Raw genomic sequence first — 57671 nt, forward strand, 5'->3', positions numbered from 1 at the left:
CCGACTAGTTTCAATGCGTTCAACAGACCAGCAACCGTTACGATAGCCGTCCCGTGCTGATCATCGTGGAATACAGGGATATCTGTTTCTGCTTTTAGGCGTTCTTCAATTTCGAAGCAGCGCGGTGCAGAGATATCTTCCAAGTTTACACCGCCGAACGTTGGCGCCATCAATTTCACTGTACGAACGATTTCGTCTACGTCATTTGTGTCCAGCACGATTGGGAAACTGTCCACACCTGCGAAGCTCTGGAATAGAACTGATTTCCCTTCCATAACTGGCAGGGAAGCTTCCGGACCGATGTTTCCAAGGCCAAGCACAGCAGAACCATCGCTGACAACGGCAACCATATTGCCTTTCATTGTATATTCATAAACATCTTCTTTATTTTGATGAATTTCTTTACAAGGCTCTGCTACTCCGGGAGAGTAGGCAAGACTCAAATCTGTCGCGTTACGGACAGGGATCTTCGACTTCATTGTCAGTTTCCCTTTGTTTTCGCGATGTATTTTCAGTGCGTCTTCTCTTAGATTGGACATATTTTTTCATCCTTTGTGTAGTTTATAACATGATGGTCTGTGCAGACGTTTATCATTATAGGGACAACAACGCGCAGTGTAAAGGCAGGAGATCTGCTTTAGCTGGATACTGCCACGTTCTCCTTGCCGAACTGTTTCCTTAGCTCTGCCAAGCATGCTGCACTTAATTCCAGATAGTACGTCTCTGCCAGCTGGTAGCTCTTGCGTGTTTCTTTTTGCACAACAATGACAGGTACATTGCCAGGGTATGTTTTCGCATATTTCCGAAGCGCTTCGAGCACTTGGTCTTCTTCATCATAACGTATAAATAATCGCTGCTTACTTTGCTGAAGCTGGTCCTCACGGAAAGGTCGTCCTTCTTGCAGAATAAGCTGCTTTTCTCCATTCCTTTCTTCCAGCTTGCCAACTAAATCCAGCAATGCTTCTTCTTCTAAGAATCGGCCAATTTGCCGATGCAAATCGGGAAAAACAACCGCTTCAATTTCTCCCGTCTCATCACCTAACGTTAAAAATGCCATTGGCTGACCTTTTTTCGTGCGGATGACACGCTGCTGAAGTAAAACAGCGGTTAGTCGCACCTGCTTCTTCGGCGGCAGATCTTCGAGCTGTTGTACCGTAATATAGCCGCTGCTACGCAGGGTACCTCGATAGCTTGCGAGCGGATGACTGGAAATATACAATCCGAGCACTTCTTTTTCGTACTTTAAAATTGCCATTGGTGAAAATGGCTCTTGCTCATCGTACGACGCTTCAAATTCTACTTCTCCAAGCAAGGAAGGCTGTTCGTACAGCTCCTTGAATAATTCAGCTTGTTCCATTGCTTTGTCAATGGTAGCTAGCAAAGATGCTCGATTGCTGTATATAGAATCAAGGGCACCTGCCAGAATAAGCTGCTCTAAAGCGGCTTTGCTAATGGTGACACGGATACAGAAGTCGAACAGATTTTTAAATGTTCCTTCTTTCCGTGCCGAGATAATTTCACGGACAACCTGAGCTCCGATTCCCTTAATTGTCAGCATCCCCATCCGAATGTTCGAATGCTCGACGGTATACTTACCAAAACTCTTATTGATGGAGGGAGGTAAAATATCAATCCCGCTTCCGCTTGCTTCCCGCATATATTGCCGAATTTTATCTGGCTGGTTAGCAACACCGCTCATTAATTCAGCAAAGAAGCTGGCCGGATAATGCGCTTTTAAATAAGCAAGCTGATACGCGAGATAGCTGTATGCAACCGCATGACTGCGGTTAAAACCGTAATTGGCGAATTTAACGATCCAGGAAAATACTTCCTTCGCAGTATCGGCTGTGTAACCATTTTCTATACAGCCTGACAGAAAGCGTGATTCCTCTCTTTCAAGCACCTTGGCATCCTTCTTACTGACAGCTCGGCGCAGCATATCCGCTTCTCCCATCTTATAGCCAGCCATCGAAGCAGCAATTTGCATAATTTGCTCTTGATAAACTAGTACACCGTACGTTTTTTCCAGGATTGGAGCGAGATTTTCGTGTGGATAGCTGATTTTCTCTTCTCCATGCTTCCGCTTAACGAAGACAGGAATGTAACTCATCGGACCTGGACGATACAACGCGTTTACGGCGACAATATCCTCAAACGCAGTAGGCTTCAGCTGACGGAGCACTTGCTTCATACCGCTCGACTCAAACTGGAACACACCATTGGTTCGGCCATCGCGGAATAATTGAAACGTCGCTTCATCATCAAGCGGGATACGGTCTAGATCGAGTGAAGGAGCTTGTCTGGACACACTGGACAGAACTTGATCCATTAATGTAAGGTTGCGCAGCCCTAGGAAATCCATTTTTAGAATCCCCAGCTGTTCCAGTTCTTTCATGGCAAATTGTGTTAGCGCTACCTCATCATGTCCTTCGGTAAGCGGAACTGTGTTGACGAGCGGATCAGCACTAATTACCACACCCGCAGCATGCGTTGACGCATGACGCGGCAGCCCTTCCAACTTAACTCCAATTCGAAATAGGCGTTTCAGCTGCTCTGACTCTTTCACATAAGCGGTCAGCTCCTGAGAAGCTCGCAGCCCTTTCGATAAGGAAGGCGCATTGCTTGGAATTGCTTTTAACAGGAAAGCAGCATCGGCTTGCGGGATTTCCAACGTTTTAATTAATTCACGCAGCAACGAACGAGCGGCAAATGTGCCGAATGTAATAATTTGCGCTACTCGGTCTGCTCCATATTTGCTTTGAACGTAACGAATGACCTCATCTCGCCGATAGTCAGAGAAATCAATATCAATATCGGGCATTGTTATTCTTTCCGGGTTAAGAAAACGCTCAAATAATAATCCGTAAGTTAGCGGATCAACTGCTGTAATGCCAAGCACATAAGCGACGAGGGACCCTGCTGCCGAACCCCGTCCAGGACCGACTCGGATGCCTTGTTCCTTCGCATAGCGTACAAAATCCCAAACAATTAGGAAATAATCACTAAAGCCCATCTCTCTAATGACGTCCAGCTCATAAGCAAGCCTGTCTTGTGCATCTTGACGATTGTGATAAATCTCCGTCAGCCGCTGCTCACATATACTTCTTAAATACACATCAGCCGTCTTTCCTTCTGGTACAGGATAAGCCGGTAAGCGTCGTTTGCCTATTTCCAGCTGCACGGTACAGCGCTCTGCGATGGCTCCAGCTTGGATTAATGCTTGCTGCCACGTTTCACTTTGAGAAAGCTGCATCATTTCGGAATGGGTTCGTAAGTGGTACAGCGATGGGGAATTATACGGCGCTGGCTGCCATGTTGCCCCTTCTTGCATCGCAAGTAAGCATTCGTACGCATCGACATCCTCTTCCTGTAAATAGCGAACATCTCCGGTTGCTGTAAAACGCACGTTCGTTTGCTGCTGCCAGTTGATGAGTGTCTGATCGTCCAGAAAGCGTACTTCATCAGGACTAATAGCAGCATATAGCCGCTCCCCATAAATCGCTCGCCAAGGCATGATGTCCATTTGAATCAGCGTATGAGAAGGGACGATTGCAATGACTCCTTGTGCATACTTGTCTAATTCAGACAGTTTCAGCCGATCTGCGTTGCCGGACTGCAGGTAGGTGCTTACTTCAACAAGTCTCTGATAACCGATGTCATTTTCCGCCAATAAAAGGACTTTCATAACTTGTTCTTCTGCTTCGACAGGGACATGCACCCCGATAATTGGTTTTATGCCAGCATCCAGACAAGCAAGGTAAAATGGCACCGCGCCATGCATTACCCCATCATCTGCCAATGCCAACGCTTCAAAACCGGCTTCTTTTGCTTTACTTATTAACTGTGGAATTTTAATTGTACTTTGATAAAAACTGTAGCTGCTTCTGATTTGCAGATGTGTGAAATCCATACAACATTACCGCCCTTTTTTACACTAGCTCTATTATATACGAATTCCTTAAGACTTTGAAATGACTAACATAACTTGTCCATTACAGCCATAGGGTAGAAAAAGTACTAAAAAAAGGAGTTTCAGCATGGAAGAACGCGTTATCATTTCAATGATGCATTGTTATTTCATTGCATTGGGAGTTATGATCGGAGGCTGTTTCGTCGGCAGTATCGGAGCGTTTGCGACTGGCGAACCGCCATTGACAGCGATTAAACGTATTTCGAATGGAATAAGAATTTGGGCAATTATTGCTGCTATTGGCGGTACTTTTGATGCGATTAGCAACTTCGAAAAAGGGATTTATCAAGGCGCAACATTTGATGTTATTAAACAGATTCTTATCATTGTGGCAGCGATGGGCGGGGTGAAAACAGCATTGCTGATAATTGGCTGGTTCGTTCAGGAGGATATTTCCTAATGCGGATTCCCCCACTTTATAAGCAAGCTGGCTGGCAGCGCTTTTTAGTCGGTTTCTTCCTCGGCGGTATTATCTCTTACTTTGTTTATCTCTTCATGTATGGCACTTTGTATGAAGAATGGGTCAAAGAAAAGGCCGAAATGGAAGGAACAATTCACGACCTGGAACGAGACATCGAAGTATTAAAAAATAATAATGAAGAAATAAATGAGCTTAAACAAGAGGGTATGGTTATTGATGAGATTACCGTACAGCTCGAAACAGATGAAAGTCTGGAACTGGATAAGCTGATTGAACATGAATTAAAAGAAGCTATTAAAGAAGAAGCTCGGCACATGGTTGGCAGAAGTGTTAATGGCGCTGTCCAAAGCACACCCTTATTGCTCGGGGCAATTGAAAATAAAGAATACGAACTGGAAGGGTTTCGGTATAAGGTCGCTGTCAAGCAGCTGATCATATCGGAGATCCTCTACTTGACAGTGACAGTGGAGACCGCAATTTAAGCCCACTCAAACGCGCGGCATATTTCTTGCAAGTCCCGCTCCAGCCTGGCTGCCTCATTCCAGCTGTATACCGTCGCCCCAGACGCAAATGCATGGCCGCCGCCATTATATTTTCCAGCCAAGCCATTAATAACAGGGCCTTTTGAGCGAATACGCACTCTGATTTGTTCTTCTTCTTCCACGAAAAAGACCCATGCCTTGACGCCTTCCATATTGGCCATTGTTCCAACAAGCTGACTTGTTTCCAAAGACGTTACTCGGTAGGAAGCTAAAATATCTTTGGTAATTCGGATAGATGACACGCCTGTTTCGTGCACAGTGAAATGCTGGAGTATATAGCCTTGCAGCCTGGCAACATCTTGCCTGCTGGCATACAAGTTTTCATATAAGTAGGTACGGTCAAATGCATACTCGACAAGCTCCCCGGCATAGCGGAATGTCTTTTCACTCGTTGACGGGAAAAGAAAACGTCCGGTGTCACCGACAATGCCAGCATATAACAGCATGGCACCACGTGTTGATAGCTGCAGGTCTGAATCAGATGCAAACAACTCATAAATCATCTCGCTAGTTGAGCTCGCTGTCGGAACCACCCATTGTATATCGCCATATTCGTCGACTACTGGGTGATGGTCAATTTTAATGATTTCTGTTGCTAACTTATATCGCTGATCGGATATTCGCGGCTGGTTTGCTGCGTCACAAACAATGACAAGCGCATCCTCGAATTCACGATCCTCGATTGTATCCATTTTCGCAAGGAATGTTAGGGAAGGATCTTCATCACCTACGACCCACACCTGCTTTTCAGGATAGGAAGCCTTAATAATCTCGTAAAGCCCTACTTGAGATCCGTATGCATCTGGGTCCGGTCGGACGTGCCGATGTATGATAATTGTGTTATATGCTTTTATTTTTTCTAAGATTTGTTTATGCATCCTAACCTCCTCCATAACAGTACTGTTAGCGATCCAGCAGCTGCGCCATAAGCAGTGCCTTTGCTACAAGTGTTTTCTTGTTACTATACACTTCTACGTCCATTTTTGCCAGCTTGCGCCCGACCTCTAAAATGCGCGGTTTAATTAAAATCGTACTCTCGAGCTGAACAGGGCGTAAGAAATAAACAGACACATTATCAACTACCATGTCGCCTTTTTTCATCTTTCGAACAAAACGGCGGCTGGCCTCCGTGACGAATGTAGTTAAAACACCTGTCGAAAGACTTCCAAGCTGGTTTGTCATTTGCGGTGTTACTTTCCCGCTGAATACAATGTCCGGCGCTTCATCTTCGAGCAGCTCAATTTCCCTTGTAATTATATCTTCAATTGTTTCTCCGATTTGCGGCTGCAGCTGAATTTGCTGAAGTGCTTTTAGTACATCCTGTCTGGAGATGAGCCCTTGCAATTTATGCTGCTGATCTACGACAGGAATAATCTCAATTCCTTCCCATACCATCATATGGGCAGCGTAAGCCAGCGTTGTATGCGGCTGCACCGTAAGCGGGTTTTTGGTCATAGCTTTCGCCACAGAAAGCTGTTTATCTTTATTGATAATATCTTTGGAAGTAACCATCCCTGTTACCTTTTCCGTTTCATTCGTAACGGGGTATCTAGTATGTGTTGTGTCAGCGTTGTATGTATACCATTTTTCCAGCGTATCTGATTCCTGCAAATAATATGTATGGTCCAAAGGTGTATAAATGTCTTCCACGACGATGATTTCTTTTTTTATCATCTGGTCGTAAATTGCCCGGTTAATCATTTCAGCGACTGTGAATGAATCGTAGCTGGTAGAAATGACAGGCAGTTCTTTTTCGTCAGCCAGCCGTTTAATGCGGTCATCTGTATCAAATCCACCTGTAATTAGGACGGCTGCCCCTGCCTTAATCGCCAATTCATGTGCCTCAATGCGGTTTCCGACAATTAGCAAGGCATCCTTTTGGGTATACCGCATCATGGCATCAAGCTCCATTGCCCCAATGACAAATTTATTTAATGTCTTATGCAGGCCATCTCTTCCGCCAAGCACTTGCCCATCTACAATTCCAATAATTTCAGCGAACGAAAGCCGGTCAAAGTTATCTTTCATCTTTTTCTCAATGCGCACAGTCCCGACACGCTCAATAGTACTGACAAGTCCTTTGTTTTCCGCTTCCTTAATGGCACGGTATGCTGTTCCTTCACTTACATTCAATTCTTTCGCAATCGCTCGAACGGATATTTTTCCGCCAACTGGAAGGTTTTCAATATATTTAATTATTTGATCGTGTTTTGTTGACATTCCTTCACCATGCTCTCATCTGTACTAGTCATTATTTATCTATTGTTATTGTACAGTTTTTACGAGAAGGTTTCAATTTCAGAAGAAAATTAGCTGCTTCTAGCTGTCATTCCTTTTTATTAAGCAGCTTTTTACTATAACAGATAAAAAACAGCACCTTATCGAAAAGGTGCTGTTTTCTTTAGAATGTAATGGATTGACCAGGCTCTAAATGGACACCTTTACCAGGTTTTACTTCTTCTGCAAATGCTGCACCGTCCTGCTCAATCAGCGGGAAAGTATTGTAATGAATTGGAATAACTTGTTTTGCCTTGACCCACTCGGCAGCAAGTAACGCATCTTCCGGCCCCATGGTAAAGTTATCTCCAATTGGCAAGAAAGCAACGTCTATATTGTTTGTATCTCCAATAAGCTTCATATCGGAAAACAGTCCTGTATCTCCGGCATGATAGATTGTCTTTCCTTCTGCCGTAAATAAAATCCCTGTCGGCATTCCCATGTAATGCGTATGGCCATCTTCGTCAGTAAAAGCACTGCTGTGAAATGCTTGAGTCAGTTTTACCCGTCCAAACTCAAAGTTGTGCGCTCCGCCGATTCCCATCGGGTGTGTATGCAACCCTTTGCCTTCCAAGTAAACAGCCAGTTCATTTGGTGCTACTACAAGTGCACCTGTGCGTTTCGCTATGGAAACTGTATCTCCAACATGATCATTGTGACCGTGCGTCAGAAGAATAACATCCGGCTGGACTTCCTCTGCATTCAAATCACATGTGCCATTTCCGGTGATGAATGGGTCGATTAAAATGGTATGTTTCTCGGTCACAATCTGTACGACAGCTTGTCCATGGAATGAAAGTTTCAAGTTTCCAACCCCTTTTTCTTTTTATCGCATCTAGTTTACCACAGTCGCCATAGGAAGAAACGTGATACTATTTTTGTTATAATGAGAAAAAAGGAGGCTAACTTATGCAACACAGAATTGATACACTTTTACGCCAACTGAAGGATAACCAGACAGACAGCGTGTTCATCACCTCCATGGAAAACGTATATTATGTGAGCAATTATTATACGGATCCGCACGAGCGACTTGTAGCAGTATTTGCCGATCAAAAAGATGCACCGCTGCTCATTTTGCCGGCAATGGAGAAAGAAGATGCCTTAAAGGCTGGCTGGAAAGAAGAAATGCTTACATACCATGATCATGAAAATGTGTGGCAGTTGTTTAAAGATTATTTAAAGGAACGCGGGCGCGTACCAGCATCCATGGGTGTTGAAAAAGATCATATGTCTGTTATTCGCTTGGAAATGCTGCAGCAAATCTTGCCAGAGGTTTCCTTTGGTAATGCGACGGAATTCCTGCAGTACCAGCGTATTATCAAAGACAAGAAAGAATATACGTTACTCAAACAAGCAGCTGTTCTAGCTGATTATGGGGTGAAGAAAGGAATTGAAGCGATTGCTGCCGGCAAAACTGAACTGCAAATTACTGCCGAGCTGGAATATGCTCTGAAGCAAGAAGGCGTTACCAGCATGTCATTTGCAACAACTGTGCTATCCGGGGCAAAAACCGCTTCTCCTCACGGCACACCTGACGGAAAGCAGATTGCACCTGGTGATCTGGTTCTGTTTGATCTGGGTGTTGTATTTGAAGGGTATTGCTCTGATATTACTCGTACTGTCGGCTACAAGCATGTAACAGCAGATCAGCAGCACATTCACGATACAGTGCGAGTTGCACTCGAAAAAGCAACTGCAGCATCACAAGCCGGAACTGCTATCGCAGAGATTGATAAAGCTGCCAGAAGCCATATTGAACAAGCAGGATACGGCCAATATTTCACACACCGTGTCGGTCACGGTTTAGGAATCGGCGTTCATGAGTTCCCATCACTTTCGAGCAATAACACGCAAGCTATGCAGGAAGGCATGTGCTATACAATTGAGCCCGGCATTTATATGCCTGGCGTTGGCGGCGTCCGAATCGAAGATGATATTTTCTTGACGAAAAATGGACCGGATGTACTTACTGCTTATCCGCGCGATTTGCAAATTATCGGTTAACTGAGAAAGAGCATCTGCAATTATGCAGATGCTCTTGTTTTATGATAAAAGTAATGCACTAGAAGGCTTATAGGCAAGATCATGCGCTTCCGCAACTGCTTGATACGTTACAAATCCATCTAACGTATTAATGCCTTTTGCCAAAGCAGGGTTCTCTAAACAAGCTTTCTTGTACCCTTTATTCGCCAGCTGAAGCGCATAAGGTACCGTTACATTTGTCAATCCAATTGTAGAAGTACGCGGTACAGCTCCTGGCATGTTGGCAACAGCATAATGCAGCACGTCATGTTTGATATACGTTGGATTATCATGGGTTGTGATTTTGTCGGTAGTAGCAAAAATCCCCCCCTGGTCAATGGCAACATCAACAATTACCGAACCAGCTTTCATGCTTGCGATCATTTCCTCAGTAACAAGCTTTGGTGCTTTGGCGCCTGGTATGAGAACTGCACCGATCACCAGATCAGATTCTTGTACAGCCTCCGCGATATTTAATGGATTGGAAACGAGTGTGTTGATGGAACTGCCGAACAAATCATCCAGCTCGCGCAAACGCTGCGGACTCAAATCAACGATGGTGACATCCGCTCCAAGTCCGACGGCAATCTTTGCTGCATTTGTACCGACAACACCTCCGCCGATAATGGTAACTTTCCCGCGTTTCACTCCCGGAATACCAGACATTAAAATGCCGCTTCCTCCGTAAGGCTTCTCCAAAAATTGCGCTCCGACTTGTGATGCCATTCTGCCTGCCACTTCACTCATAGGTGTCAGCAACGGCAGAGAGCGATCCTCCAGCTGCACGGTTTCGTATGCTATTCCAACTACCTTTTTATTGATTAACGCATTAGTTAAAGGACCTTCAGCTGCAAGGTGCAGATAGGTGAAAAGAATGAGACCTTCATAAAAATAACCGTACTCCTCAGGAAGTGGTTCTTTCACTTTCATCACCATTTCCTTCATCCATACTTCCTTTGCTGACGGAAGTATCACGGCACCTGCTTGTTCATACTGTTCATCCGTAAAACCCGAGCCGAGACCTGCACCGGTTTCAACGAATACGGCATGCCCTGCATCGTGCAAGAGCGTAACACCAGATGGAGCCATCGCTACACGGTTTTCACTATTTTTAATTTCCTTCGGTACCCCAATCTTCATGCTGCTTCCCCCCATTATATATGTAAAAGGAACTCGCTTTCATTTTCAGTATACCATTTCTTATCGTCATGAAAATAAAAAAAAGCCGGTCCCATTAAATCCGGGACCAGCTCTTTGCTAAATTATTTTGCTACAGTTTCAGAAAGGCGAACTGTATCTCTGGCAATCATTACTTCTTCGTTTGTAGGAATGATAATAACTTTTACCGGAGAATGCGGGTATGTTAGGAATTGTTCTTTACCGCGAACGTTATTCAATGCAGGATCATAATAAACGCCCATGAATTCAAGACCTTTAAGTACGCGTTCGCGTACTTCAGAGCTGTTTTCACCAACGCCAGCTGTGAAGATAATTGCATCTACACCGCTCATACGCGCAGCATAAGAACCGATATATTTGTGAATTCTTTCAGCAAACACATCAAGCGCTAGCTCTGCACGCTCATCGCCTGCTTCAGATTTACTTTCAATGTCTCGCAAGTCACTGGAGAAACCAGATAGTGCAAGCATTCCGCTTTCCTTGTTCAATACATGCAGTACTTCGTCGGCAGTTTTGCCAGTTTTACGCATGATGAATGGAATCAAGGCAGGGTCAATGTTACCAGAACGAGTACCCATTGTTACACCTGCAAGCGGCGTGAAGCCCATAGATGTATCAACAGATTTACCGCCTTCAATTGCTGCGATACTTGCACCGTTACCAAGGTGAGCAGAGATCAAACGAAGATCCTCTACTGGACGGTCAAGCAATTCAGCTGCGCGCTGTGACACGTATTTATGACTTGTACCATGGAAACCGTATTTACGGATGCCATATTTTTCATAATAGTCATAAGGAAGGCTGTAAAGATAAGATTCAGGCGGCATTGTCTGATGGAACGCTGTATCGAAGACAGCAACCGCTGGGATGTTTGGCAGGATCTCTTTAAATGCACGGATACCTGTCAAGTTTGCCGGGTTATGCAAAGGTGCCAGCTCGGAAACTTCTGCAATCTCGTTCATTACTTGCTCTGTAATTAGTACAGAATCACTGAACTTCTCTCCGCCGTGAACAACACGGTGGCCTACGCCGTCAATCTCATCAAGCGATTTAATGACGCCTGTAGAAGTAAGCTTCTCAAGAAGCATTTTTACAGCTTCTTCATGATTTTCAATATCTTTAGTTGTTTCATCTTTTTCACCATTGAATTTGATAGTGAAGATGGAATCTTTCAGTCCGATACGTTCTACTAGACCCACTGCCTTTACTTCTTCCTCAGGCATGCGGATTAGCTGGAATTTTAATGAAGAACTACCAGCATTAATTGCTAAAATATTACTCAACATGTTCAGCCCCTTGTAAACTTTTACGTACTTCCCTATTTTACCTGTGTCGACAAGCTTATTGCAAGATGTGTCGAGAACTTGTTTGGGATTTCATTAATTTTTTTAGTTTTTTAAACCAGTTAACTCGTTATCGAACCAATCATTGATCTGCTTCAGGACATTGGACATGGCATTCGGATTCTTAAACGAAGGCAGCTGCACGAGCAGCGCTTGCTTAGGCGCTGTTGTTAGCGTCCCCTTTTTCTGGAGAATCAAAACGCTTTTGGCCTGAGATTCGCTCTTAAACATACTATCAGGAAACTGCAGCAATCCCACAATATGTGCCTGCTGCTGCAGGAATGCGTGCAAGGAACGTGCCTGGTCACTTTCAAATAAGAAGTTCGGTACAACAAAGAGCAGGTAGCCGCCTTCTTTCGTGTAATGCAGGCTCTGTTCGATGAATAAATGGTGGGAATAAGAATGCCCTTCTTCTGCCTTCAAATCATATTGAGCTGCCTGAACATCATCCGGATAATAACCGACTGGTAAATCACTTACAACTAGATCAACTGGTTCCAGCAAAAATGGGCGTAAGCTGTCTTGGTGGAAAAATTCAATTTGTCTTTCCTGCATATTCGCACTCATCACAGCAAGCTGAATTAATGTAGGATCCACATCACTTCCGTATGCTTGTACGTCTTTTTCAACTTGGTTGAGCACTGCTGTAAGCAGATTACCAGTTCCAACTGCCGGATCAAACAAGCGGAAATTATCGTTTTTTCCAACGAGTTTATTCGTCAAATACCCGATCAGCATGGCAACAGTGTCCGGTGTCAGCATGTGCTGCTGCTGCGTTGCTCCTTTCATGCCTTTCAAGATTGCGAGCTGAATTCCTTTTCGAACCTCTTCTTTCTTATATCCCTGTTTATCGAAGATGGCAGCATGTTTATCCAGCTGCTGCTTGACGATCGGTTTCTCTGTAAGCTCTGTTTCGCGATCTATTATATATTCCATTGCTGCACCTAGTGCATCAAGATAAGCTATGTTTTCGTGTGATTCCAGTGACTCAGCCATCTGGTCAAGTGCCTGATACACTTTTTCGACATTTTGTTGTTCCACGTTCAAGTTCCTCCATTCCTCTACATCTGTATTATTGTATCAAATGCTGCACGCAGAAGCGAGAACAGGCATTTATGCATGCAAAAAGCCCAGCCGAAGCTGAGCTTTTCGATCTTTATTAAGAGAAGAAATGCATCAATGCTGTTGCACCGATAACAGTTGCAGCACCACCAAGACGAGTGGAGATCTGTGCGAACGGCATCAAAGCCATACGACCAGATGCAGATAGGATCGCAACGTCACCTGTTCCGCCAAGTCCACTGTGACAAGCTGTTACGATACAAGCCTCAACTGGGTACATCTTCATCAATTTACCTACAAAGTAACCTGTTGTAGCCATTGCGATAACAACAGACATACATGTTACAGCAAAGCCGATTGTGAATACGCTCGCTACATCCTCAAGTGGAATGAAGACAATTCCCAAACCGACCATTAGCGGCCATGTGAAGGCAGTTGATACAAATTTGTATAGCTGCTGCGCACCAGTTTGCAGTTTTTCAGGAAGTAAATTACCGGATTTAATAATTGTAGCAGCAATGATCATGATGATTGCACCAGATAAAGTAAATCCAGCGAATACATGAATCCAATGTTCAACTACTCGTCCAAGAACGAATAAACTCATTGCAACAAGGAGACCTGCTCCCATCAAGCTAAAATCAATTGATTTATTTGTGTTGTGTTTTGCAGCTTCTAATACTTTATCGCCTTTTTCAGAGCGAACAAGTTTGTCATGTCCAGCAAGTTCCGGACGTTTTTCACCAAGCTTTTTCATCAAACCAGCGATAATAATCGCACAAACGTTACCGATGATTGCAGCAGGGATAAGCTGAGAAACATATTCTCCAGCGCCTCCGCCAAGAATACCTGCATAACCTGCAGATAATGGAAGAATACCTTCACCGATACCACCAGCAATGATTGGTACAACGATATAGAAGAAAGCGTGATGAGCGCTATAGCCAAACAGCATACCAACTAGAGTACCAACTGTTACTGCCGCAATCGTTCCTGTTACCAATGGGATGAACATGCGGATGAAGCCTTGAATAAGGACTGTCCGGTTCATTCCAAGAATACTACCTACAACAAGACATGCGATGTAGAAGTAAAGGAAGTTTGAGCCGCTTGAAGTCATTAGCTGATCGACAGCTTCCAATGTTGTTGAGCTTAATGTGTTGTAAAACACAAGTACAGACGGAACGAACAACGATAGAATCGCTGGTCCTCCGATGCTGTTGAAATACGGAATTCTCTGCCCAACATCCCCTAGCAGCACTCCGATTACCATGATGACAGCAAAGCCGCCGATCATGTCAGTAGGTAATTGATTTGTGTATGCAGCAATAAGTACAATAATAGCTAAAACTAGATACACAGGAAGCGGTATAACACCGACTTTCCAATCCATGACTTTATTATAGCCTTTTGGCTTGTCGTCATGAGAATGGTTATCGCCTGTATGCGATTTCATTTCCATTGTATTGCCCCCTCTAAGTAGATACGACTATTCTAATTTAACCAATTTTATCTGTGTTATTATTTAACTAAACTAAATGTAATGTAACTTTTGTAATTAGAAAAAGCGGGCTGGTTAGCATATTAGATTATTTGCTAATTAAGTAATTATTATCGAAAAATCATTGATATGTCGGGATAAATCAACGATATATTTATATTATATATATTTGTTTTTTAATAACCTTATTTCTGGAAGCCCTTTCAGTAAAATTATAAAATATTAAGGATAGATGCAGAATTTGTGCTTTAACGGGGAAAAGTGCAAAAAAAAGAAGCCTGCTGGCAGGCCTCTCTTTAGATATATTGACTGATATGATGAGATGTATTGGCATTCACGCGATATTTAAATACTGGTCGTCCGATACTGCCATAGTGCATTTCCACTTCCAACAACTGTACATCTTCCAAGAACTTCAAATATTTCCGCACCGATACTTGGGACATTTCGGTTTCATTGGCAATGTCCTCTGTGGTGAAGAAATTGTAACGGAAAGTGAGAATGCTGTTCCATACTACCTTCAAGGTACTTCTTGTAAGTCCCTTCGGCAGCTGCATCATCTGTTCTTGTTCCGGCAGCAGCAGAAGCTGATTATCCAGTTCTTGCTGGGTCATTTCCTCTTTGTTGCTGAAAATAAGCTGGCGTTTGCGATAGCCGCTTAATGCATGCTGAAACCGATCAAATTCAAATGGTTTAATCAGATAGTCTACCGCCCCATACTGCAATGCTTCCCGAATCATAGGCTTCTCACTGGCAGCAGAAATGATAATGGCATCCACTTGAAAATCTCGTTTTCGTGTTTCCTTTAGTAGTTCAATTCCATTTTTACCTTTCATATAAACGTCCAAAAGCAGCAAGTCCACTTCGTTCTGCTGGATAAATTCCAGCGCGTCCTTGTAATTTTGAACAGCACCTACTGCCGCAAAACCGCTCATTTGTTTCACATAGCGTTTATTTAATTCACTAACCATCGGGTCATCTTCTACGATGAGTACTTTAATCATTTATTGCATCCTCCTGTATATCATACGGCAGCTGGAGACTGAATGTCGTCCCTTCACCTAATTCACTTGTCAGGACAAGGTAGCCGCCCAGCTTCTGCACATAGTCTTCTACTTGATATAGACCGAAACCACGGTCGCTCCCTTTGGTAGAAACACCTTGTTTAAAAATCGTTTCCTGCTGTACTTGACTAATACCTTTGCCTGTATCGGTCAGCTCAAGAAATAATTGGCCATCAGCGAATTTCATCGACAGCTGCACACGTTTTTCCGGCTGCTGATCAACTGCGTCTACGGCATTATTCATCAAATTCCCTAAAATGGTGATTAACATTTGGTTTGTTTTTTCTGATGTATTTGGTATTGTATCATTGCAATCTACTTCAAGCTGCACGCCATTTTCCGCCATATAGCTTTTTTTCCCTAACAGAAAACCAGCTAAGATAGGATTCTTCAAATAGTGAATCATTGCAATTGTTGCGGATCGTTCCTTTCCGGCAACATTTTTCACATAACGCTCGAGCTGGTCATAATCTTCCAGCTCTAAAAGCCCAAGTATGACATGCAGCTTGTTCATAAAGTCATGTGTCTGCGCTCGCAAGGCATCCGCATACAGCATGGTGTCTGTGAGCTTTTCATTCAAATGATTGTACTCTGTCCGGTCAACAAATGTTGCAATAGCACCTGCTGTGTTTCCTTTGAGCTGGATTGGAATTTCGTTCATTACGAGCGTGAGACCGTTATGCTCTACTTGACGGCCAATTAACGGTTTGTTCCAGTCAATAACTTGATGAAGCTTTGTGACAGGCAGCACATCATCTACTTGCCGGCCCTTCAGCTTTCCTTTAATCCCCATCTCTTCCAGCAGTCTTTTCCCTTCTTTATTGACCATTTGAATTTTACCATTTGTATCAACAGCTACCATACCATCTTTAATCGATTCAAGCATGGCAATTCGCTCACTAAGAAGCGCAGCAATTTCATCTGGCTCCATGCCGTGCATAATTTGCTTGATTTTCCGCGCAAGCAGCACAGCTCCAATAAGTCCGATTAACAGACTTAACACCGTCGCTAAATACAACGGCATACGGTTGCTGCGGATAATCTCATTCAACTCATTCATGGTTATTCCGACAGCTACAACACCGACTTGTTCTCCTTGCTCATTATAAATCGGCGAAAAGGCACGAAGACTTAACCCTAGCGTTCCTTTTCCCTTTGAAACGGATTCTTCGCCTGCCAGAGCCGATTTCTCATCTCCTCCGACGAAAGGCTTCCCTATTTTATCTGGGTCTGGATGACTTAAACGAATTCCGTCCATGTTCATTACAACAACAAAATCAGCGTTCGTGATTTGCATTGCTTGTTGTGTAAACTGCTGAAGCGTTTCTGAATCTTGTTGATCTGCCGCTTCGACTACAGACGGATCAACTGCCATCAGCTTGGCCGTTTGCAGCACTTGCTCCCGTTCTTGGGACTTAATATTCTGGCTTGTCTCAATCCCGATCATAATAAATGTCGTCGTGACAGCAAGTATGACGACGACAAAAACGAGTGCGGTCATTTGCGTCCGCAACTTTATCTTTTGTTTCAAGTATAACCTTCTCTCTTTTCGCTTTCCCGCTTCAAGCTCATTTCTCTAAATTATAGCGGAATAATGCAGGATTATAAACCAAAAAAACCACCAACAGGTGGCTTTTTCTCAATATACGGTCTCATCATCAAAACGTTGGGGCTTTTGCTGCTTCTTTTGCTTTGGATTTTGCTTCAGCATTTCTTGGATTTTCTCTACTGCTGCCGGAGCTGCCTCAATCAGCTTTTCATATAAGTGGGTCTGTTCGTCAAGATGAATCATCTTCACGCCTTTATGACCTACAATTAAGAAAGCTATTGGTGTAATGGAGACACCGCCACCGCTTCCTCCGCCAAATGGCAGTTCATTTTTATCACTTTTTCCTTGTGAATTGCTTCCCTCAAATTCACTTCCTCCGGCTGCAAAACCAAAACCAACACGAGACACAGTTAAGATAATACTTCCATCCGGCGTTTCTACCGGATCACCGACAATTGTATTAACATCGATCATTTCTTTCAGGTTTTCCATTGCGGTTTTCATTAACCCTTGAATTGGATGGTCTCCCATAGTAAGCCTCCTATCTCCTGACGTTGGATATAATAGCTTGCATAGCTTTCCCTGTACGAATAGACACTATGCATTGAAAGTTACTATCGAAGACAGCAGTATGAAATACCGGATTAACTTGGATATCGAATGGCTTGGTCACCTGTATATGCAATGAAATAAACTGCTGTATAATACCTTTAAATGTCCAGATAACGCCCGCCAAAGTGCCGGCAGATGCAGCATCCGCTGTACCAATTGTCGTATGCCAGCGCAATTGATGCAATTCAGCTGTCTTAGCTATGTGCACCAGATAAGGGAAAGCGTGCCAGAGCTTGCGCAGATCTTCTGTCATTGTATCGAGTGATTCTTTAAGTTTTTCAGCCGTTGCAGATTGATTTGGCGTTTGCTGAGAGAATCGTTTTTTATAGACAACTATTCCAACTACACTTACTTTAATACGCCAATGTTTCTCTTCGTAATAAATATGTAGCATAACTTTTGCTGATAGAGCGACGATGAGAAGAATCAATAAAATAATTGCGACAATAATAATAGCCATCCACATGTCCAGCCCTCCCCTACCTATAGGATGGGTCAGCATCATCTTTTTTACACGGAAAAAGGAGCAGCTCATGCTGCCCCTTTATGCCATTCATATGAAATTATCTGTTTAATTGCTCTTGTGCTGTACGTACAAGACGTTTTGTGATTTCTCCTCCAACAGAACCGTTGGCACGAGAAGTTTCGCTTCCGCCAAGCTGTACACCGAATTCTTGTGCAATTTCAAACTTCATTTGATCTAGAGCTTGCTGTGCTTGAGGTACTACTAGCTGATTGCTTGAGTTGTTGTTAGCCATTTGATGTCACCTCCTTGTACATGTAGCATGTGCCATCAAGAGAGGTAACATACAGATTATTTCAATGGGAAGTTCTTACAACAAATCTGCAAATGGTGCTTTTTCCTCCAGCTCAGGAACAGCCGTAATAGTTTCCGTTCCTTTCACGGCTCTCTCAATTTCTGAAGAGAAATCAATTGTACCTTCATACAAATGCACCTTCTCACGACGAGGCTTTGTTTTCGGTGAGTCTGGTACAAAAACGGTACAGCAGTCATCGTAAGGACGCGTGGATATTTCATACGTGTCTATTTGCTTCGCAATATCGATAATTTCTGACTTATCCATTGTAATGAGCGGTCGCAAAATGGGGTAGTTCGTTACTTCGTTAATAGTGTGCATGCTTTCCATCGTCTGACTGGCAACTTGACCGAGACTTTCTCCAGAGGTTAGAGACAAGATACCGTTTTGTTCCGCAATCCGCTCACTGATTTTGAGCATCATACGGCGCATAACAGTCATGCTGTAACCAAAAGGAATTTCTTGATGTACTTTCACCTGCAAATCGGTAAAAGGTACAACATGAATCTTTACTTTCGCTCCGAATTTAGAAAGTGTTTGGGCCAAATCAATTACTTTCTGCTTCGCTCGTTCGTTTGTATAAGGAGGAGAATGAAAATGAATTGCTTCGATCTCAACCCCGCGCTTCATGGCCAAATATCCTGCAACAGGGCTGTCTATCCCGCCAGAAAGCATCAACAGTGTCTTGCCTGAGCTTCCGGCTGGTAATCCGCCTGGCCCTTTTATCTTTTGTCCTGTTACATAAGTTGCTTGCTCGCGTATTTCGACCATAATATCAACACCAGGCTTACGCACGTCCACAGGATAACCTTCACTGTTTTGCAAAACATATGCGCCAATACGCTGATTCATTTCTTGCGAGTCAATCGGGAATTTCTTATTCGTCCGGCGGCAGGATATTTTGAAAGAGGTACCTGCTGGGTTGTCGAGCAGCAGCTGAAGGGCAGCTTGTTTAATCGCAAGTTCTTCATTCGCTGTCCGTATTGCCAAACTAAAGCTGTGGATACCGAAAATGTTACGGCATGCTTCCACGATAGGTTCATGATCTTCACCGTGCAAATGGATATACATACGATCGCGCGTACGCTCCACTTTCGCTTTGCGATAAGACCTGATTTGGTCTTTTACGTTATGCTCCAGCTGTCTGGTAAAATGCTTCCGGTTCTTTCCTTTTAATGCCATTTCTCCGTAACGAATTAATATATGATCATATTGCATCTGTTTATCTCATCACTTTCTTTAGTTGTGTTAGTGCTTCTTGCAGCACTACAAGGAAATATTCCACTTCTTCCATCGTGCTGTCATAAGAGAAACTAACACGAATTGCTGATTCTGCCTGTGCTTCCGGAACACCGCAAGCCAGCAATACAGCACTGGCATCACTGTTTTTAGATGAACAAGCCGACTTGGTTGAAACATAAATATCTTTCTCCCCAAGTGCGTGAACGAGTACCTCTGGCTTTATTCCAGGTACGGAAAAATTAACAATATGCGGTGCACCAGCGGGCGGAGAATGCAGGATAACACCTTCCATTTTCGCAATCCCTTCCCATAGCTTTTCCCGCAATTCGAATAAACGAGCTGGCTGATCTCGTAAATTTTCCATTGTCAGACGGAGAGCCTTTACCATCGCTGTTATACCCGGTACATTCTCGGTTCCGGAACGTAATTCCTGTTCCTGCCCTCCTCCGGATAGCTGCGGCGCAATAAATACATCTTTGTCTTTAAAAAGGATGCCGCTTCCTTTCATGCCATGAAACTTATGCGCAGAAAGTGTACAAAGATGAATATGGCTTTTCTTCAAATCCAGCTCTACTTTTCCTGCTCCTTGGACGTAATCCACGTGAAACGTGACATTCGGGAATTCCGTGAGCATCTTGCCGATTGTTTGTATCGGCTGAATTGTACCAATCTCATTATTCACGTGCATCACACTTACCAGTATTGTATTGTCTGTAATGGCAGCTCTAATTTTATCTGCCGTTACATACCCATATTTATCTACATCCACATACGTCACCTGGAAGCCTTGTTTTTCTAGTTCCGCACATGTTTCCAGAACGGAAGGATGCTCGATGGTTGTCGTAATGATGTGATTCCCAATCCTTTTCTTGCGGAATGCTGTTCCTTTTATCGCCAGATTATTTCCCTCTGTTCCTCCTGAGGTGAAAATAATCTCATTTTCTTCAACATGAAGCAGCTGTGCCGCCTGTTTGCGACATGCAGTTAACAGCTGCTCTGCTTTGCCGCCCATACGATGAAGAGAAGACGGATTAGCAAAATACGTCTGCGCCGCCTCTGTATAGCTAGACAGCGCATCATGATGCGGCCTGGTAGTCGCACTATTGTCAAAGTATATCATCGTCCATCTCTCCTCTCATTCAAAAACTGTCTTTTACTAAAATAAAGCAATCCCTCATTTGTGACAAGGGATTGCTTTATGAATCAGCTGGGAACCTTGATATGTTTTTCCAAGCGTTCCAATGCTTTCGGTTCTATATCTTGCAAGGCACGCGCAGCACGCTCCAAGGCCTGCTCATATTGATATTCCCGGAATAATTTCTCCGCTTCCAGCATTTCAGCCGCCAGCATCGGATATTGACTCCGGTAACGGTTGGAATATTGGATTACTACTTCTGCTAAATAAGCTTGTTCCAGCAGAATTTCTATTTTCTCAACAGTTGCATTGCTTACTTCTTCTGCTTGCTGAAGCGTCGTACTAACTTCCGCCATATCAAGCGGGTGTCCATCAAGTATTTCCATTGCATGAGAAGTTTTCTTCTGACTTTCCTCTACCATCTTCCAAACTTCTTGCGGAACACCAGGAATATTGCTTTTTTGCAGCTTCCGATTCACCTCGTAAAGCTTCTGACGCATATCAGCAATCTTCTCTTTGGCATCCAATTCATCTTTGCGAAGCGTCTTTATCTTCTCGCGAATAACTTCATGCTCTTCTTCAATCGCACTTAGTTCCCGGAATCCTGCTTCTAACTCTTCTTTCAGTTTCGCATGTGAAAATTGATCATCGTCGATTTCTTTCTGTAAGTTATCAAGCTGAAGCGCCAGCCTGGAAATCTTGGATTCAAGTTTTACATGGAATTCCACATCATTATCTGTAAAGAAATAAGATTCCCGCAGCAGATCAACTTCTTCTTTTGTTACAAGAAATGCCTCTGACTTCTTTTCAACCGCTTGGACATACTGATCAAACTTCGAATCTACATAGTTCTTTGCTACAGCTTCATTTTCCAGCAGCTGGTACATTTCTTTAATCCGGCTTTCTAAGGCAGGGATGACTAATTTCGTCTCCTCCGAATTGCCGGATTCCAGCTGTTGAGTTAAATGTCCAAGCCTTTCATTTTCTTTTTTCAACTCGTCTTCAAAGCCAAGATGATGGATTCGGTATCCATCTTGTTTCATTTCCCGGATTCCTCCTAAAAGGTCAGAGATTTGTGCCGGCAAATCTTGTTTCACCTGCTTATAGGCTGTAGGGAAGGCTTCAATCTCTGCCGCTAGCACTTCTGTCTTTTCCTTTACATCCATAATAAGCTGATTGGCTTCAAAGTAATTTCCAGATTCAATAAGTGCATGATAAGCAGCCAGCTGTGCAATTTGCTCTGCAATAGCTGATTCAAAGCGCACATCCGCTTTACCGAATTGATGACGATGCTGCGAAATGGTGCGTTTCAGACCTTGCAATGTCGGCTGCAGTTCCTCGGCCTGTTTCCGAGCTTCTTCTTCAGAAGCAAGCAGATGATCAAGCTCGCGGAACATCACTTCAATCTTATCTTCCACCTGGATTAGGATATCCTGTACTTGCTGCAGGTGCTGCTTTGCTTTCTTAAAACGGTAACGGTCCGCCCCTTCTTCCGCATCAAAAAGAGCCTCTTCTGTATCTGGAAGCTCTTTCGTCACGATATGATCCCAGCGTTCCTTCCACGATTCAAATTTTTCCTGTGTCTCCCCAGATAGGTTCAACGCTTTCACTTTTGCTAATTCTTCTGACACATTGCGGTTTGTAATGTCCAGTTTCCAGCTCTCGAGCCGATCCACTTCATCATAAACCCGCTTTCTCATAATCAGCCCCAGGATAATAAGGGCGATGATTACTATAATTCCTCCGATGATGTACGGCAATGTCCAGCCTCCTAACCAATACTCGGGAAAAAGGAGTAATACCCTATTAGTCGTTATCTTTTTTATACTACAATGATACCATGTAAAGGACAAATTTGGCTAAATTTTTTCAAATTTCTCAGGTGATTTCCACTTATTCCCTGGTACGTGCTTTTAATTGGCTGAGACTGCCCGCAAACGACTGGAGGAGACGGTCGCCAATGTATCGAGCCAATGGTGAATGCTTGACGTATACATCGAGCAGAAATAAGCGCGTGATTCCTCTGTGACCAACACACCTTTCATCTCTTTACTCATCGTAAATGGAGCTGCCAGCATGCCCGACAGCTGCATATAGAGGTAAACACCTTCTCGTTCCCGTATGCCATGCATCTCCAAATAATCCCTGAAAGCTTGTTTTAGCAAATGCGTCTCTTTTGCTAGATACGTGACGGCCAGCTCTCGGACAAAGATGGAATCCAGCATTAGTTCGCGCTGGATAAAAGCAGAAAATTGATTGCGAGTAAGCTTATATTGTATAATTGCTTCAATTAATCGTTTCAGATAGATACTGGCGTTATCCTGCTGAGCAGGCGTAACTTGATCCAGATATGCCAGATAGTCTTCGTAATACAACACGACAGATGCTTCCAGAAGGCCTTGCTTGCTTTTATAATAATAGTTGATTAAGGAGACATTGACCGAAGCTTTTCCCGCAATATCGCGGACGGATGTCCCATGGTAGCCTTTTGTGTAGAACAATTGACAAGCGGCGTCCATCACTTTCTGTTTCGTGTCATTTTTTTTCAATCTTTTCAGCTCCTTTCCTGTTGTATACGACAGTGTTTGGTGCATTCCTGCATCTTTCACTCGTCAAATCTCGCGCTATCTGTCGAATGATCGAAAATAATTGTATGGGGGAAATGAAAATATGTTTGAAACAGCAGCCTATAGCGGTTCCCGTGAAAAGGATTATGAATTACTAATAAAACAGCTTGACGCATTGCTAACAGGAGAAGAAGATGAAATCTCCCATTTGGCAAATGCTTCTGCCCTTCTGAATCAGTTTTTAGATAACGTAAACTGGGTTGGATTTTATCTTCATAAAGGAGAGGAATTAATTCTCGGCCCATTCCAAGGGCTTCCAGCTTGTGTGCGCATCAAAATTGGAAAAGGCGTATGCGGAACAGCAGTCGCTGAGAACAAAACACAGCTTGTAGAAGATGTAAATCAGTTCCCAGGCCATATCGCCTGTGATGCAGCCAGCCAGTCTGAAATTGTTGTTCCAATTATAGTTAACGGCAAATCTTACGGCGTACTGGATATTGACAGCCCATCTAAAGCTCGATTTGATGAAACAGATAAGGAATATCTAGAAAAATTCGTTGCTGTACTCGTCAAGCACTTACAAAACTAAAACAAAAGCAGCCTCCAACATGGGAGGCTGCTTTTGCTTATACACAATATCTGTTTTTACCTAATCGCTTCGCATCATACAGCTTATAATCAGCTTGAGAAAACAGCTCATGCACTTCCGGTCGCGCTTTCTCTGTCCACGTTGATATACCGCAAGAAACCGTAACTGCTGGACGGGTTGAGCTTGCTACACTTTCCACGATTTCTTCTGCTTTCTTAATTGTCTGTTCAAAAGTAGCATGCGGCATGTAAACAGCAAGCTCTTCTCCGCCCCATCTGGCGGCCACGTCATTAGGTCCAAGCAGATCCTTCAATAGATTCGCCACTTGAATTAAGAGATAGTCGCCGGTATTGTGGCCATATGTATCATTTACTTTCTTAAAGTCATCCACATCAATTAAGATAAAGCCTCCTTGTGCATCATCTTGGATGTGCGTGCGCATTCGATCGTCCAAATAGCTGCGCGAACAAAGATTGGTTAAATAATCTGTTATAACTAATCGTTCCAGCTTCTCCTGCAGCATCGAATTGACAATCGACAAAGAAGAGTGCTGCACAAGAGACTCAATCAACCGGAAAGATTCGAAAGTGAAGAAACTTGGGTTGCGATGCAGCACAAGCACGACGCCTTGCAGCTGTTCCGGCCCCGCCATCGGTACAACAAGCAGCGATCGATACGGAAGGTTAATTTCCGGATAACGATTTGGGAAGTTACTGACAAACATAGCTTCTTTGGATTCATTCCGGTAAAGACGTGCTATAAGATCAAGGAACGGCGCAGAAGCTGGATCAAAGAAAAATCCTGTACTGCCGTCTAGTACGGTACCAGCTTCTTGATCTCCTTTATATAGAATAAACCCAATCTCTTCCCCGCCAAATGTATCGTGAATTTGCTCATGCATTAACGTTATCGTATCGGAAAGACGTAAATTCGCATTTATTTTTTTTGACGTTTCATTGATGAGCTGCAAATCACTGATCAGTTTTTTTGAATGCTGATACAACCGCGCATTCTCCAATGCATTTCCAGCTGAATCCGCAAGCTTGGTAATAAAACTATCATCAGCTGATGTATAAGTAACAAATGCCGGCATCGAAACATGCAGTACACCGTATATCCCCTGCTTACCATGCAGCGGTACATAGCGATTGATTACTTGCCCATCAGCACTACGATCTACCTGCACCTCTCCGGTCATATAAGCTTTTGCACTAGCCTCATGTACCGAATAGTCGTATACCAGATTTTTTATAGGTAAATTTGTATCCCCATGGTAATCCTGTGCAAGCAGCAGCGCGTATGCAAACTGCGGATAACTTTGCTGCAGCGTATTAATAAGTACTGTCAAAACATCGTGCATATCAATGGAAGCATGCAAGTTCGTCGTCGCTTCATATAATTGGTTGATGTGCTGCTCATTTTCTTTTGACTCCTTCAGCTGTGTTAAATGGGAAACGAACTTGCGTATCTCTCCAGCCAGTTCTCGATTATCAAGCAGCTGGTCGGCAGCATTGCCAATGTACAAATATCCAATTGCAGCTTCTCCATGTTCTTGCAGCGGCAGCACAATGTCTAACGCATGCGGAAACTCTCTTAGTTGATTTGGTATGCAAGGAGCCGCAAATGGAAAATCGATAGACCGATAAAATCCACTTTGTGTCGGCCCAGCATAGCTAACGCGCTCTAATCGCTTCTGCCAGAAATCAAATACGTAAAGAGCTACACTTTCTGCCTGTAAAAGGTTTTTTAATCTTTCCGTTACAAGAGCAAGAATCTCCCTGTATGTATAGCTTTCTCCCGAGACAAGGAGCTGGTAGAAATATAGTTTTGCTTGTTCAAGTTTGTTATCAGTTAGCCGCTCCATAACATCTCACCTACATTTTGGTAGTTTTATTCTATTATATAAGATAATATACTTATTACTCAACGATAATAATAGTCCTTATTGCTTATTAATTATTGTATCTCTTCTCCTTTTTATATTAACCTTGACTTTATACAACAAAAAAGCTTATAATACTCTTTGTGTAAAATAAATGGCGGCCTACGTGAACTCCCATTTGACTGATTTTGTTCCTTTCTTGGCAAGGCGCAAAGCGAGACGGATTTCCGTTTCTCCTTGTTTCAGAAGGTGTATCGTGTAACTCTCTGCTGTCGGAGCGATGGTACATGAAAACATAATCAGCAAGTGACTCGAGGACACTCTCTGTTTTTATTTTATGCAAATAAAATAATAAAGGTGGAATTTATCCATGGCACGTTATACAGGTCCATTATGGAAAAAATCCCGTCGTCTTGGTATCTCCCTTAGCGGAACAGGTAAAGAGCTTGACAAACGCCCTTACCCACCAGGTCAGCACGGTCCAAACCAACGCAGAAAGCAATCCGAATACGGTTTGCAGCAAGCAGAGAAACAAAAACTTCGTTACATGTACAACATGAACGAACGCCAATTCCGTCGTGCATTCGAGGAAGCTGGTAAAATGAAAGGTATTCATGGTGAGAACTTCATGATTCTTCTTGAATCTCGTCTTGATAACCTAGTATACCGTCTTGGCTTGGCTCGTACTCGCAGACAAGCTCGTCAGATCGTTGGCCACGGCCACATCGAAGTTGACGGTAAGCGCGTAGATATCCCATCTTACCGCGTAAAACCTGGTCAAGTTATCGGTGTTCGTGAGAAATCACGTAAACTTGATATCATCACTACATCTGTTGAAGCGAACAACTTCGTTCCAGATTACGTGACATTCGATAACAACAGCTTGGAAGGAACTTACTCTCGTTACCCTGAGCGTTCTGAACTTCCTGCTGAAATTAACGAAGCACTTATCGTTGAGTTCTACTCCCGTTAATGGGAAGATTTTCACAACGATAGTAATAACCCCTGAAATGCCATTGCATTTCAGGGGTTATTTTTTTATTACAGCAGTGAGATTGCCATGCTGCACTGTCTGCTTTTATGCGTTTTTAGCGATAATAACCTTTCCTTAGAGAATAACGGATCATGAATTCTGTTATTCAGATGCTTTTAAAGTAAATAGCGTAACTTTTTGCAGGCATTTGAACCGCATTGGCAGATTACTAAAGCCAATTCCTCGATTAATATATAGATTATTTCCTTCGGCTACGCAGTCTTCAATCCAGCCATCTGCATGCACTTCACCTTTTTTTCGCAAGTGGCTTATACATTTTATTGTTCTTAAACTTAAACAGATACCCGACAAAGAAACTAATAAACCAAGGATATTACAGTGTGAAGAGCTGCTGTGCTAGTGAACGAGAAAAGAGCGAGCAGAATTTGCGAATGGTGATCGAGGAGGAGGAAAAAAGGCATTGAAGTTATTTTATGAAGGTTAAGAACCCTTCAACAAATGGATAATGTTGAGCGTAAATTAGCAGTTTCTTCTATATAAATAAAAAAAAGAGCTTGAATTAGCAAGCTCTCCTGCACAGTTATTTTGTATTCGTAAAACCGCCATCAATACGGACAACTTCACCGTTGATGTATTGCGCTTTAGATGTAAGCAAGAATGTAACAAGTTCTGCTACCTCTTCTGGTGTTCCTAGGCGTTTCTGCGGAATGCCGCCCGTTGCATTTTCTTTCATTTGCGGATTCGCTGCATAAAACTCGGCTACCATTTTTGTTTCAGTAGGTCCTGGTGCAATTGCATTTACACGCAGTCCGTCTTTTGCATACTCTGCTACCAAGCTTTTTGTCATACCGACGATGGCATGTTTTGTCGCCGCATATGTGACAACTGAATCTTGCCCAATGACTCCTGCGCTGGAAGAAGTGTTCACAATAGAACCACCGCCATTTTTCACCATCACGTCTGCTACATAACGTACGCCATACAGCGCCCCTAGCAAGTTAATGCCTACGATACGTTCGATTTCAGCAACGTCTGATTCAAGGAAATACTTCCCGCTTCCTGAAATACCAGCATTGTTGAAGAAATAGTCAATAGAGCCGAAATGTTCTAACGTCTTATCAACATAATTTTTCACTTCTGCTTCCTTAGAAACATCTGCTTGAATGAAGATAGCATCTGCTCCAGCTTTCTTTACCAAGGCAACTGTTTCGTTCGCCCCTTTTTCGCTTACATCGACGACAGCGATATTGACGCCTTCTTCCGCAAGGCGAACTGCTGTCGCTTGTCCTAGTCCGCTTCCTGCGCCTGTAATGATTGCTGTTTTACCCATCTGCAATCCCTCCAATAAATAGTATGAATGATATACTGACTATTTTACTACTTTCTTTCCAATGTTTGAAGAAAGTCGACTTATATCAACAGCATTATACTTCCCAAATAAAAAAGGGCTATTACAGCCCTCTCATCATTCCTTCATTTTACGAGAACAAAATTTTCTGCACAGCATCTTTTAGAGAATTTGTCGTTTTAATCTTTCCAAATGGAATGCCCAGCTGCGTAGACGTTTGCGCAATCTCAGGGCGCATACCAGAAATAATTGTTTCCACACCAAGCAGTTTTAGAGCTTCTATAATAGAAAATATTCGCTGTGCCACCATTGTGTCTATTACAACAACGCCGGACATATCAATAAACAAGTGATCTACCTCAAGCTTCGAACAGCTGTGCAGGACATTGTCCATCATATATTGAGCACGATTTGTATCAATATCACCGACAAGCGGCAGCAATGCTACTGTCGGTGTTAGTGATATGACTGGTGTGCTTAGTTCCAAGATGAGGTCTTGTTGAGCCTTTAATTGGAATTCTGCCTGGTTGGCGCTTTCCCGGATATACCAAACAATCACTTCATTGAATGAGTCCGTAATCTTCTTAAAATAATCCAACGCTGTTTGTGCATCTACATCTTTCGCCTCACAAAAATCACGCAGGATGTGTAAATAGATTTCCTGATTGCGATAAAATTCTTGAACGACTACTTCGATTGGTGTGTCTAAATGACGATCATCTCTGGCAGTTGAAACAACCCAATCTTCAAATGCATTACATGATAAATTTAAATTCGGATTTAGCACCTCGCAGAAACGTTCATGAAATCCTCTATTTTGCGCCTTAAGATTGGCAATAACTTCTGGATCCTCAGAAGCATATACCCCGCTCGATTTATCGGAGGCGCTATACCATTTTTCTACTATTTGATCTATGTTTTCAAGATAATGCTGATGTAACTCCTGTTGGTATTGCATTTTCCTGCTCCTTTTATCAAATCTTTACATAATAAATGAACACTTACTATAGCATCTTTCATGAAAGAATACCTTTTGGAACCGTTAAAAAAGGAAAAATACTACCATTATCCTAAACTGTATTAATAGATCCTAGCCAAAAAAGCCCCAGCCGACACTTGCTTGTGTCAATGGCTGGGGCTTTTTACTTGATCGATTACACTTATTTCAAATCACTATCTTTTTTCGTCGTATCTTTTATTTCTGCTTCTTCACGTCTTACATTTTCATTTACATGTACGTTTTCTTGCACATCTTTTTTATTTACGACGATTTCTTCTTTAATAACATCTTTTTTATCTACATCTACTTTTTCTTCATATACAGGAACATGAATGCCGTCTTTTTCCGTATAAGCATCAGCAGCATTTGCTCTATCGCTTACTTTATTCACTGGGCGACGTTCAATGTTCACTTCTTGCTTATTTACTGGCACATCAAATTCTTCCCGGTCTGTCACTGTACGTTTGTCAACATTTACTTCACCAGCTTTGAATGTATCACGCTCTACATCGACAACCTCCTCATGCAGTTCCATTTGTTCTTTTTGAGAAGTTCCCGGCTGTGCAGCTGTGTTTTTATTGACCTCTGTGAAAGCAGTATTATCTGTTTCTGTATAAGCGGCATTAGCAGCATCTAATGGGTCCTGCGCAATAGTGTCGTCTTCCATTTCCAGTGTCTTTCTAGCAGCTGGATCGATAAACAGCAGAATCTTTCCGTTCTTCAATTCATCTGCATATTTGTCTGTTTCCCTTTCGTTTAAGTTTAGCTCTTGCAGTGTTTTCTCTTCCGGCTTATCTCCAGAGAACATTGCAGAAACCTTATCACCGAATGATCCTTTGGCTTCTTTGTAGTTTACACTAAGCCGATCTGCAAGGATGGAAGAGTCTGGTTTCTTGTCCGTAATTACTGTTACTTTGTTTTCTTGGATTCCTTTAGATTTAAGTTCATTCACTCTCACGATGACGTCATTCTCATTTTGGTAGGTTTCAATATTTTGTGCTAACATGATGTATACCTCCTAATATTTTGTAATGAACTTGTGCTTAATCATTGTTTTCCCGCTGACATTATTGTTAAACAATATTTTTTAATACTGAGAAGTAAACGCTTCTGGAAAAGTTATTTTATCAATATAAAATTTTATCTTCTTGTCTTGTTAAGCTCATTCGCATTTTGATCTTTTGTGTTCGGCTCTGCATGCAGCCCATCATTCGGTTTATCGGCAGCATACAGCCCATCTGCCGTCATCCCTTTTTCGGCTTCTGCTGCATGGTCGCTGCGATCTTTGCTGCCTGGTTGGGATATTACTTGTCCAGATGTTCCAGCTGCAGGCTTGTTTTTTGCATAAAGCAGTACCTTGCCTGCTTTTAGTTCCTCTGCATAGCGATCTTTTTCTGTATCAGACAGCTGAAGATTTTTTAACACTTTTTCTTCTGGGTCATTACTAGAAAAGAAAGAAGAAAGTTTTGTGCCGAAAGAGCCGTTTGCCTCTTTATAATTCACTTCCCTTTTATCTGCTAATATACTGTCGTGAGGTTTTTTATCCACAATAACGGTCACATCTTCCTCTGGTACACCCGCTGTAACTAATTCATTAATACGTACAATTGCGTTTGCTTCATTGTTGAATGATTCTATCGTGTTACGCATAATATGCCTCCTATTGTGTATTTTTTCTTTTTGCTATCTCTATGCTTCTTTCTTTCCCCATCCGGTCCTTATAAAACATAAAAGCACTGCCCAAGCGGACAGTGCTTTTTTATTATGCAAATTTTAACAATGTGTATTTCTTCTTTCCGCGACGGATGATAATGAATCTTCCATCAATCCGGTCGCCTTCGACGAGGATACGAGCTGTATCTTCGACTTTATTTCCGTTAACACGAATGGCACCATTGGTGATATCTTCTCTCGCCTGACGCTTAGAGGATGAGATACCTGCTTCAACAAGCATGTCAACAAGACCTTTGTCTTCGTCTGCTGCTGTGTAGGATGGCATATCCTTGAAGCCTTGTTCAATTTCAGCACCATTAAGAGAAGCGATGTCCCCGCTGAATAAAGCTGCAGAGATCTTAATAGCTTGTTGCAGCGCTTCCTTTCCGTGTACAAGTGTAGTCATTTCTTCTGCCAGTTTCGTCTGTGCAAGGCGTTTTTCTGGTTCCTTTGCAACACTTTCTTCAAATGCTGCGATTTCTTCCAGCGACATGAAAGTGAAGTATTTCATGAATTTGATCACATCACGATCATCTGTGTTGAACCAGAACTGGTAAAACTCATATGGTGTTGTCCGTTCCGGGCTTAGCCATACAGCTCCTCCGGCAGTCTTCCCAAATTTCGTACCGTCAGCTTTTGTAATTAGCGGCACTGTAAGCGCAAATGCCTTGTCTGCTGCTTCTTCATCGTTTCCTGCATGTGTACGGCGAATTAATTCCATTCCAGCAGTAATATTCCCCCACTGATCACTGCCGCCAATTTGAAGCGTGACATTTTCTCTTTCGTGCAGACGAAGGAAATCAAGCGACTGCAAAATCATATAGCTGAATTCTGTAAAAGAGATGCCATTTGCTAATCTGGATTCGACGGAGTCTTTCGCCAGCATATAATTGACGCCAAAATGCTTCCCAACATCACGGAGGAAATCAATAATGCTCATCGCTCCGAGCCAGTCTTTATTGTTTACTGCTTTGGCGGCATTCTCTCCCTCATCAAAATTCAAAATGCCGGCAAGCTGTTTGGCGATGCCTTGACTGAAGCTATCTACAGTAGCTGCATCGTTTAAGTTACGCTCATCCGAACGGCCGCTCGGATCCCCAATCATTCCCGTACCGCCACCGATTAGAGCGATCGGACGATGACCTGCTTGCTGAAAACGTTTCAGCATAAGCATTGGAACCAAATGACCGATGTGCAGACTATCAGCGGTCGGATCAAATCCGCAGTACAAACTTACTTGCTGGCTGGATAGATGTTTTTCCAAACCTTCCTCATCACTTGTCTGCTGTATCAAACCTCTGTCTCTCAAATCCTTCAAAATTGACATATTAAACACTCCTCAACACTTTATAAAAACAAAAAAAATGCCCCATCCCAAAAAAGGGACGAGACATGACTCGCGGTACCACCCTTGTTGCAGTTAACCTGCCACTCGGTTTGCTAACGGATATACAATACATCCGTCCTCTGTCTGCACAGAAGAAGCTCCAGTCTGTACTTGGCAAAACAACTGTATGCTGACTCGCACCGGCCGTCAGCTCTCTGCAACAGGGAATTGTTCCGCTACTATAACCTTCAACGCAATATTTTATAATGACTGTTCCTACATTATTACCATATACACCTATAAAATACAAGGTTTTTTTCAGCAGATACAATAATCTACAAATTGCAACAAGGAAGATGGACTCACTACGAAAATTGACTATTATGGTATAATAGATAAACCAATTCGGGGGTGAAACATGCAAATCAAAGCAATTTGGAATAAACTTCGGACATGGGTTTCGGAAGCTTGGAAAGCTGGCAAGATTCAGCGAAATTCTCGTATAACATATGATGTCATTTGGAACTTATTTCTCTTTTTCCTGCTTCTCGCTGGTATCGGAATCTTTTTCGCTGCCGGAGCCGGTGCAGGCTATTTCGCATCACTTGTAAAAGATGAACCTGTCCGTACGTATGCTTCCATAACAGAAGATGTTAACAGTTATGAAGAGACGTCTTCTATCTATTACGCAGATAATGTATTTTACGGCAATATCAAAACAGATCTATATCGAGAAGATGTTAAACTCGATGATATTTCGCCATATGTAATTGATGGTATTATCGCAACGGAAGATGATAACTTCGAAACACATGATGGCGTCGTGCCCAAATCGATACTGCGTGCCATCATGCAGGAAGCGACGAATGCCGAGAATAAGACAGGCGGAAGTACACTCACACAGCAGCTCGTCAAAAACCAAATATTGACCAACGAAGTTTCTTTCGAACGTAAAGCAAAGGAAATCGTTTTGGCAATGCGTTTAGAAAAAGCGCTGTCTAAAGATGAAATTCTGGAAGCTTACTTAAATATTGTTCCATTCGGCAGAAATGCTTCTGGTGATAACATTGCCGGTATTCAAACAGCGGCTCAAGGGATCTTTGGCGTTGATTCGAAAGGCTTAACGCTGCCGCAAGCTGCTTTTCTAGCAGGATTGCCACAAAGCCCGACGGCTTACTCTCCGTATACCAATAACGGTAAGCTAAAAGAAGAAGCAGCAATGCAGCCTGGCCTAAATAGAATGAAGCAAGTGCTCAACCGAATGCTGGAAGAGCGATATATCAGTGAAAAAGAATATGAAGAAGCGATGAGCTATGACATTACCAAAGATTTCATCGAAAGCGGCGCATCTTCTAAAACAAAATCCGGCTATTTGACAACCGAGGTCGAGCAGCGTGCAGCCGATATTATTGCTGTACAGCTAGCTAAAGCGGATGGACATTCTGAGAAGGAACTGAACAAAGATAACGACCTTAAGAATGAATATCTGGATAAAGCGTCACGTGCTATACGTCAAAATGGCTATCAAATTCATACAACGATTAATAAGGAAATGTATGAAACCCAGCAAAAGATTACAAAGGATTACGCCTATTACCAGCCTGATCATTGGGTTGAACCAGAGGACGAGGAAGCAGAGCCATATTCTGAACCGATTCAAGCTGGTTCTATTATGATTGAGAACAGCACTGGTAAGATTTTAAGTTTCGTTGGCGGCAGAGATTATGACAAGAACCAAGTGAATCATGCGACAGACACGAAACGCTCTAACGGCAGTACAATGAAGCCGTTGTTAGTATATGCACCAGCAATGGAAGAAGGAGTATTGCAGCCTGGAAGTCCTATTGCAGACGTACGTAAAAGCTTCTCCATACCTGGTCAATCAAAACTTTACACACCTGGTAACTATGCCGGTAACTTCCACGGCTTGGTAACTGCCAGAAAAGCCTTGGAGCAATCTTATAACATTCCTGCGATAAGAGCTTACAGAGATATTCTAAATTTAGATCCGGCTAGCAAGTATGTAGAAAAGATGGGAATTACATCATTAACGGAAGGCGATCATAATAACCTTTCTGCAGCATTAGGCGGGATAGCTTATGGTACGACTGTTGAAGAAAACGTCAACGCCTATACAACCTTCGGGAATAACGGGAACTTCACGGATGCTTATATGATTGAATCTATCAAAACGCAAGACGGCAAAGAAATCTATAAGCACAAGTCAGAATCTACGAAAGTATTCAGCCCGCAAACGAACTACTTGATGCTGGATATGATGCGCGGTGTTTTTGACAGCGGTACTGCTACCTACGCCAATTCACAGCTGGCGAATAAAAATGTCGATTGGGCAGGTAAAACAGGAACATCGCAGGAATATCACGATTCCTGGTTGGTTGCCACCAATCCTAATGTGACCGTCGGCGTATGGATGGGCTACGATAGACCAGATTCTGTTAATACTGCTGGAATGAGCTACAGCCATCGAAGCCAGCTTCTCTGGACGCAGCTCGTCAACAGTGCAACAAAAATAAATCCAGATCTTATGGCTCCTAGTTCTTCCTTTAAGCAGCCTAGCGGAATCACAAGTGCTTCCTATTGTGCTATTGACGGTGGGAAACCAACAGACCTATGCAGTCAAGCGGGCATGGTGAAGACAGATCTTTTTAATACAAAATACGCACCGACAAAAGCTGATAACAGCTTGATCAGTCAAAATGGCAGCATTATCCTGAATCCTGATTTTCTTAAAGCGAACGAGTTGCAAGGAGTCAGCGCTGAACAGCTCTTTCCTCGCAATGAAAAAGCACAAAATTTAATTGGCAAAACGGCAGCAAAAACAGAAGATAAAGTGAACACTGTAACGACAAGTTCTGGTGCTCCGCTGCCGCCAACCAATGTAAAGAAATCAGATAAGAAACTGACATGGACACAGTCCAAAACAAAAGATGTGAAAGGCTATCGCATCCTGCAAAAACAAGGCAACAAATATGTGCAAATCGGTTTCAGCGATCAATCGTCCTACAATTTGCCGGATAGCGATTCTTCCTATCAAATCAAAGCTGTCGGCAAGAATGACAAAGAGTCGGCCACCATTACACTATAAAAAAACTAGCGTATCCAAATGGATACGCTAGTTTTTATTTTGTCGAATTACGTTCGATAATTCGGTGAGGCAAGGTAACATGTTTATCTGAAACTTCCTCTTTATTCATTAGTTTCGTCAAGAGACGCATAGCTACGGCTCCGATATCATACGTCGGCTGTACGACAGTAGATAGAGTCGGACGAACCATTGTCGCAAGTCTTGTATTGTCATAGCCTACTACTTCGATATCTTCCGGCACATTTAAGCCGATATCCTGGAAGCCATGAATAACACCCAGGGCCATTTCATCTGAAGAAACAAATACAGCAGATGGGCGGTCAGAAAGTTCCGCCAGCTGTTTAGCTGCCTTAAGACCGGCGTCATACGTGTTGGCTGCCTGCACGATGTACTCTTGCTTCACTTCACCATTATGCTCGGTTACAGCACGAAGATAACCTTTGTATTTCTGGTTATTTGTTTCGATTTCTGTTTCTCCCGCAACAAATGCCGGATGCTGATGCTTGTGGCTGACAAGTAAGTTTGTCGCCTCATATGCCGCTTGTTCGTAATCAATTGCTACAGTTGGGATATCGCCTGTCCCTTGTACTGTCGCTGCAATAACAATTGGCACAGGAGATTTCTCGAACTGCTGAAGCAATTCTTCACTGATTTTTCCGCCCATGAAGACAATACCATCTACCTGCTTTTCCAGCATGCTATTGAAAAGGGTTAATTCTTTATCCGGGTTTTGATCGGAATTGCTTAGGATCATATTGTATTTATACATCGTTGCAATATCCTCAATCCCTCGCGCAAGCTCCGAGAAGAAAATACTCGAGATATCCGGTATGATTGCTCCAACTGTTGTTGTCCGCTTACTTGCAAGCCCTCTCGCTACTGCGTTCGGACGATAGCCGAGCGTCTCTATGGTGCCAAGTACTTTTTTCCGAGTTGCAGGTTTAACGTTTGGGTTGCCATTTACCACACGGGAGACAGTTGCCATTGATACATTTGCTTCGCGGGCAACGTCGTATATGGTTACATTCATTGTGTCATTTCCTCCTATATACACCTTACACGATTCCAATCATCTAAAGATGATATTAGCAATTTGTATGTTTATTCACATATTCTTTACCCATTATACCAGAGTTTTGAACATTTCAGTAGAAAGAGATACAAAAACCCTTGATATTATGGGCTTGCTGTGTTTCTTAACACCTATATTATTCAGCTGGGACACGGCTTGCATAACTGCTGTGAGACGTTAAATCCCGGTAAAATGCATCAAAGCGCCCCAGGTCCATCTGCTGTGCAGCATCCGATAGTGCGACCGCCGGATCTGGATGCACCTCAGCCATGATACCATCTGCTCCAATAGCCAGCGCTGCTTTAGCGGCTGGAAGCAGCAAATCTCGTCTGCCAGTAGAATGTGTAACATCTACCATTACCGGCAGATGCGTTTCTTGTTTCAAAATCGGTACAGCAGTTATATCCAGTGTATTCCGAGTTGCATTTTCGAATGTGCGAATACCCCGTTCACAAAGAATAATATCATTATTTCCGCGAGAGCTGATATACTCAGCAGCATGAATGAACTCAGAAATGGTAGAAGACATCCCCCGTTTTAACAGAATTGGTTTTCTTACATCGCCAGCTGCTTTCAGCAGCTCAAAATTTTGCATATTCCGTGCGCCAATTTGAATGACATCCAAATAGTCAGCTGCTTTCTCCATATCCTCAGGTGCAACAATTTCACTAATGACAGCCAAGTCGTATGTATCGGCTATCTTTTTCAAGATACGCAAACCTTCTTCGCCTAAACCTTGGAAGTCATATGGAGATGTACGCGGTTTGTAAGCTCCGCCGCGAAGCAGGTTCAATCCTTTTTCTTGAAGTGATGCTGCGACTTTTGCCGTTTGCTGGTAACTTTCAACCGAACAAGGACCGAATATGAATTGCGGGACGCCATTGCCAATAGAAGTATTCTTAATCTTGATAACCGTATTTTCCGGTTTCCGCTGCCGTGATACAAGTAATGCTTTATGCATATCGTCTTCCTGCAGCTCCAAGCTTGCCTTAAATATCTCTTTAAATAAATGCTGCAGTGTTCCATCTTGGAAAGGACCTTGGTTATTATCTGCAATCACGTTCAGCATATCCCGTTCCCGAACCGGATCAAAACGCTTTGTCCCTTGCTTTTCTTTCACTTTTCCAATTTCCTGAACCAGCTTTCCTCTTTCATTTATCAAAGCTAGCAGGTCCAAATTTACGTCATCTAGTTTTTTTCGCAAAACAGCTAATTCGTCGTTCATCATCGCTCTCTCCCACTCTCTTTCTAGTATATCCAGCTCAAGTAATTAGCAATCATTATAGCTAAAAGTTTACGCGCTGTCACCTGCAAATAGTGTAGAATGAATGTATAATGAACAGTCACGGTATAGGACATCTGCTCCTTGCTTCCTGTTAATAAAACGAAGAGTTCCATGCAGAAAGGATTATCGCTTTGAAAGAAAGAGTTTTCGCCTTGGATATTGGCACAAGAACAGTTGTCGGAATGCTTCTGGAAACAGAAGCTGACACTTATACATTAATAGATTACGAGATGGTAGAACATAATGAACGATCTATGCTTGATGGACAAATTCATGATGTTGTGGCAGTTGCTAACGTGATTTCAGAAGTGAAAAAGAAATTAGAGGAAAAGCACGGGGAATTGACCAAAGTTTGTGTGGCAGCAGCTGGTCGTTCGCTGCAGACAAAGCGCGTGACAGTAAATCATAGCATTGCGGAGCGCGGCGTATTAGATAAAGAGCAAGTGCAGCATTTGGAACTCAGTGCTGTGCAGCAGGCACAATATGAAATTGCCCAGTCTGAAAATTTGCGGACAGATTACTATTGTGTTGGCTACTCTGTTTTGCGTTATCAGTTAGACGATCAAGAGATTGGTTCTCTGATTGATCAGCAAGGTCAGGAAGCAAGCGCGGAAATCATCGCTACTTTCCTGCCAAAAGTTGTTGTGGAGTCCCTGCTGTCTGCACTAAAACGCTGTGATTTGGAGATGGACGCACTCACGCTTGAACCAATTGCAGCAATACATGTGCTTATTCCCGCCTCCATGCGCCGCCTGAATGTCGCATTAGTCGATATTGGTGCCGGAACAAGTGATATTGCAATTACGAATGAAGGAACGATTACAGCTTATGGAATGGTTCCGAAAGCTGGAGATGAGATTACAGAAGCGATAAGCGACCATTATTTGCTGGATTTCCATGTTGCGGAAGCAGCAAAACGCGATTGGGCTGACAAAGGATCTCTTACAACAATGGATATCCTTGGTTTTGAACAACAGCTGGAATCGGATCAAATAGAACAGGATATAGGTGTCGCAATCGATCAGCTGGCTGAGGCCATTGCTTCCGCTATTATTCAATTAAATGCCAAAGCTCCAAAAGCTGTCATGCTCGTTGGCGGCGGCAGTCAGACGCCTGGACTTCCATCTCGATTAGCCAAATTGCTTAATTTACCCGATAACCGTGTGGCGATTCGCGGAACGGATGCCATACAATCTTTAACAAAAACGGCTAACGTGCCAGAAGGTCCAGCATTTATTACACCAATTGGGATTGCATTAGCAGCGAAACAAAGTCCTGTTCATTATGTAAGCATACAAGTTAATGGACGTCTTACCCGATTATTTGATATGAAACAGCTGTCTGTTGGCGATGCACTGCTGGCTTCCGGTATACATATCTCCCGACTGTATGGAAAGCCCGGAGCAGCTTGTATGATTTCATTCCAAGGTAAGCCGTTAACCATCCCTGGGACCCTTGGAGATGCACCAACCATTATATGTAATCAACAGCAGGCAAGTTTGGATACGCAAATTCAAGATGGAGACGTTTTAGAGGTCAAAGCTGGTGCAGATGGTTTACCAGCACAAGTAACGGCAGCAGATATTATTGGAGACCTAAAACCTATTACCGTCTTCTACAATGGAGAATCGTATACAGTAAAGCAGCAAGTGCTAGTGAATGGACAACCTGTTCCTGCTGATCATCGACTTGAAGACAGAGATGAACTTGTCGTGCACCGAGCAACAACAGCAGAACGCTTTTTATACGAAAAGCAGCTGCCATTGCCAGCGCTAACGGAGGCATCAGATTATGAGGTTTATATCAATGACCAATTGATAACAATTAATGTGTTCAGCCAACAATTTACTATTAATGAGGTTCCAGCCAGGTTGCGCGATACGGTGGCTGACGGTGACAGCATCCGTTTCCAGGAACGCACCATACCTAAAGCGTCTGATCTGCTTTCACAGCTGCCAACAAACAACGAGACAAATATGACAGTAACATTCAATGGCCGGACAATCAAACTAACCCCGCCAGCTGCACAGCTCTATAAAGACGGAAAGCCTGTAGCACCCGATGAGCCTATCGCATGCGGCGAAAGGCTTGCCCTGCGTACAGCATCAGATTCGTTTATCATTCAGGACATCTTCCGCTTTGTTGATATTGATCTGACAAAAATGAGCGGGAATTTCCGCCTATATAAAAATGGTACCGAAGCAGCATTCCATGACACTTTAGCACCATATGACAAGATTGAGCTGACTACGTGAAAAAAGCTGTACGCGAAAGCGTACAGCTTTTTCTATTGGTTCCTGTATTTCTTATAGTTAATATCATGGATAAGTCGAATGGTTGGCCGTACCAAAAGCAGAAAACTCCCTGCTGCAAACAACCAGCATCCTGCCACTTTTAAAGACTCATACATAAAGAAGAAACTGCCTACGAGGAAAATGAGTCCAATGAGAAAGTCATTCAGCATATACAGAATTTGATATGGCCGCTTAAAGAAGATTCCATATTCTCCAACCTGAACAACTTCTTCCTTATTTCCTGATCCATCCTTATGTTCCAAAATAAAACACCACCTACTTGTTAAATCTCAGTACCTGTTCCCGCAAGACCTCCTCTTTAATCTCATAATGTGATGTATTCCAGATAATTTGGTTATTTTCAAAAAGCAGTACTTGCGGTGATTCATGTTTTACTGCATAAAGTTCAGCAATGCTGTTAGACAATTCTCTCGCTTCTTGTACATACAAAGTGTACAACGGCAGCTGTGTTTCCAAACTGAAACGGTCGTACTCCTGTTTTGCAGCTGCGCTAATCGGGCAAGTAAGACTGTGTTTGAGCAAATAAAAAGCCGCTTCACGATTTAGTACATCTTGAAATTCCTCTTTGTTTTGAATAACTTTTGCTTCCATTATGGTTCATCTCCCTTTCTAATAAAAAACAGACTCCTAAGCAAGAGTGCTTAGGAGTCTTTTCATTAAAGATCCTTATTACGTTCAATTGCAGATTTTTGCTGCTCCATTTCTAACTCTCTTGCAGCTTCCTCAATTGCTCGTGCTACTTCTTCAGCAGCATCTTCTGCTTCTTTGTCATTGGCAGAAGGTTCGTCATTGGATTGGTCATTACCGGATGTCATGTTTTTCACTTTATCCGTAAGTACCTCTTTCCATTGCATGCCTTTTTCACTGTACTGGGACGTCATATCACCTGCACGGCCTTTTAAATTGCCTGCTTGTTCTGTGATATCATTTCGCAGTTCTTTACCTGATTTAGGTGCCAATACTAGTGCTGTTATAGCTCCTGCCACACTGCCGATGATGGAACCAATCAGAAAGTCTCTTCCATTTGTCTTCTTCGTTGACATAGTGCATTGCCTCCTAGCGTCGCTTGGTTTAATAAGATGTTTCTTTTACTGGTAAAGGCTGCTCTGTTGGTTGTACAGCTGGTACAGAGACGCTTTCATTGGCTTCATTCTGCTTCTTTTTCTTCCATAAGTCAAGTATTACGGAGCCCCATTTAAGCACTTGACCAGTTTGTTCTGTATTTTGTTCTGCAGACAATGCCACTTTATTGGAGACATTGCGAATGGAATTGTTCAAGCTGTTGACTGTGTCACCAATACCTTCAATTCCGTCAACAAGCGTGTTCAGCTTCTGAGCTTTTGCTCCAATATCTTCAGCAAGATGATTTGTCTTGCTGAGCAGTTCAGCCGTTTCACTTGTGATGCCCTGCATTTGTTTCTCGACGCCTTCTAATGTGCTAGCAACATCGTTTAATGTACGAGAAGCAGCTTTCAATGTTTTGGCGAGAAAGATTACTAAAACTGCGAATGCGATAGCTGCGATTAATGCAGCAATGTACCCTAGAATTTCCATGATGAATAGTCAGCTCCTTCTTTAGTATGTAGTATGAGTAGTTCCAGCACATCTCATGCTATTTGTACTCTTTTGTCTAACTACGGTATTCCCCCGATAGAAATCGTTAAACATAAAAGCTCAAATAAAAAAAGAGGAGCAGCACTCCTCTTGATTAGTGTAATGGATTATTGGACAGCTTGCAATGAATCTTCATAGGCGGCCTGGAATTTCTGTATATCTCCAGCTCCCATAAACAAAAGGACACTATCGTCATACTGCTTCAGTACATTTACATCCTCCAGCTGCAGCACTTCGCAGTCTGGGATCAGCTTTTGCAGATCATGAATGGTTAATGTTCCTTTAGCTTCACGAGCTGAACCAAATATATCGCATAGGTATACAGCATCTGCAAGCTTTAAACTGTCGGCAAATTCCTGTAAAAATGTCTTTGTTCTAGTAAATGTATGAGGCTGAAAGACAGCTACTACTTGCTGATCCGGATATTTTTTCCGTGCAGATTCAATCGTAACTTCAATCTCTTTCGGATGGTGTGCATAGTCATCCACTAATACTTGACTGCCTACTTTCTTTTCCGAAAAGCGCCGTTTCACACCTGTGAAACCATACATTTCTTTCATTTGGTCCGTTGTCATACCTTCTTGGTGACATAAAGCAACGACAGCTAGTGCATTTAGTACTTGGTGATTCCCATATCCCGGAATGATAAATGTATGATAGAAGCTGCCTTCTACGTATACATCAAATGTAGTTCCGGAGGAGTCTTCATGCACATCCTTGGCTTGATAAGTGTTGGAAGGGTCAAAACCGTAGTAATGAACAGGAACACTGGCTTGTAAATCACGTAAATAAGCGTCATCACCGCAAGCAATGATAGCGTGTTTTACTTGGCCTGCCAGTTCCTGAAATGCTTGGAAGACGTCCTCAATATTTTTGAAATAATCCGGATGGTCAAAATCAATATTCAGCATTACCGCATAGTCCGGCTTATAAGCAAGAAAATGACGTCGGTATTCACATGCTTCGAATACAAAGTAGTCACTCTGCGGCTGACCGCTTCCAGTACCATCACCAATCAAATAAGAGATCGGATGTGACTGTTTTAGCGTATATGCTAACAATCCAGTTGTTGATGTCTTCCCATGCGCCCCTGTAACAGCAACACTGCGGAACTTATCTGCGTAAGCTCCGAGAAAATCGTGGTAGCGGTAAAACGGAAGTCCGAGTCGCTTCGCTTCGACAATTTCCTCATGTTCATCAGAGAAGGCATTCCCTGCAATAATCGTCAAATCAGGTTTAATATTTTCTTTTGCAAAAGGCAGTATGGAAATATTTTTATCTTTTAGGGCTTGATCGGTAAAGAATACTTTCTCTACATCAGAACCTTGAACTTTCTCGCCTGCATCATGCAGGATCTGTGCTAATGCACTCATACCAGATCCTTTAATACCAATGAAATGGTAAGTTGTCATAATCGGAACCTCCACATAATGATATATCGTTTTTGTATGGTGTTAGTATAAGTATGTAAAGCGTTGTGTGTCACATATACATGAAAAAAGCATACTAGCAACAGTATAGCATTTTGTCTGTACTTATTAAATGCAGAACCTCTTCTGCCGCGCTTTATACAGTATATACTTCCCACCCCTTATAGGTGTCACGAAAATAATACAGCCTGGACTGTCGAATGGACAACATCCAGGCTGCCGTTTATTCTGCTTGAAGCTGTGCCAGCGAGACGAGAACGTCACGAGGCTTGCTCCCTTTTTGCTCAGAAATGACACCTCTCATTTCCATGTGATCAATCAATCTGGCTGCACGGTTATAGCCAATTTTGAAGCGGCGCTGCAGCAGACTCGCACTTGCACTGTTGTGCTCAATTACAAACTCTAATGCTTCTTGATATAGCTCATCTTCTTCTTCTTCTGATTCTCTGCGTTCCAACAAATCTTCATGGTGGAAAAGATACTCAGGTGGAGCTGTTTGTTTCACATGCTGGACTACCCGCTCGATTTCTTCATCCGAAACAAATGCGCCTTGTATGCGCTGCGCTTGACGCGCACCATTCTCGATGAAGAGCATATCCCCTTTTCCTAGCAGCTTCTCCGCTCCGTTAGTATCAATGATCGTACGGGAATCAACAGCTGAAGAAACACTAAATGCAATTCGTGTAGGAATATTCGCTTTGATTAACCCTGTAATAACATCTACTGACGGACGCTGCGTCGCCAGGAGCAAATGAATACCGGCTGCCCGCGCTTTTTGCGCAATACGACAAATGGCATCTTCTACATCTTGAGGCGAAACCATCATTAAATCTGCCAGCTCATCAATTACAATAACCAAATACGGGAGTTTATCCGCGTAACGGCCTTGCTTGGTAAGTTTCTCATTATATTTGCCAATATCCCGCACCCCTTCACCGACAAACTTCAGGTAACGTTCTTCCATCTCATTAACAGCCCACTTTAAAGCCGCAGTGGCTGCTTTCGTATCGGTAATGACTGGCGATACGAGATGAGGAAGATCGTTGTAAGGAGCAAGCTCTACCATTTTCGGATCAATCAATAAGAATTTCACCTGTTTGTGATTGGCTTTGTAAAGCAAGCTGAGCAGGATTGTGTTGATACACACACTTTTACCAGAACCTGTGGCTCCTGCAATTAAACCATGCGGCATTTTTTGCAAGTTCGTGACAATAGAATCTCCCGAAATATCCAGTCCTAGTCCAACGGCCAGCGGGGAACTGCTATCCATAAAATCTTCTGTCTCTAAAATCTCCTGCAGTCCGACTTGCTTGGCAACCGCATTTGGCACTTCAATTCCGATTGCATTCTTACCGGGAATTGGTGCTTCCATCCGAATATCTTTTGCTGCCATATTCAGTTTAATATCATCAGTCAAACCCTTAATCTTACTGACCTTCACACCCATATCCGGCTGAACCTCAAAACGAGTAACAGAAGGCCCTTGCATAGCATTCACCACATGAGCGTTTACATTGAAATGCTGCAATGTTGTCTCAAGAAGCTGCGTCTGCTGGTCCACCCAGGCGTCATTCTCCACCGTCTGCTCCACAGGATCGTTTAAAAGATGCATAGGAGGTCTGGAAAAAACCGGTTCTGTTTGCTGCTGGACTTCTTCAGCGGATCCTTGCTTCTCTTCTGTATGATGCTGTTGAACAGTTGCATTTGTATCATCCAAATTGTTTTGCTTTTCTTCTATTGGATGAACAAGCTGCTTATCTAGTTCTGGCTCGTTCCGCTTGTGTTCTGTTTGTTGAACAGGCTGCTTTTCACGTTCTGCCTGAACTGGCTTTTCACGTTCTGCCTGAACTGGCTTTTCTATCGGTTGCTGGACAGGCTGCTTCTCAAGCACTAACTCATCCTGCTTTTCTTCCGTTCCTTGAACAGGCTGCTTCGCGCGTTCCAACTGATTACGCTTGTCCCGAGGTGTCATGAAGACATTGAACGGTACTGATTTCCGGATTGGATTATGAGCCTCGCGAATTTGGTAAGCATTGTCCGCTTGCGCAGGTTCTTCGGGCTGTTCTGCTATCGCAGTTTCTGCTTGATGGCGTTCAGGCTGGCTGGCCTCCATCAATTGTTCCTTGTCCATTTTGGAGACTTGCTCTGTTTCCAACGTTTTTTCAGATTTCGAGCTGCTTATCTCTTCTAAATCGATTCGTTCATTTTGATCCAATGCAGTTGATTCGACTTCGATTGGTTCATCGTAATCTTGTTCTGCCTGTTGGTCTGTTTTAACTGTTTCTTCCAGATTAAGTTCAGTTGATTGCTCTGATTCCATAGGTGCAGCTTGATCCCATTCAGCCGCTTCTGCCATAACGGCTTCCTGCTGATCCGCTTGCTCTGCTGCTATTTCATCTTTTTGCTGTTGTCCAACAGCCTGCTCTGCTTCCTGGTGCCATTCAGCTGGCTGCTCTAACTCTGGACTTTCTTCCTGCCGTAGTTCTTCTGACTGTTCAACTTCTGCGGCAGCTGCTTGCTGCATAGGGATTACTTGGTTCGATCCCAAGTCTGCAGGTTCCACCTCTTCGAAATCGTTTTTTTGCATGTTGGTTGTCGTTTCTGTTTCAGCTTCCAAAATTGGTGCTGGACGGTCCGATGGCTGCTTCTCGCCAGAAAGCTGTTCACCTTCTGGTTCAAAAGCCAGCGATGCTGTTTGTTCCTTAGCAGCAGCTTCTTTCTCAGCCGCATGCAGATCCTTTGCTTGAGCAGAAGGTTCACTTACTTGCGCCTGAATAGAAGTCACATTAGCATTATCCTGCTGTTTATAGAAAGGTGCGCCAGTGGCGGCGATTTTCTTCCAATCAGCACGATCCTGAATGGATGCCATTGTTACAACTTCTTCTGCTTCTTCCTTGCGCTTGCGGAAACCATACACTGGCGAAGGCACTTCGGACGGTTGGAACGGCTTTTTATCTTCTTTTGGTTCTACCATTTTCGGCCTTTGTGTTTGTGTCTGCCACTGCCTATTCGGGTTAGAAGATCGTTTTGGATAGTCTGACTTTTTCTGTTGCTGCTGCTTTTGGCGGTTGTCCATCGTTGATCGCTGTCGTTCTTGCGCCGGTACAGATCGTACAGGACGCTCTGGTGTTTTCGGGCTGCTGCTATTAACCTCATCCGGAATCATTGGAAAGCGAAAAGCGCGTTCCTTAGGATATGTATAGGCCATTTTAGCCTGTGGCTGCTGGTTCGCATGATATTGATTCTGTACGTTGTGCTCAGAAGCGTTCCTTGGTTTTAGCTCTGGTTCTTCCTCTACTACTACTTCGGTTATAAAAAAGTTGCTTAGAGCTTGCTTTAGACGCTCCCACATAATAAATCTTCCTTTTTTCAGTATATTAACTTCATTTTAGCAGGTTTTCACAAGTCGTGAAGAGCTTTACCCTAAAAACATTCTTCCTACACCTAAAAAATATGGTGGTTATTGTCTATAACCATTCTATCTGCCTTTAAAAAACACCGGATACTTATGTATCCGGTGCTCATATACCTATTATGCTTCAAATGCCTGGCCGACTTTATAGGAGTCATCCAGCACATAGATTCCTTTTTCTTCCGGCGCATTAGGAAGACCCAACTCTTTTTGTGAACAAATCATTCCGAAAGAGTCCTCTCCGCGCAAGTTGCCAGCTTTTATTTCCAAGCCGCTCGGCATAATGGCGCCTACCTTCGCAACAACTACCTTTTGGCCAGCATCCACATTCGGTGCGCCGCAGACAATCTGTACCGTTTCTTCTCCAAGATCTACTTGGCAGACACTTAGTTTGTCAGCATTGCTATGCTTTTCTTTTTCTTTCACATAGCCCACGACGAATTTAGGAGTAAGATCCACATCAAAACTATCTTCCAAGTCATTTTGACGGAAAATATCACGAATTTTATCAACGAATCCTTCATCAGCTTGTACCGTACCGGCAGTTGTGATTTTCATGTACGCTGAAGCACGGAAAATGTTATAACCGACTAATTCGCCTTTATCTGTGATTCGGACAACGTCTCCGAATCTTTCTTCTTTAATGGAATGGCGATCTCCTTGCTTGATAGCAATCAGCAGTACATCACCGATTCCTTGTTTGTTATAAAATGCTTGCATCTTACTTTTCCTCTCCCTTGGCAGATTCTGGTCTGTTCCGCGCCATAATGAATACTGGCTCCAACTTCTTCTCTTCATAAATGAATGGTAGGGAAGTAATTGGTACGCGGCCTTCTGCAAAATATTTCATGGTCATCTGTGCTAATATATCATAACCAGTCTTATTTTCAATATCCGCCAGTATAAGCACGTCTTGGTGAGGGACTGCAACGAGCACTTCCCCTTTTGCATTTGCCCGAAATCCTTCCAGGAGTGATTCATTTAATATACGGCTGGCGTCATATCCGTCCTGCGTTGCAATGAAATAAAAAGAATTGCCGGCAACTCTGTCTTCTTTCAGCTCAGCAGAGAGACTTCTTGCATTAAACGCAGCAATTTCTCGAAGTCTTTCTAAATTCCAGCCTTGTTCCTTCATCATTTGTTCATCAATAAGACGATATGATTTTCCGAGGTCCAATGCATAGTATACCCTTGTTTCTGCAGTATGGTCGGAGTACACCATATTCAAGCCTGATTTCGTTTTCGATGGGAAGGAAGTTGCCCGTATAACAGGATAGACATGCTGTTCATTACCTTCCAGCTGCTGCTCCTCATGCATGACACGCAACGCCTCTTTTACATGCTCTTCGAGGTCATCAAGTGCTTTTTCGCCTTTTGTTTCATATTTCGCAATAATGTTAGGAAGTGCGAGCGTTACGCCTTCCTTCGTGTCCTGCCATTCGACGCGGAATTTGTTCTTATCGCGATCATAGGAAGTGCGCCATGCAGGATCCTGCAAGCGCTCCTCCAATTTCTTCTTCATTTTCAAAGCCGTCATTTTCATACTCTATTCTCCTTGCAGTTATTGCGGTAGGGATTCAATGAACGACTCGATTTCCGCTGTCGTTTTGCGGTCCTTCGATACGAATCGACCTGTTTCCTTATTCTCGCTGAATGCGATAAAGCTAGGAATACCGAATACATCATATTGCTGACATACATCGATAAACTGATCACGATCTACATAAATGAACTCGTACTCTTTGTACTTGGCTTCGATTGCCGGCAGCTCTGGTTCAATGATGCGGCAGTCCGGGCACCAATCAGCAGAGAACATTAAAATTGTTTTGCCGTTTTGCAGTATTTCTTGTAATTGTGCTTCTGATTCCAAATGTTTCATTCGTAAAGCCCCCATTAGTTTTTCTTTTAGCTTATTTTATCAAAGCCTGCCGGCAAATGCGAATATACTGCGCTAGTCCTATTATATAAAGTAATTTCCACAAGCTAATCGTGATAATTCAAACACATAGTTCCATCAAACTATAAAGTTGTCAAACTTTTATTAATTTATTGAAAACGTGGTAGGTTATACCTATAATGTAAGAGAGCAGACACTAGCATGTAGGGGGAGTCATATGCATACGATACGACAACGTATACGGTTAATTATGTTTTTATCGCTTGCCAGTATACTAATTCTTGGGGCCTTCAGTTTTTACTATTTCTATCAGCAAAACAATATGACAGACAAAACACAGCAGTATCAGGAAGCGTATGTGTCCAGTCAATATATTAAGGATGACATGCTAGATACGATTGAGAAGCAAGAAACATATTTGGCACAGCCATCCGCATCAAATGAGGAGACGGTATTAGGCGCTATCGCTAGTGTCCATAAGTCAGCTGCTACATATGAGGAAAAATATAAGGATACAAAGGAACTGCGGGAATACTTTGCACAAATCAAAGAAAGTGCTGCTACATATGAGCGTGAGCTTGAAAAAGTGACGAGTATGAACGAAACGATTGGCTACACATCTGATGAAGGACTTCGAAAAATTATTCAAGATGCTTCTGACAGTTTCCATAGCATTGCGTCCAACTCAGGTGACGATGTATCGAGCAACTTAGAAGATGTACTTCAAACAGAGCGTGACATCATTCAGCCGCCAAATGGCGCTGTTCCAAATAAGAAAGCCTTCGATGAAGCTGTCAGTGCTTTTAAATCAGCTATTTCTGAAGCAAATTTAGATAGTGATGCCTTAAGTGCGATCAATTCCAGTCTTTTAAAATATAGATCCGCTATGTCGACGCTAGCTGACACACGCACACAGGCGGCAGAGCTGGCTGCCAATTTTGAAACAGCTGCGCTGGAGGTCACAACCACAGTAGATAGTGTCGGACAGACAGCTGTTGAGCAGATGAATGAAATGAAAGAAGCGAATCAACAGACATCCACCATCCTAGGAATCATTCTGCTTACCGTTATCGCACTAAGCTTCCTGCTCGTACTTTGTATCGGCTGGCCGCTTATTCGCGCAATCTCAAAATCAATTTCACAGCTGAAAGAAGCCGCTGAAATTATTGGAGATGGCAATCTCGCTTACCGCGTCCCGATTACAACAAAGGATGAAATGGCCGACGTTGGCAAAACGTTTAATCAGATGGCTGCGAAAATGGAACATTCTATGGTGAAAGTGAAAGATGCTTCCGAAATAATGGATGAGTCTTCCTCGTATTTAGCAGCAGCTTCCCAGCAGACAGCAGCTCAATACGAAGAAGTAAACCAAGCAATTGGTCAAGTTGCAGGGGGCGCACAGGATCAAGCAGCGCAATTAGAAGAAAGCGGAACATTACTTGAGAAAGTGCGATACAGCATTCAGATGATGAGGTCAGAAACAGCTCATGTAGAAACAGCAATGAAACAAGCAGAATTAGAAGGCAGCCACGGTCTCGAGCAGATGCAGCAATTGCACACGACATCCGCTAGCTTCCTGACACTTGCCCAAACCTTAACAACAGAAATCCAGCAAGCAGTGAAACAGGCTGATCAAATACGTTCGATTGTAAAAACTATCGAAGAAATTTCGGAGAGCACAAACTTGCTGGCATTAAATGCGGCTATTGAATCTGCCCGTGCAGGCGAACATGGCAAAGGATTTGCTGTCGTAGCCGATGAAGTGAAAAAGCTAGCAGAGCGTTCAAAGCAAGAAGCGCAGCAAATTCATAAACTAGTAGGGTCGATGAATCAGCAAATGACAGATTTGGCAGAAGAAGCGAAAGCATTTGACGCTTTCCAGCAAGTGCAAGCAGCTAGTGTTGAAGAAACGAGAAGTGCTTTTGACCGCATTCATCGTCAGCTGCAGGAAGGCAGCACAAAGGTGAAAGATATTACATCATCTGTGTCGGATGTAGCTGCTAACAACGAGGCAGTTGCCGACATGCTTGGGCACATCAACCAAATTTCCGAAGAAGCAGCTTCCACTGCAGAAGAAGTTGCAGCTTCCAGTGATACGCAAGCTGCATCAATCGACATGCTCACAAATGCTGCTTCTCAATTGCAGCAGCTTGCCAAAGATTTAGCCACAGAAGTGTCACAGTTCGAATTTGCAGCTGTTCCATCCGCTGACAGTGAAGATGAATCTTTTGCAGAAGAAAAAGAGCAAGAAGATACATCCATAGAAGCTGCACCCTCTTACAAAAAAAAGCACGCTGAACAAGCAAAAGAAGAAGATATGAAGAAAACATCATAAATAAAGTCAGTTTGAAGCGTGCCCTTTGTAAAGGATCATAGTAAAGAAACTCGGCAGCCTCTTAAGGAGATGATCCCTGTATGGTACAGGGATCATCTCTTTTAGATACTGCTGCCGCCGTCTGTAATGGTTGTAGTAGGTTATAGCTCTGTATTGGTTCTTTTAAATTTCCATCTTACAATAACCAAATTCCGATGATGGTAGAAAGTGACAGTCCGATGACGACTGGGATAAAACATTGCCTCACTAATTCCATCACTGGCACACGTGCAAATCCAGCAATTGCTACAATAGATGACCAGGCAATCAGCGTGCCGCCGCCAACCCAGATTGCTCCCATTTGTCCGATAGCTGCAAGCGTAGAGGCTTCCATGCCGACAGCCGGTGCTAGGGCACCTGAAAGCGCTCCGACAAGAGGAAGTCCGGAAAAGCCTGAACCGTCCAGTCCGGTTACCATACCGACTATCAGCAATCCAAATCCCGCGAAAATTGGATTCTCTGGAATATAGTGCTGACCAGCCTCTACTAAATCAAAGAGAAAAGAAGGAGCCTTCGCTGCATCTTCCAGACCGAATATCTTGGCAGATATTTCTCCGCTCCCTAAAAAGAAAAAACCAGCAATCGGAATGACTGGTCCCATTGCCCGAAAAGCAAAAGTAAAGCCATCCACCAAATGGTCGCTCACTTTATGCAAGGACTGCTTCCAATTGTAAGCAATCGCCGCTGCCATCATGAGCAGGATAGCAGCACCGCCGATTAAAGCAGCCCCATCTCCTCCTTCAAGCGAAGCAGTATTGCTCAAGGACGCATAAGCCATATAAATTACAACAACAAGAAAGCCTGCAGGTACCAAAATGGCAAACAACATACTGAACCTTGGTTTTTTACCTGCATAATCCTCACTAGATGCATCGTTTCCGTTCCACCTTTCCAGGTGTTTGATGGAAGGAAAAGAGATTTTCTTTCGAATACGAAAGTAGGCCAGCAGCAAGGCTGTGATGCCAGTAATTAGCGATAAAACAAGCGCTTTGTCAGCCACATCTGCAGTGTCTACTCCAGCAGCAGATGCACTCAGCATCGGTGCAATTTTAATAATATAGTCAGCAGAAAGCGCCATACCTTGGCCCGAGATGGCCATTGCCACACCAGTTGCTAGTGGCGGCAAACCGGCTTTGACTGCAACTGGAAGCAAAATTGCACCTACGAGCGGCACTGCCGGTGTAGGCCAAAAAAATAGAGAAATACAGTACGTAATAAGTGCCAGCACCCAAAAAGAAGTGTGGCCGTTCGTCATAATATAACCAAAAGGGCGGATCATTCGTTCATCAGCCCGCAGCGCTTTTAAAGACTGCAGCAAAGCAGTCATAACAGTAATAATTAAAAAGATATTAAACAGCTCGGAGGCAGCTGTGAGACTAGCACTGAAGGTTACCTGCAAACCCTCTACAAGTGTCCCGGTGTACACCCAACCGACTAAGAAGGTCATCAATAATGATGGAACCAACACATTCTGCCGCACAAGCATCGTTAAAATGATTAAGAGTGTTCCTGCCAGATACATCCAGTGGGCTATCGTTAAGTCTGTCAAGCGGTTTCCTCCTTTATCTCAGCATGTGCCATAGCCTATGTAAGACAGAAGAAGCCGGTGACTATTTGCTTCATTGCATTCTCAAAAAGATAATCCTCACAGCAGCTCCTCAGAAAGACAGGAACCCATCCTAAAAAAAAAAGAAGGAAGCGGATCATCTTTCCGCTTCCTTCTTTTGGTTATATTGATAAAAGCTATACTGCCCTTTTAGCAGTAAGCAAACATGCTCAAACATAACGCCGCGGGACATGTGGCCATTTGTGAACACGCCGACTGCTCCCTCTGTTGTTGAGATATCTTCTTTATTTGTAAATGCGCGCATAACTGGGCCCAGTTCCTCACCGGCAAGCACAGGCTGTGCAATGAATTCTGGCAGGAGCAGCTTTGCGCCGCTTGCACTCCACACGTTATCACCAATTGACAAAGCTCCCCAATTACAGATATACAGACCGTCGTCCATTAACGTGACGCCGCCTTCTAGTCCGATGCCGGCCGCTGCACCTGGCAAACTGCTGCAAGCCCTCGCCCGCTGGATGGCTCCCTGACGTGTTTCCTCGTCACTCATTGGCTGTGCCCGCACACCAGAATCAACACTGGCGCCTTCCAAATCCCAAGTGTCTCCGAAAACAGCTTTAACAGCCTGTATTTTCGCAGGATTTCTTGATCCAATAATCATTTTCAACTTTCCATGCTTCCTTCCCTGCTGCTTAGTCGTTCTTTGTAATAAGGTCTACTGTTGACTGATTGGTAGAACGGACAAGTTTTAACAGCAGTTCTTTGGCTGCTGCATAATCATCGACATGAATAATGCTTGCACTTGTATGCACATAGCGGGAAACAATCCCAATAACTGCAGACGGCACGCCTTCGTGCGCCAAGTGCACACGTCCTGCATCTGTTCCGCCTTTTCCAACATAATATTGATAATTAATATTATTTGATTCAGCTGTATCCAATATGAATTCGCGCATGTTGCGGTTCATGATCATCGTACCGTCAAAAATACGCAGCAAAGCCCCTTGGCCAAGATGTCCGAACGCCTGCTTGTCACCGCCAACATCGTTTGCTGGAGAAGCATCAAGTGCGTAGAAGATATCCGGGTTGATCATATTAGCAGCAACTTGCGCACCACGCAGACCAACTTCCTCCTGAACGGTTGCACCTGCATATAATTCATTTGGAAGTGTTTCACCTGCCACTTGCTCCATTAATTCTAAAGCTAATCCGCAGCCGTACCGATTATCCCACGCTTTGGCCAATATCTTTTTCTCATTTGCCATTGGCGTAAACGGCATGAACGGCAGAATTTGCTGACCAAGCTGAATACCAATTTCATAAGCATCTCGTTCGTCATCTGCTCCAATATCAATCAGCATACTCTCAATTGACGCTGGTTTGTTCCGCTGTTCTGGTGTCAAAAGATGCGGCGGTGTTGAACTGATTACGCCGGGAATTGGACCCGCATCTGTCATGACTTGCACGCGCTGCGCAAGAAGAACTTGGCTCCACCAGCCACCCAGCGTCTGGAATCGGATCAAGCCATTCGGTGTGACACCAGTGACCATAAAGCCAACTTCATCCATATGACCTGCAGCCATTACTTTTGGTCCATCGCCTTTTTTCACACCGAAGATACCGCCAAGTTTATCCTGAATAATATCGTCAGCATACGGCTTCAGCCTTTCTTTCATGAAAGCACGCATCAGATGTTCATTTCCTGGAGCCGCCTGAAGCTCGGTCAACTGTTTAAATAAATCTAATGTTTTTTTGTTCATATATATATGTACTCCCTTTTTGTCAGACTATTGTATATCTATTGTAAACTATTGACCATCAACATGCCATAAAGGTTGTTTCGTTTTATATTTTAACGGTAATAAGCTATAATAGAAGATAACTTATGTTGAAGAGGTGACAAAATGGGCGTTAAAAAAACAGTAGCAGTTGTAGGTGCAGGTCTGGCAGCTGGATATTTTCTTCAGAAGCAGATTGCAAAACAACAAAAAGTAACTCCAGAAAAAGCACTTAAATTCGCAAAAGAAGCGTTTAAGAAAGAAGGACCAATCAGCGGTTCTTGGATTTATATGAAACCAGAAGAAAAAGTGAAGCACGGTCTCACATATAATGTATACCGCGGCGGTATCTCCCGCACAATTGATGGAGAACCTGCACAATACGAATTCTTCGTTGATGTAGAAACTGGATCCGTTATCGACGCTGTCGAAACAGCGTCTTAATTAAAATTAACTGCACTCTAAAGGTTACAAACATGTAGCTTTTGGGGTGTATTTTTTTATGCTTACCATTCCAGCAATGGAGTGTACAAAAAAACTGGCAGGAAAATGATGGATCATCTTCCTGCCAGTTTTTTTATTGGAACGACGCGACACTCCGGTAAATACGGTAGCCTCGGGAAGAGAATTTCTCTTCATACTCTGTTTTCACATTCAAAGGATCATTCTCTGCGTGCAAATCAAGCTTCACTTCCTGCAATATCATTCCGAAGCGGGAAAAGCTCGACAAGGAATACTCAAAGAGCTTTTGGTTATCCGTCTTGAATATAACTTCGCCTTTTTCCTTTAGAACTGCTTTATACTGCTCTAAAAAGCTGCTGAATGTTAATCGTCGCTTTTCATGTTTGTTTTTCGGCCATGGATCGGAGAAATTGAGATAGATCGTATCTACTTCATTCTCTTCGAACAATTCACGAAAATCAGCAGCATTTTCATTCAACAGCCGGACGTTTGGCAGCGCAGAATCTGCTGCTTTCTCAACTGCTGTAACGATAATACTTTTTGCCAATTCGATGCCGATAAAATTGTATTCCGGGTGCTGGGCTGCCATTCCGGTAATGAACTGCCCTTTACCTGATCCAATCTCTACACATAGCGGTTTGTCGTTGCCGAATAGCTCCCGCCACTTTCCTTTATATTGCTTTGGTTCATGGATGACGATATGGTCATGTTCTTTCAAAAAATCGTCTGCCCATGGTTTATGGCGCACACGCATATATCTCACTCCTATTACTGTCCTTCCCTCCTGCATAGTTTGGTGCCAAAACGCACACGCTATGCTTAGGAAGGAGGAGAAAATCGATGTCACTTTCCGTTGATAATCAACTCGGTTTGCTTCGTGATATCCTCAGTGAACATTGCGAATCCTGCTGCGGCAGTAAATCCGAATGCGAACAAATATCACGATTAGCACGTTCTATTTTATCTAATAAATCATCCGATCAGCATGAGATTTTGGCGATGCTTCCCGGTATCCACTCCTACAGCTCAGCTGGTGAAAAAGCTGCCGATATTAATGCCCATATCACGAACAACAGAGGCCAGCTTGAGAACTGGGTCGAGACAATCGACAGTCTGCAGGGTTAACAAATCAGCGGTTTAATTTCCGAAATCAACAGCTTCAAATCCTTGCATTTCCGTTCCAAATTGTCTTCTCGAAGAGACATGATAAGACGAGCAGCTTCGTACCAATAAATTCGTTTAAGCAAGCTGTCATCCAATGGTTTGCCATACGCAGCCATCCAAGCTTCCCAATCAGCTTGCGGAACGTATTTCCGAAGCAGCATTCCTATATCTGCTGCCGGATCGGCAATGAGGGCGCTGTCCCAATCTACTAGATAAAGCTCATCATGCCGGCTTATCATCCAGTTATTATGATCAATATCAAAATGGCAGACAGCCAAAATTTGTTTCGGCATCTCAGGTAAGAACAGCTCCAGACTCTTCAATACCTGATGCAAAGCAGGCAGCCGATTTTGGAAGCCAGCTGCTTTCTCCCGCAGCTCTTCCAATTTCGCTTCTGGCTGCAATGGTTTTTTACCCATGCGCATCAGCATATTCAGCATCTCGGAAGAATGATGAATTTTACTGAGCAGCTGAGCCACTCGGGAATCGTTCATCTCAGAAGACGTCAGCCCGCGTCCTTGCAGCCATTCCTGAGCAGTTATTACATCCCCATTTTCCATTCGTTTCGTCCATACAAGCTTTGGAACAATTCCCTCCGCTGATAGGACTGCCAAGAAAGGAGAAGAATTACGTTTCAGGAAAAGCTGCCGATCCGCACTGCTTGCATAATATGCTTCTCCAGTCACACCGCCTGCAGGAGCGATCTTCCACTCATTTCCCAGTATGTGTTCTAACCAATTCACCGTTCATTCCTACTTTCCTAGTGCAATCGCTCTGCATTACTAGCTGTAAACAAGCCCAGCGTGACACAAGGCAAGTACATTCCCGATCAAAATCGACAGACATACTTTAGATTACAACATTTTCTATGGTTTTATCAATACGATAATCTGCAAAAACCGCTTATTTAATTAAAAAATTCTTCTTTCTCTTCTGTTTCCCATTCCGGACGCTTGACAGCTTTTGTATACGCGTGCTGAAGCAGAACTTCAGCAGCACGCAGCTGCACATGCTTTAACGCAACTTGCTCTTGACGTTTTCCCATCAGCCAGTCTGCATGCTTTTGACTGCCAATAATTTGTGTGTTCCGCGGCTCACTGTTAAACCGAATTGCATTCTCTCTGCTTAATACGACTTTTGTTACTGGCAGTTCTACCTCATGTTTACGCAGGATACTTTGTACTAATCTTTCTGTTCGGTTAAGTGACAGCATCGGATTGATGAAACTTGTAAACTGCCCTTTCTTCTCTCTTTTCCACGTTCGTTCTTCTGAAGCCCAAAACAGGACATCCGGCTTGTCTTCCAATACAGAAATAATCTCTATGCCAAGCGGATGAATCAAAATCGTTTCAGCTTCCATCGTTGTCTGCTTCACTTCAAAGACAGGCTTATACATCACAAAGAACGTATCCGGAAACCGTTTTAAGAAATAACGAAGAATATGGTCTTTCTTAAATTGGTGATCATAAAAAGAGAATTCTCCCAAGGTAGATGTTGCCCATTTCAGCTGGAACTCAAAAAGTTCTTCCAAAAAGTCCTGCTTTAATGCTTGTTCCGTAGGGGCTACATAAACAGGCTTTTGTTCTTCTGTAAAAACAGGTGTATCTTCTTTCCGATGAAAAACTTGATACCATGGCTTCTTCGCTGGTTCCTCTGCTTTTTCTTCCTCTATATAGAAGGGAGCAGCTTGCTGCTGTTCCCAGTCTTTTTGCGTTTTTTCCCAGTTCTCTTTCTTCAATTTAATGAATTGGCTGGGGTATCGGTAAGGATGCTGTTCATACCGCGATATATATTCATGCAGCTTAATCAATTGAGCCACAATCGTTTCACTCCTTTTCCAAATCTTTCACCAGTACAGGAACGTACTTGGGACGTTTACCTGGTTCAATTCGGTATACCGTCACTTTGTCTACGACAATCGCTTTATCTAGCTGTTTTTCCGGCAGCGGAAGCGGTCCCTCCACGTTGCCTGATCCCCATCTTTTACCGAGCGTAATATGAGGGCGGTACGGCCGGTTTTCTTGTTCGAATCCAGCTT

Annotated in this window: 51 protein-coding genes, 1 pseudogene and 1 other annotated feature (1 of these 53 running past the window's edge); of the genes and pseudogenes, 10 read left to right on the forward strand and 42 right to left on the reverse strand. The window is 43.2% G+C overall.

Annotated features, from left to right (window positions below; translation table 11 throughout):
- A pseudogene (ystJ, locus tag CRO17_RS16650) lies at positions 1-539 on the reverse strand (NADP-dependent malic enzyme); the annotation flags it as partial.
- Between the two features lie 98 nt (positions 540-637).
- Positions 638-3910, reverse strand: a complete 3273-nt coding sequence (gene dnaE / locus CRO17_RS16655; protein ID WP_097043587.1) for a DNA polymerase III subunit alpha — start codon at positions 3908-3910, stop codon at positions 638-640.
- A gap of 127 nt (positions 3911-4037) precedes the next feature.
- Between dnaE and ytrH the strand changes: the two genes are divergently transcribed.
- Positions 4038-4370 (forward strand): sporulation membrane protein YtrH, encoded by a 333-nt coding sequence (gene ytrH / locus CRO17_RS16660; RefSeq protein WP_077308069.1) that lies wholly within the window; start codon positions 4038-4040, stop codon positions 4368-4370.
- Positions 4370-4873: a sporulation membrane protein YtrI gene (ytrI, locus tag CRO17_RS16665; protein ID WP_097043588.1), complete on the forward strand. Its 504-nt coding sequence runs from the start codon at positions 4370-4372 to the stop codon at positions 4871-4873. Before ytrH ends, ytrI begins: the two co-directional genes overlap by 1 nt.
- Here ytrI and CRO17_RS16670 read toward each other — a convergent pair.
- The 3 genes from CRO17_RS16670 to CRO17_RS16680 form a co-directional block, all read right to left on the reverse strand.
- Complete coding sequence (locus CRO17_RS16670) at positions 4870-5811, reverse strand: DHH family phosphoesterase (RefSeq protein WP_218839532.1); 942 nt, start codon at positions 5809-5811, stop codon at positions 4870-4872. The two genes, ytrI and CRO17_RS16670, sit on opposite strands and share 4 nt — an antisense overlap.
- 25 nt (positions 5812-5836) lie before the next feature.
- Complete coding sequence (locus CRO17_RS16675; RefSeq protein WP_097043590.1) at positions 5837-7153, reverse strand: DRTGG domain-containing protein; 1317 nt, start codon at positions 7151-7153, stop codon at positions 5837-5839.
- A gap of 181 nt (positions 7154-7334) precedes the next feature.
- A complete protein-coding gene (locus CRO17_RS16680) occupies positions 7335-8015 on the reverse strand; it encodes a metal-dependent hydrolase (RefSeq protein WP_097043591.1) in 681 nt (226 codons plus the stop codon).
- 104 nt (positions 8016-8119) lie between these two features.
- Here CRO17_RS16680 and CRO17_RS16685 point away from each other — a divergent pair, with 104 nt between their 5' ends.
- Entirely contained in the window at positions 8120-9217 is a 1098-nt protein-coding gene (locus CRO17_RS16685; RefSeq protein ID WP_097043592.1) for a M24 family metallopeptidase, read from the forward strand.
- 39 nt (positions 9218-9256) lie between these two features.
- On the opposite strand, the gene ald is transcribed toward CRO17_RS16685, so the two are convergent.
- From ald to refZ, 13 genes are all read right to left on the reverse strand, one after another.
- Positions 9257-10375, reverse strand: a complete 1119-nt coding sequence (ald, locus tag CRO17_RS16690; protein WP_097043593.1) for an alanine dehydrogenase — start codon at positions 10373-10375, stop codon at positions 9257-9259.
- A gap of 122 nt (positions 10376-10497) precedes the next feature.
- Positions 10498-11697: an acetate kinase gene (locus CRO17_RS16695; RefSeq protein ID WP_097043636.1), complete on the reverse strand. Its 1200-nt coding sequence runs from the start codon at positions 11695-11697 to the stop codon at positions 10498-10500.
- Positions 11698-11802: 105 nt separating this feature from the next.
- Positions 11803-12798, reverse strand: a complete 996-nt coding sequence (locus CRO17_RS16700; RefSeq protein WP_097043594.1) for a class I SAM-dependent methyltransferase — start codon at positions 12796-12798, stop codon at positions 11803-11805.
- A 118-nt stretch (positions 12799-12916) separates the two neighbouring features.
- Positions 12917-14281 (reverse strand): 2-hydroxycarboxylate transporter family protein, encoded by a 1365-nt coding sequence (locus CRO17_RS16705; protein WP_097043595.1) that lies wholly within the window; start codon positions 14279-14281, stop codon positions 12917-12919.
- Positions 14282-14616: 335 nt separating this feature from the next.
- Positions 14617-15324, reverse strand: a complete 708-nt coding sequence (locus CRO17_RS16710) for a response regulator (protein WP_097043596.1) — start codon at positions 15322-15324, stop codon at positions 14617-14619.
- On the reverse strand, positions 15317-16915 hold the full coding sequence (gene dcuS / locus CRO17_RS16715) for a DcuS/MalK family sensor histidine kinase (protein ID WP_097043597.1): 1599 nt from the start codon (positions 16913-16915) through the stop codon (positions 15317-15319). The genes CRO17_RS16710 and dcuS overlap by 8 nt, the downstream gene beginning before the upstream one ends.
- Before the next feature lie 108 nt (positions 16916-17023).
- Entirely contained in the window at positions 17024-17464 is a 441-nt protein-coding gene (ytfJ, locus tag CRO17_RS16720) for a GerW family sporulation protein (protein WP_097043598.1), read from the reverse strand.
- 10 nt (positions 17465-17474) lie between these two features.
- Positions 17475-18011, reverse strand: coding sequence for a DUF2953 domain-containing protein (locus CRO17_RS16725; protein WP_179637161.1), 537 nt, complete (start codon positions 18009-18011; stop codon positions 17475-17477).
- A gap of 97 nt (positions 18012-18108) precedes the next feature.
- On the reverse strand, positions 18109-18303 hold the full coding sequence (locus tag CRO17_RS16730) for an alpha/beta-type small acid-soluble spore protein (protein ID WP_097043600.1): 195 nt from the start codon (positions 18301-18303) through the stop codon (positions 18109-18111).
- A 75-nt stretch (positions 18304-18378) separates the two neighbouring features.
- Entirely contained in the window at positions 18379-19581 is a 1203-nt protein-coding gene (gene thiI / locus CRO17_RS16735; protein ID WP_097043601.1) for a tRNA uracil 4-sulfurtransferase ThiI, read from the reverse strand.
- A gap of 4 nt (positions 19582-19585) precedes the next feature.
- Positions 19586-20725 (reverse strand): cysteine desulfurase family protein, encoded by a 1140-nt coding sequence (locus CRO17_RS16740; RefSeq protein WP_097043602.1) that lies wholly within the window; start codon positions 20723-20725, stop codon positions 19586-19588.
- A gap of 83 nt (positions 20726-20808) precedes the next feature.
- Positions 20809-22500 (reverse strand): septation ring formation regulator EzrA, encoded by a 1692-nt coding sequence (gene ezrA / locus CRO17_RS16745; RefSeq protein ID WP_097043603.1) that lies wholly within the window; start codon positions 22498-22500, stop codon positions 20809-20811.
- Between the two features lie 153 nt (positions 22501-22653).
- Complete coding sequence (refZ, locus tag CRO17_RS16750; RefSeq protein WP_097043637.1) at positions 22654-23289, reverse strand: forespore capture DNA-binding protein RefZ; 636 nt, start codon at positions 23287-23289, stop codon at positions 22654-22656.
- A gap of 121 nt (positions 23290-23410) precedes the next feature.
- On the opposite strand from refZ, the gene CRO17_RS16755 reads away from it, so the two are divergent.
- Entirely contained in the window at positions 23411-23896 is a 486-nt protein-coding gene (locus tag CRO17_RS16755) for a GAF domain-containing protein (protein ID WP_097043604.1), read from the forward strand.
- A 37-nt stretch (positions 23897-23933) separates the two neighbouring features.
- Here the strand turns inward: CRO17_RS16755 and CRO17_RS16760 are convergent, their stop codons facing one another.
- Positions 23934-25760, reverse strand: a complete 1827-nt coding sequence (locus CRO17_RS16760) for a sensor domain-containing diguanylate cyclase (protein ID WP_097043605.1) — start codon at positions 25758-25760, stop codon at positions 23934-23936.
- A 388-nt stretch (positions 25761-26148) separates the two neighbouring features.
- Between CRO17_RS16760 and rpsD the strand changes: the two genes are divergently transcribed.
- Positions 26149-26751 (forward strand): 30S ribosomal protein S4, encoded by a 603-nt coding sequence (gene rpsD / locus CRO17_RS16765; RefSeq protein WP_097043606.1) that lies wholly within the window; start codon positions 26149-26151, stop codon positions 26749-26751.
- Positions 26752-27352: 601 nt separating this feature from the next.
- Here rpsD and CRO17_RS16770 read toward each other — a convergent pair.
- The 5 genes from CRO17_RS16770 to tyrS form a co-directional block, all read right to left on the reverse strand.
- A complete protein-coding gene (locus tag CRO17_RS16770) occupies positions 27353-28102 on the reverse strand; it encodes an SDR family NAD(P)-dependent oxidoreductase (RefSeq protein WP_097043607.1) in 750 nt (249 codons plus the stop codon).
- 148 nt (positions 28103-28250) lie between these two features.
- Positions 28251-29078 (reverse strand): STAS domain-containing protein, encoded by an 828-nt coding sequence (locus CRO17_RS16775; RefSeq protein WP_097043608.1) that lies wholly within the window; start codon positions 29076-29078, stop codon positions 28251-28253.
- A gap of 202 nt (positions 29079-29280) precedes the next feature.
- On the reverse strand, positions 29281-30126 hold the full coding sequence (locus CRO17_RS16780) for a DUF2382 domain-containing protein (protein WP_097043609.1): 846 nt from the start codon (positions 30124-30126) through the stop codon (positions 29281-29283).
- Positions 30127-30260: 134 nt separating this feature from the next.
- Complete coding sequence (locus CRO17_RS16785; protein ID WP_097043610.1) at positions 30261-30770, reverse strand: general stress protein; 510 nt, start codon at positions 30768-30770, stop codon at positions 30261-30263.
- Between the two features lie 112 nt (positions 30771-30882).
- Positions 30883-32160: a tyrosine--tRNA ligase gene (gene tyrS / locus CRO17_RS16790; protein ID WP_097043611.1), complete on the reverse strand. Its 1278-nt coding sequence runs from the start codon at positions 32158-32160 to the stop codon at positions 30883-30885.
- Positions 32161-32211: 51 nt separating this feature from the next.
- Positions 32212-32421: a binding site (T-box leader), on the reverse strand.
- A gap of 157 nt (positions 32422-32578) precedes the next feature.
- Here tyrS and CRO17_RS16795 point away from each other — a divergent pair.
- On the forward strand, positions 32579-35266 hold the full coding sequence (locus tag CRO17_RS16795) for a transglycosylase domain-containing protein (RefSeq protein WP_097043612.1): 2688 nt from the start codon (positions 32579-32581) through the stop codon (positions 35264-35266).
- 34 nt (positions 35267-35300) lie between these two features.
- On the opposite strand, the gene ccpA is transcribed toward CRO17_RS16795, so the two are convergent.
- Both ccpA and CRO17_RS16805 read right to left on the reverse strand, forming a co-directional pair.
- On the reverse strand, positions 35301-36296 hold the full coding sequence (ccpA, locus tag CRO17_RS16800) for a catabolite control protein A (protein WP_097043613.1): 996 nt from the start codon (positions 36294-36296) through the stop codon (positions 35301-35303).
- A gap of 178 nt (positions 36297-36474) precedes the next feature.
- A complete protein-coding gene (locus CRO17_RS16805; RefSeq protein ID WP_097043614.1) occupies positions 36475-37566 on the reverse strand; it encodes a bifunctional 3-deoxy-7-phosphoheptulonate synthase/chorismate mutase in 1092 nt (363 codons plus the stop codon).
- 188 nt (positions 37567-37754) lie between these two features.
- Between CRO17_RS16805 and pilM the strand changes: the two genes are divergently transcribed.
- Positions 37755-39878 carry a cell division protein FtsA gene (gene pilM / locus CRO17_RS16810; protein ID WP_097043615.1) on the forward strand — a complete coding sequence of 708 codons (2124 nt, stop codon included), beginning with the start codon at positions 37755-37757 and terminating at the stop codon, positions 39876-39878.
- A gap of 32 nt (positions 39879-39910) precedes the next feature.
- Here pilM and CRO17_RS16815 read toward each other — a convergent pair whose 3' ends face one another.
- The 9 genes from CRO17_RS16815 to CRO17_RS16855 all read right to left on the reverse strand — a co-directional run bounded on the left by CRO17_RS16815 (position 39911) and on the right by CRO17_RS16855 (position 48273).
- Positions 39911-40180 carry a YrhK family protein gene (locus CRO17_RS16815; protein WP_245864843.1) on the reverse strand — a complete coding sequence of 90 codons (270 nt, stop codon included), beginning with the start codon at positions 40178-40180 and terminating at the stop codon, positions 39911-39913.
- A 13-nt stretch (positions 40181-40193) separates the two neighbouring features.
- Positions 40194-40529: a bacillithiol system redox-active protein YtxJ gene (gene ytxJ, locus CRO17_RS16820; RefSeq protein ID WP_097043616.1), complete on the reverse strand. Its 336-nt coding sequence runs from the start codon at positions 40527-40529 to the stop codon at positions 40194-40196.
- Positions 40530-40594: 65 nt separating this feature from the next.
- The gene (locus CRO17_RS16825) at positions 40595-40981 is read right to left on the reverse strand and encodes a YtxH domain-containing protein (RefSeq protein ID WP_097043617.1); all 387 of its coding nucleotides are present in this window, start codon (positions 40979-40981) and stop codon (positions 40595-40597) included.
- A gap of 28 nt (positions 40982-41009) precedes the next feature.
- A complete protein-coding gene (locus CRO17_RS16830; protein WP_097043618.1) occupies positions 41010-41492 on the reverse strand; it encodes a DUF948 domain-containing protein in 483 nt (160 codons plus the stop codon).
- Positions 41493-41659: 167 nt separating this feature from the next.
- Entirely contained in the window at positions 41660-42964 is a 1305-nt protein-coding gene (murC, locus tag CRO17_RS16835) for a UDP-N-acetylmuramate--L-alanine ligase (protein ID WP_097043619.1), read from the reverse strand.
- A gap of 241 nt (positions 42965-43205) precedes the next feature.
- Positions 43206-46334, reverse strand: a complete 3129-nt coding sequence (locus CRO17_RS16840) for a DNA translocase FtsK (RefSeq protein ID WP_245864845.1) — start codon at positions 46332-46334, stop codon at positions 43206-43208.
- 180 nt (positions 46335-46514) lie between these two features.
- Entirely contained in the window at positions 46515-47114 is a 600-nt protein-coding gene (ytpR, locus tag CRO17_RS16845) for a YtpR family tRNA-binding protein (RefSeq protein WP_097043620.1), read from the reverse strand.
- A 1-nt stretch (position 47115) separates the two neighbouring features.
- A complete protein-coding gene (locus CRO17_RS16850; RefSeq protein ID WP_097043621.1) occupies positions 47116-47937 on the reverse strand; it encodes a DUF1444 domain-containing protein in 822 nt (273 codons plus the stop codon).
- A gap of 18 nt (positions 47938-47955) precedes the next feature.
- Positions 47956-48273: a thioredoxin family protein gene (locus tag CRO17_RS16855; protein ID WP_097043622.1), complete on the reverse strand. Its 318-nt coding sequence runs from the start codon at positions 48271-48273 to the stop codon at positions 47956-47958.
- 235 nt (positions 48274-48508) lie between these two features.
- Between CRO17_RS16855 and CRO17_RS16860 the strand changes: the two genes are divergently transcribed.
- Positions 48509-50626 (forward strand): methyl-accepting chemotaxis protein, encoded by a 2118-nt coding sequence (locus CRO17_RS16860; protein ID WP_097043623.1) that lies wholly within the window; start codon positions 48509-48511, stop codon positions 50624-50626.
- Positions 50627-50801: 175 nt separating this feature from the next.
- Here CRO17_RS16860 and CRO17_RS16865 read toward each other — a convergent pair whose 3' ends face one another.
- The 3 genes from CRO17_RS16865 to CRO17_RS16875 all read right to left on the reverse strand — a co-directional run bounded on the left by CRO17_RS16865 (position 50802) and on the right by CRO17_RS16875 (position 53989).
- Positions 50802-52214 (reverse strand): hypothetical protein, encoded by a 1413-nt coding sequence (locus CRO17_RS16865; RefSeq protein ID WP_245864847.1) that lies wholly within the window; start codon positions 52212-52214, stop codon positions 50802-50804.
- A gap of 154 nt (positions 52215-52368) precedes the next feature.
- Positions 52369-52890 (reverse strand): DUF84 family protein, encoded by a 522-nt coding sequence (locus CRO17_RS16870; RefSeq protein ID WP_097043641.1) that lies wholly within the window; start codon positions 52888-52890, stop codon positions 52369-52371.
- 31 nt (positions 52891-52921) lie between these two features.
- Entirely contained in the window at positions 52922-53989 is a 1068-nt protein-coding gene (locus CRO17_RS16875) for a M42 family metallopeptidase (RefSeq protein ID WP_097043624.1), read from the reverse strand.
- Between the two features lie 144 nt (positions 53990-54133).
- Here CRO17_RS16875 and CRO17_RS16880 point away from each other — a divergent pair, with 144 nt between their 5' ends.
- Positions 54134-54451 carry a PepSY domain-containing protein gene (locus CRO17_RS16880; RefSeq protein WP_077307979.1) on the forward strand — a complete coding sequence of 106 codons (318 nt, stop codon included), beginning with the start codon at positions 54134-54136 and terminating at the stop codon, positions 54449-54451.
- 133 nt (positions 54452-54584) lie between these two features.
- Here the strand turns inward: CRO17_RS16880 and trmB are convergent, their stop codons facing one another.
- The gene (gene trmB, locus CRO17_RS16885; RefSeq protein WP_097043625.1) at positions 54585-55223 is read right to left on the reverse strand and encodes a tRNA (guanosine(46)-N7)-methyltransferase TrmB; all 639 of its coding nucleotides are present in this window, start codon (positions 55221-55223) and stop codon (positions 54585-54587) included.
- A gap of 86 nt (positions 55224-55309) precedes the next feature.
- Between trmB and CRO17_RS16890 the strand changes: the two genes are divergently transcribed.
- Positions 55310-55594 carry a YtzH-like family protein gene (locus CRO17_RS16890; RefSeq protein WP_097043626.1) on the forward strand — a complete coding sequence of 95 codons (285 nt, stop codon included), beginning with the start codon at positions 55310-55312 and terminating at the stop codon, positions 55592-55594.
- On the opposite strand, the gene CRO17_RS16895 is transcribed toward CRO17_RS16890, so the two are convergent.
- From CRO17_RS16895 to thpR, 3 genes are all read right to left on the reverse strand, one after another.
- Positions 55591-56376 (reverse strand): phosphotransferase family protein, encoded by a 786-nt coding sequence (locus CRO17_RS16895; RefSeq protein ID WP_097043627.1) that lies wholly within the window; start codon positions 56374-56376, stop codon positions 55591-55593. The genes CRO17_RS16890 and CRO17_RS16895 overlap by 4 nt on opposite strands.
- 164 nt (positions 56377-56540) lie before the next feature.
- Positions 56541-57452, reverse strand: a complete 912-nt coding sequence (locus tag CRO17_RS16900) for an NERD domain-containing protein (protein ID WP_097043628.1) — start codon at positions 57450-57452, stop codon at positions 56541-56543.
- Positions 57453-57459: 7 nt separating this feature from the next.
- A protein-coding gene (gene thpR / locus CRO17_RS16905; RefSeq protein ID WP_179637165.1) for an RNA 2',3'-cyclic phosphodiesterase crosses the window boundary here: on the reverse strand, positions 57460-57671 show its 3' end. The gene runs 340 nt beyond the window's last position; 212 of the gene's 552 nt are visible here — the last part of the coding sequence; its start codon lies off the right edge, out of view — the gene reads right to left on this strand; the stop codon is at positions 57460-57462.

The organism is Terribacillus aidingensis (assembly GCF_900215625.1).
GTDB classification, from domain to species: Bacteria; Bacillota; Bacilli; order Bacillales; family Amphibacillaceae; genus Terribacillus; species Terribacillus aidingensis.

What these genes read in the sequence shown, in the direction of transcription:
- dnaE (WP_097043587.1), bottom strand. Translation starts at nt 3,910, where the DNA reads ATGGATTTCACACATCTGCAAATCAGAAGCAGCTACAGTTTTTATCAA.
- ytrH (WP_077308069.1), top strand. Translation starts at nt 4,038, where the DNA reads ATGGAAGAACGCGTTATCATTTCAATGATGCATTGTTATTTCATTGCA.
- ytrI (WP_097043588.1), top strand. Translation starts at nt 4,370, where the DNA reads ATGCGGATTCCCCCACTTTATAAGCAAGCTGGCTGGCAGCGCTTTTTA.
- CRO17_RS16670 (WP_218839532.1), bottom strand. Translation starts at nt 5,811, where the DNA reads ATGCATAAACAAATCTTAGAAAAAATAAAAGCATATAACACAATTATC.
- CRO17_RS16675 (WP_097043590.1), bottom strand. Translation starts at nt 7,153, where the DNA reads ATGTCAACAAAACACGATCAAATAATTAAATATATTGAAAACCTTCCA.
- CRO17_RS16685 (WP_097043592.1), top strand. Translation starts at nt 8,120, where the DNA reads ATGCAACACAGAATTGATACACTTTTACGCCAACTGAAGGATAACCAG.
- ald (WP_097043593.1), bottom strand. Translation starts at nt 10,375, where the DNA reads ATGAAGATTGGGGTACCGAAGGAAATTAAAAATAGTGAAAACCGTGTA.
- CRO17_RS16705 (WP_097043595.1), bottom strand. Translation starts at nt 14,281, where the DNA reads ATGGAAATGAAATCGCATACAGGCGATAACCATTCTCATGACGACAAG.
- CRO17_RS16710 (WP_097043596.1), bottom strand. Translation starts at nt 15,324, where the DNA reads ATGATTAAAGTACTCATCGTAGAAGATGACCCGATGGTTAGTGAATTA.
- ytfJ (WP_097043598.1), bottom strand. Translation starts at nt 17,464, where the DNA reads ATGGGAGACCATCCAATTCAAGGGTTAATGAAAACCGCAATGGAAAAC.
- CRO17_RS16725 (WP_179637161.1), bottom strand. Translation starts at nt 18,011, where the DNA reads ATGTGGATGGCTATTATTATTGTCGCAATTATTTTATTGATTCTTCTC.
- CRO17_RS16730 (WP_097043600.1), bottom strand. Translation starts at nt 18,303, where the DNA reads ATGGCTAACAACAACTCAAGCAATCAGCTAGTAGTACCTCAAGCACAG.
- thiI (WP_097043601.1), bottom strand. Translation starts at nt 19,581, where the DNA reads ATGCAATATGATCATATATTAATTCGTTACGGAGAAATGGCATTAAAA.
- CRO17_RS16740 (WP_097043602.1), bottom strand. Translation starts at nt 20,725, where the DNA reads ATGATATACTTTGACAATAGTGCGACTACCAGGCCGCATCATGATGCG.
- CRO17_RS16755 (WP_097043604.1), top strand. Translation starts at nt 23,411, where the DNA reads ATGTTTGAAACAGCAGCCTATAGCGGTTCCCGTGAAAAGGATTATGAA.
- CRO17_RS16760 (WP_097043605.1), bottom strand. Translation starts at nt 25,760, where the DNA reads ATGGAGCGGCTAACTGATAACAAACTTGAACAAGCAAAACTATATTTC.
- rpsD (WP_097043606.1), top strand. Translation starts at nt 26,149, where the DNA reads ATGGCACGTTATACAGGTCCATTATGGAAAAAATCCCGTCGTCTTGGT.
- CRO17_RS16770 (WP_097043607.1), bottom strand. Translation starts at nt 28,102, where the DNA reads ATGGGTAAAACAGCAATCATTACAGGCGCAGGAAGCGGACTAGGACAA.
- CRO17_RS16775 (WP_097043608.1), bottom strand. Translation starts at nt 29,078, where the DNA reads ATGCAATACCAACAGGAGTTACATCAGCATTATCTTGAAAACATAGAT.
- CRO17_RS16780 (WP_097043609.1), bottom strand. Translation starts at nt 30,126, where the DNA reads ATGTTAGCACAAAATATTGAAACCTACCAAAATGAGAATGACGTCATC.
- CRO17_RS16785 (WP_097043610.1), bottom strand. Translation starts at nt 30,770, where the DNA reads ATGCGTAACACGATAGAATCATTCAACAATGAAGCAAACGCAATTGTA.
- tyrS (WP_097043611.1), bottom strand. Translation starts at nt 32,160, where the DNA reads ATGTCAATTTTGAAGGATTTGAGAGACAGAGGTTTGATACAGCAGACA.
- CRO17_RS16795 (WP_097043612.1), top strand. Translation starts at nt 32,579, where the DNA reads ATGCAAATCAAAGCAATTTGGAATAAACTTCGGACATGGGTTTCGGAA.
- ccpA (WP_097043613.1), bottom strand. Translation starts at nt 36,296, where the DNA reads ATGAATGTAACCATATACGACGTTGCCCGCGAAGCAAATGTATCAATG.
- CRO17_RS16805 (WP_097043614.1), bottom strand. Translation starts at nt 37,566, where the DNA reads ATGATGAACGACGAATTAGCTGTTTTGCGAAAAAAACTAGATGACGTA.
- ytxJ (WP_097043616.1), bottom strand. Translation starts at nt 40,529, where the DNA reads ATGGAAGCAAAAGTTATTCAAAACAAAGAGGAATTTCAAGATGTACTA.
- CRO17_RS16825 (WP_097043617.1), bottom strand. Translation starts at nt 40,981, where the DNA reads ATGTCAACGAAGAAGACAAATGGAAGAGACTTTCTGATTGGTTCCATC.
- CRO17_RS16830 (WP_097043618.1), bottom strand. Translation starts at nt 41,492, where the DNA reads ATGGAAATTCTAGGGTACATTGCTGCATTAATCGCAGCTATCGCATTC.
- murC (WP_097043619.1), bottom strand. Translation starts at nt 42,964, where the DNA reads ATGACAACTTACCATTTCATTGGTATTAAAGGATCTGGTATGAGTGCA.
- CRO17_RS16840 (WP_245864845.1), bottom strand. Translation starts at nt 46,334, where the DNA reads ATGTGGGAGCGTCTAAAGCAAGCTCTAAGCAACTTTTTTATAACCGAA.
- ytpR (WP_097043620.1), bottom strand. Translation starts at nt 47,114, where the DNA reads ATGCAAGCATTTTATAACAAACAAGGAATCGGTGATGTACTGCTGATT.
- CRO17_RS16850 (WP_097043621.1), bottom strand. Translation starts at nt 47,937, where the DNA reads ATGAAAATGACGGCTTTGAAAATGAAGAAGAAATTGGAGGAGCGCTTG.
- CRO17_RS16855 (WP_097043622.1), bottom strand. Translation starts at nt 48,273, where the DNA reads ATGAAACATTTGGAATCAGAAGCACAATTACAAGAAATACTGCAAAAC.
- CRO17_RS16860 (WP_097043623.1), top strand. Translation starts at nt 48,509, where the DNA reads ATGCATACGATACGACAACGTATACGGTTAATTATGTTTTTATCGCTT.
- CRO17_RS16870 (WP_097043641.1), bottom strand. Translation starts at nt 52,890, where the DNA reads ATGATTATTGGATCAAGAAATCCTGCGAAAATACAGGCTGTTAAAGCT.
- CRO17_RS16875 (WP_097043624.1), bottom strand. Translation starts at nt 53,989, where the DNA reads ATGAACAAAAAAACATTAGATTTATTTAAACAGTTGACCGAGCTTCAG.
- CRO17_RS16880 (WP_077307979.1), top strand. Translation starts at nt 54,134, where the DNA reads ATGGGCGTTAAAAAAACAGTAGCAGTTGTAGGTGCAGGTCTGGCAGCT.
- trmB (WP_097043625.1), bottom strand. Translation starts at nt 55,223, where the DNA reads ATGCGTGTGCGCCATAAACCATGGGCAGACGATTTTTTGAAAGAACAT.
- CRO17_RS16890 (WP_097043626.1), top strand. Translation starts at nt 55,310, where the DNA reads ATGTCACTTTCCGTTGATAATCAACTCGGTTTGCTTCGTGATATCCTC.